General features: G+C 46.6%; 40 protein-coding genes (2 of these 40 cut by a window edge). 27 read left to right on the forward strand and 13 right to left on the reverse strand.

What is annotated here, in order from left to right; genetic code table 11:
• The 8 genes from M3636_RS17535 to M3636_RS17570 form a co-directional block, all read left to right on the forward strand.
• Positions 1-731, forward strand: the 3' portion of a protein-coding gene (locus M3636_RS17535; RefSeq protein WP_251383377.1) for a class I SAM-dependent methyltransferase. The gene continues 187 nt to the left of window position 1, outside the view; only the last 731 of its 918 coding nucleotides appear in the window; its start codon lies beyond the left edge, outside the window; it ends in the stop codon at positions 729-731.
• Positions 732-1,217: 486 nt separating this feature from the next.
• Positions 1,218-2,768 (forward strand): response regulator, encoded by a 1,551-nt coding sequence (locus M3636_RS17540; RefSeq protein WP_128103858.1) that lies wholly within the window; start codon positions 1,218-1,220, stop codon positions 2,766-2,768.
• Positions 2,769-2,992: 224 nt separating this feature from the next.
• Positions 2,993-3,934: an ABC transporter permease gene (locus M3636_RS17545; protein WP_251383546.1), complete on the forward strand. Its 942-nt coding sequence runs from the start codon at positions 2,993-2,995 to the stop codon at positions 3,932-3,934.
• Between the two features lie 15 nt (positions 3,935-3,949).
• Positions 3,950-4,819: a carbohydrate ABC transporter permease gene (locus M3636_RS17550; RefSeq protein ID WP_056702053.1), complete on the forward strand. Its 870-nt coding sequence runs from the start codon at positions 3,950-3,952 to the stop codon at positions 4,817-4,819.
• 24 nt (positions 4,820-4,843) lie between these two features.
• On the forward strand, positions 4,844-6,496 hold the full coding sequence (locus tag M3636_RS17555) for a type 2 periplasmic-binding domain-containing protein (RefSeq protein ID WP_251383378.1): 1,653 nt from the start codon (positions 4,844-4,846) through the stop codon (positions 6,494-6,496).
• A gap of 221 nt (positions 6,497-6,717) precedes the next feature.
• On the forward strand, positions 6,718-8,490 hold the full coding sequence (locus M3636_RS17560; protein ID WP_251383379.1) for a sensor histidine kinase: 1,773 nt from the start codon (positions 6,718-6,720) through the stop codon (positions 8,488-8,490).
• Positions 8,466-9,761 (forward strand): ABC transporter substrate-binding protein, encoded by a 1,296-nt coding sequence (locus tag M3636_RS17565; RefSeq protein ID WP_251383380.1) that lies wholly within the window; start codon positions 8,466-8,468, stop codon positions 9,759-9,761. The genes M3636_RS17560 and M3636_RS17565 overlap by 25 nt, the downstream gene beginning before the upstream one ends.
• Before the next feature lie 239 nt (positions 9,762-10,000).
• The gene (locus M3636_RS17570; protein ID WP_251383381.1) at positions 10,001-11,581 is read left to right on the forward strand and encodes a hypothetical protein; all 1,581 of its coding nucleotides are present in this window, start codon (positions 10,001-10,003) and stop codon (positions 11,579-11,581) included.
• A 121-nt stretch (positions 11,582-11,702) separates the two neighbouring features.
• Here the strand turns inward: M3636_RS17570 and M3636_RS17575 are convergent, their stop codons facing one another.
• Both M3636_RS17575 and M3636_RS17580 read right to left on the reverse strand, forming a co-directional pair.
• Positions 11,703-12,734 carry an ABC transporter substrate-binding protein gene (locus M3636_RS17575; RefSeq protein WP_251383382.1) on the reverse strand — a complete coding sequence of 344 codons (1,032 nt, stop codon included), beginning with the start codon at positions 12,732-12,734 and terminating at the stop codon, positions 11,703-11,705.
• Positions 12,735-12,826: 92 nt separating this feature from the next.
• The gene (locus tag M3636_RS17580) at positions 12,827-14,482 is read right to left on the reverse strand and encodes an AraC family transcriptional regulator (RefSeq protein WP_251383383.1); all 1,656 of its coding nucleotides are present in this window, start codon (positions 14,480-14,482) and stop codon (positions 12,827-12,829) included.
• Positions 14,483-14,966: 484 nt separating this feature from the next.
• On the opposite strand from M3636_RS17580, the gene M3636_RS17585 reads away from it, so the two are divergent.
• Both M3636_RS17585 and M3636_RS17590 read left to right on the forward strand, forming a co-directional pair.
• Positions 14,967-15,992: a LacI family DNA-binding transcriptional regulator gene (locus tag M3636_RS17585; protein ID WP_251383384.1), complete on the forward strand. Its 1,026-nt coding sequence runs from the start codon at positions 14,967-14,969 to the stop codon at positions 15,990-15,992.
• A 207-nt stretch (positions 15,993-16,199) separates the two neighbouring features.
• Positions 16,200-19,595, forward strand: coding sequence for a GH36-type glycosyl hydrolase domain-containing protein (locus tag M3636_RS17590; protein ID WP_251383385.1), 3,396 nt, complete (start codon positions 16,200-16,202; stop codon positions 19,593-19,595).
• Positions 19,596-19,777: 182 nt separating this feature from the next.
• Here M3636_RS17590 and M3636_RS17595 read toward each other — a convergent pair whose 3' ends face one another.
• Positions 19,778-20,980: a methyltransferase domain-containing protein gene (locus tag M3636_RS17595; protein ID WP_251383386.1), complete on the reverse strand. Its 1,203-nt coding sequence runs from the start codon at positions 20,978-20,980 to the stop codon at positions 19,778-19,780.
• A gap of 306 nt (positions 20,981-21,286) precedes the next feature.
• Here M3636_RS17595 and M3636_RS17600 point away from each other — a divergent pair, with 306 nt between their 5' ends.
• Together M3636_RS17600 and M3636_RS17605 are read left to right on the forward strand one after the other, a co-directional pair.
• Positions 21,287-21,784 carry a GNAT family N-acetyltransferase gene (locus tag M3636_RS17600; protein WP_251383387.1) on the forward strand — a complete coding sequence of 166 codons (498 nt, stop codon included), beginning with the start codon at positions 21,287-21,289 and terminating at the stop codon, positions 21,782-21,784.
• A gap of 19 nt (positions 21,785-21,803) precedes the next feature.
• On the forward strand, positions 21,804-22,592 hold the full coding sequence (locus tag M3636_RS17605) for an SDR family oxidoreductase (protein WP_251383388.1): 789 nt from the start codon (positions 21,804-21,806) through the stop codon (positions 22,590-22,592).
• 210 nt (positions 22,593-22,802) lie between these two features.
• Here the strand turns inward: M3636_RS17605 and M3636_RS17610 are convergent, their stop codons facing one another.
• Complete coding sequence (locus M3636_RS17610) at positions 22,803-23,351, reverse strand: GNAT family N-acetyltransferase (RefSeq protein WP_056702081.1); 549 nt, start codon at positions 23,349-23,351, stop codon at positions 22,803-22,805.
• Positions 23,352-23,384: 33 nt separating this feature from the next.
• Positions 23,385-23,642: a DUF2164 domain-containing protein gene (locus tag M3636_RS17615; RefSeq protein WP_128103846.1), complete on the reverse strand. Its 258-nt coding sequence runs from the start codon at positions 23,640-23,642 to the stop codon at positions 23,385-23,387.
• Positions 23,643-23,904: 262 nt separating this feature from the next.
• Between M3636_RS17615 and M3636_RS17620 the strand changes: the two genes are divergently transcribed.
• The gene (locus tag M3636_RS17620; protein WP_251383389.1) at positions 23,905-25,644 is read left to right on the forward strand and encodes a glutamine--tRNA ligase/YqeY domain fusion protein; all 1,740 of its coding nucleotides are present in this window, start codon (positions 23,905-23,907) and stop codon (positions 25,642-25,644) included.
• Between the two features lie 1,316 nt (positions 25,645-26,960).
• On the opposite strand, the gene M3636_RS17625 is transcribed toward M3636_RS17620, so the two are convergent.
• Positions 26,961-28,187: an MFS transporter gene (locus M3636_RS17625; RefSeq protein WP_128104634.1), complete on the reverse strand. Its 1,227-nt coding sequence runs from the start codon at positions 28,185-28,187 to the stop codon at positions 26,961-26,963.
• A 116-nt stretch (positions 28,188-28,303) separates the two neighbouring features.
• Between M3636_RS17625 and mobA the strand changes: the two genes are divergently transcribed.
• Positions 28,304-28,915 (forward strand): molybdenum cofactor guanylyltransferase, encoded by a 612-nt coding sequence (gene mobA / locus M3636_RS17630; RefSeq protein WP_164848802.1) that lies wholly within the window; start codon positions 28,304-28,306, stop codon positions 28,913-28,915.
• A gap of 206 nt (positions 28,916-29,121) precedes the next feature.
• On the opposite strand, the gene M3636_RS17635 is transcribed toward mobA, so the two are convergent.
• Complete coding sequence (locus M3636_RS17635; protein WP_128103843.1) at positions 29,122-30,105, reverse strand: AraC family transcriptional regulator; 984 nt, start codon at positions 30,103-30,105, stop codon at positions 29,122-29,124.
• Between the two features lie 309 nt (positions 30,106-30,414).
• Here M3636_RS17635 and M3636_RS17640 point away from each other — a divergent pair, with 309 nt between their 5' ends.
• The 6 genes from M3636_RS17640 (at position 30,415) to M3636_RS17665 (ending at position 38,778) form a co-directional block, all read left to right on the forward strand.
• Positions 30,415-32,424, forward strand: a complete 2,010-nt coding sequence (locus M3636_RS17640; RefSeq protein ID WP_251383390.1) for a beta-galactosidase — start codon at positions 30,415-30,417, stop codon at positions 32,422-32,424.
• Positions 32,425-32,518: 94 nt separating this feature from the next.
• Entirely contained in the window at positions 32,519-34,306 is a 1,788-nt protein-coding gene (locus M3636_RS17645) for a sensor histidine kinase (protein ID WP_251383391.1), read from the forward strand.
• Positions 34,306-35,403, forward strand: coding sequence for a response regulator (locus tag M3636_RS17650; protein ID WP_251383392.1), 1,098 nt, complete (start codon positions 34,306-34,308; stop codon positions 35,401-35,403). The genes M3636_RS17645 and M3636_RS17650 overlap by 1 nt, the downstream gene beginning before the upstream one ends.
• A gap of 157 nt (positions 35,404-35,560) precedes the next feature.
• Positions 35,561-36,841, forward strand: coding sequence for an ABC transporter substrate-binding protein (locus M3636_RS17655; RefSeq protein WP_128103842.1), 1,281 nt, complete (start codon positions 35,561-35,563; stop codon positions 36,839-36,841).
• Between the two features lie 228 nt (positions 36,842-37,069).
• Positions 37,070-37,954: a carbohydrate ABC transporter permease gene (locus M3636_RS17660; RefSeq protein WP_056702097.1), complete on the forward strand. Its 885-nt coding sequence runs from the start codon at positions 37,070-37,072 to the stop codon at positions 37,952-37,954.
• Positions 37,951-38,778: a carbohydrate ABC transporter permease gene (locus tag M3636_RS17665; RefSeq protein WP_251383393.1), complete on the forward strand. Its 828-nt coding sequence runs from the start codon at positions 37,951-37,953 to the stop codon at positions 38,776-38,778. The genes M3636_RS17660 and M3636_RS17665 overlap by 4 nt, the downstream gene beginning before the upstream one ends.
• A gap of 154 nt (positions 38,779-38,932) precedes the next feature.
• Here M3636_RS17665 and M3636_RS17670 read toward each other — a convergent pair whose 3' ends face one another.
• A complete protein-coding gene (locus M3636_RS17670; RefSeq protein WP_251383547.1) occupies positions 38,933-40,405 on the reverse strand; it encodes an aminotransferase-like domain-containing protein in 1,473 nt (490 codons plus the stop codon).
• 175 nt (positions 40,406-40,580) lie between these two features.
• Here M3636_RS17670 and M3636_RS17675 point away from each other — a divergent pair, with 175 nt between their 5' ends.
• Positions 40,581-41,192 (forward strand): LysE/ArgO family amino acid transporter, encoded by a 612-nt coding sequence (locus M3636_RS17675; RefSeq protein ID WP_251383394.1) that lies wholly within the window; start codon positions 40,581-40,583, stop codon positions 41,190-41,192.
• Between the two features lie 153 nt (positions 41,193-41,345).
• Here the strand turns inward: M3636_RS17675 and M3636_RS29575 are convergent, their stop codons facing one another.
• From M3636_RS29575 to M3636_RS17695, 4 genes are all read right to left on the reverse strand, one after another.
• The gene (locus M3636_RS29575; protein ID WP_128103839.1) at positions 41,346-42,182 is read right to left on the reverse strand and encodes a methyl-accepting chemotaxis protein; all 837 of its coding nucleotides are present in this window, start codon (positions 42,180-42,182) and stop codon (positions 41,346-41,348) included.
• 420 nt (positions 42,183-42,602) lie between these two features.
• On the reverse strand, positions 42,603-43,604 hold the full coding sequence (moaA, locus tag M3636_RS17685) for a GTP 3',8-cyclase MoaA (RefSeq protein WP_128103838.1): 1,002 nt from the start codon (positions 43,602-43,604) through the stop codon (positions 42,603-42,605).
• 168 nt (positions 43,605-43,772) lie between these two features.
• The gene (locus M3636_RS17690) at positions 43,773-45,377 is read right to left on the reverse strand and encodes an extracellular solute-binding protein (protein ID WP_251383395.1); all 1,605 of its coding nucleotides are present in this window, start codon (positions 45,375-45,377) and stop codon (positions 43,773-43,775) included.
• Between the two features lie 75 nt (positions 45,378-45,452).
• Positions 45,453-47,762 (reverse strand): AraC family transcriptional regulator, encoded by a 2,310-nt coding sequence (locus M3636_RS17695; RefSeq protein WP_251383396.1) that lies wholly within the window; start codon positions 47,760-47,762, stop codon positions 45,453-45,455.
• A gap of 357 nt (positions 47,763-48,119) precedes the next feature.
• Between M3636_RS17695 and M3636_RS29580 the strand changes: the two genes are divergently transcribed.
• On the forward strand, positions 48,120-50,831 hold the full coding sequence (locus M3636_RS29580; protein ID WP_285858996.1) for an S-layer homology domain-containing protein: 2,712 nt from the start codon (positions 48,120-48,122) through the stop codon (positions 50,829-50,831).
• A 127-nt stretch (positions 50,832-50,958) separates the two neighbouring features.
• Here M3636_RS29580 and M3636_RS17710 read toward each other — a convergent pair whose 3' ends face one another.
• Positions 50,959-53,190 (reverse strand): methyl-accepting chemotaxis protein, encoded by a 2,232-nt coding sequence (locus M3636_RS17710; protein WP_251383397.1) that lies wholly within the window; start codon positions 53,188-53,190, stop codon positions 50,959-50,961.
• A gap of 438 nt (positions 53,191-53,628) precedes the next feature.
• Here M3636_RS17710 and M3636_RS17715 point away from each other — a divergent pair, with 438 nt between their 5' ends.
• The 5 genes from M3636_RS17715 to M3636_RS17735 form a co-directional block, all read left to right on the forward strand.
• Positions 53,629-54,450: an ABC transporter ATP-binding protein gene (locus tag M3636_RS17715; protein ID WP_251383398.1), complete on the forward strand. Its 822-nt coding sequence runs from the start codon at positions 53,629-53,631 to the stop codon at positions 54,448-54,450.
• On the forward strand, positions 54,431-55,243 hold the full coding sequence (locus M3636_RS17720) for an ABC transporter permease (protein WP_251383399.1): 813 nt from the start codon (positions 54,431-54,433) through the stop codon (positions 55,241-55,243). Before M3636_RS17715 ends, M3636_RS17720 begins: the two co-directional genes overlap by 20 nt.
• Entirely contained in the window at positions 55,240-56,175 is a 936-nt protein-coding gene (locus tag M3636_RS17725) for an ABC transporter permease (protein WP_251383400.1), read from the forward strand. The genes M3636_RS17720 and M3636_RS17725 overlap by 4 nt, the downstream gene beginning before the upstream one ends.
• A gap of 79 nt (positions 56,176-56,254) precedes the next feature.
• Complete coding sequence (locus M3636_RS17730; protein WP_251383401.1) at positions 56,255-57,319, forward strand: ABC transporter substrate-binding protein; 1,065 nt, start codon at positions 56,255-56,257, stop codon at positions 57,317-57,319.
• 17 nt (positions 57,320-57,336) lie between these two features.
• Positions 57,337-57,671, forward strand: the 5' portion of a protein-coding gene (locus tag M3636_RS17735) for an aspartate aminotransferase family protein (protein WP_285858997.1). Its footprint extends 1,099 nt past the window's final position; the window shows 335 of its 1,434 coding nt (coding positions 1-335); its start codon is at positions 57,337-57,339; the stop codon falls past the right edge of the window.

Genomic DNA, 57,671 nt, shown 5'->3' on the forward strand with positions numbered 1-57,671 from the left:
CTAACATGAAGGATGATCCAGATGCGATCTTGAAATGGATTGTTCATGTACAGCTTGCCCCTACACCACTGGCTCGTGCAGCCTATTGTGAGCAGGTTCTACTTCATGAGGTGACACTCGGAGCTACGCAGTATGTTATTCTTGGGTCTGGTTTGGACACGTTTGCGTTTAGGCATAGGGAGCTAAGTAACACGCTTCGCATCTTTGAGTTGGATACCCCAGCCACACAGGAATCTAAGCAGAGTCGGTTGGCACAAGCGAATTGGAATGTTCCCGGTAATCTCACTTTTATACCTATGGATTTCACGCTTCCACTGTCTGTTCAGGCTATGATGAATGCTGGATTTAGGGATCATCATAAAACCTTCTTCAGCTTGCTTGGCGTATCCTATTACTTGACCAAAGAGGACTTGTCTAACTTGCTGCGGCGTATATTCGCTGTCGTACCTTCGGGAAGCTCTATTGTATTTGATTATCCAGATGAGCATCTGTTTGAAGAGAAGGGGATCTCTAATCGTGTGCAAAATATGATTCATATGGCTGCAGTAGGCGGGGAGCCGATCCAAACGTGCTACACATATGCGGAGATGGAGAAGCTGCTGGCTGAGGCAGGTCTACTCATTTATGAGCATCTCTCTCCAGTGGGTATTCAAGAGCGATTTTTCTCAAATCGGACGGATGATCTATCGGCATTTGAGTCGGTACATTATATCCATGCGGTAAAACTATAAGTGTAGTCAGACAAAAGGGCATATTCGAATGAACATAAACAGCCTCTCCTCTTCTAACGAGGGAAGGCTGTTTCTTCATTCATTTCGTGCCTTTACAATTGCAATTATTGCGCTAGATATAGTCCCGCCGAATATGTTGAGCATATAATCAATCTCATCTAACGATTTACCAAGTAAGATCATACTGAATACAACGGATAACACATTCCATAAAACAAAAAAGCCCAGAAAGTATTTCAGAAAAACTTTTAATTTCACTTTGATTAACCTCACATCCATTCATAACAATTAATCCATTTTATATCAGTACATTAAGAGCTTGATAGTGTCTCTGTAATCTTCATGTAAAATCACATCATCCAGAACTGTTCACAACACAGGCTCATATAACACGAACACTGTCATTCGGAACGAACCCCCATATTTATGCATAATGCTCATATAATAGAATAAAAAAAGCAGTTAACAATCAGGGGGATATTCTACATGTACAAGGTCTTGTTGGTTGATGATGAATTTCTGATCTCTGACGGAATTTCCAGTGTCGTGAATTGGTCCCTACTGGGTACTGAGCTCATCGGTATTGCTCACGATGGATTGGAAGCGCTTGCTTCAATCGAACGGCAACGGCCTGACATTATTATTTCGGATATTCGTATGCCAGGTATGGATGGGCTGCAACTTGTTGAAGCGGTGGCGGAGAAGTATCGGGATATCTCGTTTATTATGCTCACAGGCTTTACCGAATTTGAGTATGCGAAGACTGCCATGCAATATGGGGTGAAGCATTACCTGCTTAAACCTTGCAGTGAGGAGAGTCTGGTACAGGCGATTGGCGAGCTGGTCAGTGAGAAACGGGAGCTTACAGATCATGAGCACTTTGTGCAGGCCATTCAATACAATTTAGAGCGGGTGCTGCCACATGCGAAGGAGTATTTTCTGAAGGAATTGGTCACCAACAAGACGTATGGCGTGAAGGAATGGAAGTATTTTGGCGAGTTATTTAGTGTGCAATTTCTCGGTCAGCGTGTACGCCTGTTACTGGTCGAGATTGAGGGCGAGCATGAGTATCTGCACTTGTTCGCTGTTAAGAACATCGCAGAGGATATTTTTCATAATCCCATATTAAGTACAACGGTTAGAGGGCATCTGCTTGTCATGATGGAAGATACGATGTCAGAAGTGCAGCTATTTCGGAATATTGATGAGATTCGAGCTACCTTTACCCGATATTATCGCTATGATCTGACGATGGCGCTGAGTGAGCCAGGTGAACTACCACAGACGCGTCAATTATACATGCGAACGATTGCGTATCTGAATCATCGCTTTTACCTTGGAGAGGGCAGCCTTATTATGGAACGGGATGTTGCCGCAATAGAGGAGCGGGATGTGCCTGAGTTTGAGTATGATCAGGGAAGGCTTGTCACCGCAATACAAGCAGGACACTGGCAGGATGCGGGAGCGGAGCTGAATCGGATATTCCAACTGCTCGTTGATCTTCGTTACGATATTTCCCAGACCAAATCATACCTTATCCAAATATTCATGGAGATTATTCGGCTTAGCGGAGCCACAGATATGAAACATTATATGGACCGACTGCCCTATATGATCGAGACGAGTACGTTACATTCCTTCCAGCAATTCCTGCTGACCGTAGCCAAACAGATCACCCTTCGCCGTTATGAACAGCAGCGTTCCAGGCAGTCTCAGATGGTGCACCAGGTGAAGCAGCTTGTACAGAAACGCTATCAGGATGAAACGTTAACACTCCAGTCCATTGCCGGAGAGATCTACATGAATCCCGATTACATCGGCAAGATGTTTAAGAAAGAGACGGGCGAGAAATTCACCAATTACGTCCTCACCTACCGGATACAAAAAGCATTGGAGCTACTGGAGCAGGATGGAAATTATACAGTGTCCTTGCTCGCAGAGTATACGGGCTTTGGATCGAACTGGCCTTACTTCAGCAAAGTGTTCAAGAAATATACAGGCTTCTCTCCATCCGAATATAAGAAAGCCATACCCTGACTGTCTTCATTGACAGCAGGTTTTTTGTTGTGTAGCCGTCCTTAGTTTCGGGCTGCTGAAAACCGTACTTTTTGCACACGAACTTATAGAACACGGTTTTGAACATCCATATCTCGGAAATGAGCATGGGAAGAAGACCCACCCAAGTCCTATCATTATACCTATAGAGGATTTCCACATCAGAATTGGAGGTACAGTGGATGGAGCTGAAGCGAAGTCCGGTGATGGAGCCGGGACATTTGAAGCCAGCTGGCAAATGGGGCTTTGTGAAAAAGGAACTTGTTCGTAACAGGTATGTATATCTCATGCTGCTTCCTGTCGTCGCCTATTATCTGATTTTTAGCTATGGGCCAATGTATGGGCTCCTGATGGCGTTTCAGGAATCGTATAGCCCGGTCAAAGGCATATTGGCAGGGGAATGGGTCGGTTTTGACAATTTCACCATGTTCTTCGAAAGTTATTACTTCTGGAGACTCATTAAGAACACATTGATTCTGAGTTTTTACAGTATTGTATTCGGATTTCCAGCTCCAATTATACTTGCCTTGCTCCTGAATGAAGTACGTAAGAAATGGTTTAGAAGCACCGTGCAAACGGTCAGCTACATGCCGCATTTTATTTCGGTCGTTGTTGTGGTCGGAATGTTGAAAACGTTCTCATCTTTGGACGGCGGGTTGTTCAACGTCATTCGTGGATTCTTCGATCTACAGCCGCTGATGTTCCTGGCAGAGAAGGATATGTTCCGTCCGCTGTACATTCTATCGAATATCTGGCAGGGAGCAGGCTGGGCGTCCATCATCTTCTTGGCAGCGCTTAGCGGCATTGATCCCCAGTTGTATGAAGCCGCCAAGATTGACGGTGCGAATCGCTGGCGCCAATTGCTCCATATTACACTACCTGGCATCATGCCAACCATCGTAATCATGCTGATTCTACGGATGGGTGCGGTGATGAATGCCGATTTTCAGAAAATATTGCTCATGCAAACCGCGCCAACCTATGAGACATCGGATGTCATATCAACCTTTGTGTACCGCTCCGGTATTTTGGAAGGCAATTATACGTATTCAACAGCCATAGGGCTGTTTAACGGAGTCATTAACTTTGCGCTGCTTATCGCTGCAAATGCAATCAGCAGAAAGCTCAACTCAACCAGTCTCTGGTAATTGGAAGGTGAAGCGATGAAGAGGTCTACAGGTGAACATATCTTTGATGCATTTAATACGCTGCTGCTCTTGGTGGTCATGATCCTGTGTTTCTACCCGATGCTGTACGTGTTCAACTCTTCGATTAGTGATCCGGATCAGATGTTACGTTCCCGCTCACTCATGCTCTGGCCGGAAGGCTTTCAATTGGAAGCGTACAAAGCGGTATTTCAGGATACCCGTATCTACACGGGTTATATGAACACACTCTTCTACGTGGTGGTGGGAACAGCAATCAACTTGCTGATGACCTCACTCGCGGCATATGGGTTATCTCGTAGTGATCTGCTGGGTAGAAAAACGCTGATGAAGCTGATTACATTCACGATGTTTTTTGGTGGAGGTATGATTCCGACCTTCCTGCTCATTCAGAATCTGGGGATGGTGGACACGCGCTTTGCCCTGATTATCCCTGGAGCGATCAGCACATTCTATTTTCTCATTATGAAAACAAACTTCGAAGGCATCCCGATCAGTCTGATCGAATCCGCGAAGCTTGATGGCGCCAATGATTTCTTGATTTTATTCCGCATTGTACTGCCTTTATCGAAGCCGATTCTAGCGGTTATGATGCTGTACTACGCTGTCGATCACTGGAATGACTACGTGGGGCCGATGCTTTATCTACGGAGTCAAGAACTGTATCCGATCCAGATTATTATGCGCGACATCTTAATTAGCAGCAGCACGGAAGCGATGGGGGCAGGTGTGGACACAGGCTTTGCAATAGGTGAGAACATTAAATATGCCACCATTATTATCTCGACACTTCCGATCATGCTGGTGTATCCGTTTATCCAACGCTATTTTGTTCAGGGTGCCTTAATCGGCGCTGTGAAACAATAAATTAAAATCTTGGAGGCGAATTACGTGAAAAAAAGAATGGGGTCTATTCTATTGTCATCTCTGCTCACCATGTCTTTATTGGCCGGATGTACTGGAGGAGCTAGTGAACCAAGTGCTACAGAGCCTGAAGAAGGGACGGAGCCTGCGGTTCAAGCCTTGACTGAAATTCCGTTACCAATTACGAGCGAACCCTTCACGATTGATTATTGGCGCGCCAATGATGCGAAGCTCACGGCTTCACTGAACAATTTTGCAGATATGGCATCCTACAAGGAAAAGGCGAAGAGAACGGGGATCGAGGCGAAGTTCACGCATCCTCCACTCGGACAACAGCGGGATCAATTTAACCTGCTCATCTCTACCAAAGAATTACCTGACGTGATCTATTATAACTGGGCTGACGCCGTTGGCGGACCGGAGAAAATGATCAAGGATGGCCGAATCATCCGTTTGAACGAGCTGATCGATAGCTATGCACCTAACCTGAAACGCATCATCGAATCTGATCCGGATGTGAAGAAGCAGATTGCCCTGGATGATGGAACCATCTATATGTTCCCACTGCTCAAGCTGGATGCACTCAAGCTGAACGCAACTTCTGGTTTGATTATCCGCCAAGACTGGCTCGATAAGTTGAACCTGCAAGCCCCGACGAATATTGATGAGTGGTATACGGTGCTTAAGGCATTCAAGGAGCAAGATCCGAATGGCAACGGGAAACAGGATGAATTACCCTTCACAGGTAACTGGGGACCAGGTAACCTGACCAAGCTGCATGACTTTTCTCCAGCCTTTGGTGTGATTGGTGGCTTCCAGATGAATGGAGACAAGGTCGAGTTTGGCCCGATTCAACCGGGATACCGCGATTTCCTGGAGACTATGGCGAAGTGGTATAAGGAAGGTCTGATTGACCCTGAGATTATGACGAATGATGGTAAAGCGTTCGACTACAAAGTTACGAATAATTTGGCAGGTGCTTATCAGGGCGGTGTATTCAGCGGGATGGGGAAATATTTTAACCTCATGAGAGATACTGATCCGAACTTCGATGTGACAGGTGCGCCATGGCCACAGTCTCCAGATGGAACGGCTTATGCAACGTTTAACATGGAAGCGAAGGTGCTTAGCTATGGTGAAGCCATCACATCTTCGGCAGATGAAGATAAACTGAAATATATCGTACAGTGGATGGACTATAACTATAGTGAAGAGGGCAGTGATCTGTTCAACTTCGGGGTCGAGAACGACAGTTATGTGAAAGAAGGAGAGGGCGTCAAATTCACGGATGTCATTGTGAATAATCCGAATGGTTTGACGTATGATCAGGCGCTAGCATCATATGCACTATCCATTATGGATGGCCCGATTAACCAAGACAGCCGCTACCTTGATGCACTCTTGTTCGATGAAGGACAACGTGCAGCGAATGAGGAATGGATGAAAGCAAGCTCGGCACTGACACTTCCGCCAATTCGTTTGTCCTCCGACGAGGTTAGCACAAGCACGTCCATTATGAGCCAGGTGAATACGTATCTGAATGAGACGATGACTGCAATCATTAGCGGACAGAAGCCAATTACGGAATTTGACACGATGGCTGAAACAATCAAAAGCATGGGCATTGACCGCGCCATCGAGATTCATCAAGCTGCGTATGACCGATATAAGGCGAAATAATAGGCAAGAAATGTTCGTTATGCCTCATATGCTATATAGACGAATCTGAACATGTACACACGAACAAAACGGAAGGATCATGGATCATCCAAGCGTTGAATGCTGCTAAACGAGCGGGGCGCTAAAAAGATATAGGAGAATTTTCCTGAATGTGATATATCTAGTAGAGGTTCTTCAACACGCACTAGTAAAATCACGTGGTTCAAAGGAGCGCTTGTGTCATGATAGCCTACCGCAAACTAAGTATCAAAATGAAAATGTTCCTGATGATCATGTTCATGATGGCATTTATTATCACGCTGGCTTTCAGTTCCTTGTATTATACGTATTCCGTTTATGATAAACAGTTATTCGATAAATCCTCTCGGCTGCTGAATCTCTCGTCCTCTACGGTTGATCTTGAATTGCAGAAGTTGGAAGCGTTATCACTGAATATGATTTCCGATATGCAAATCCAGCGGGCGCTAAAATCTCTGTTAGAGGATGACACCGCGTACTCCAGTTTTATTGAGCGTAAGAAGATTACAGATCGACTATGGGAACACATTAGCGGGGCTGCACGTTACGTGCAGTCCGTTCATTTAATTGATTCGCAGGGAAGAGTGAATAAGTATGGCGAGACAATAACCGTATCTGAGGAAAAGTATGATCGTATGATTGCAGCTGCTGAGCATGCAAATGGTGCTGTCAGGTGGCTGTATCCAGACGATGATGACCCGATGCTGGTTATGGTTCGACAGGTACGAGCCTATGATCCGATGACGCTCAAGCCTGTCGGCATTTTGTTTCTGCGGATTAACATCGAACGTCTCGTGAAGGAATACGCAGGATTGGACAGCCAGAATAGCGATATTGTGCTGAAGGCAGGGGACGACGTCGTTTATCCATATCGACAGCTCCAGAACACGGTATCCGAAGGGCTGAAGCCTTTACCGGGCAGTGGGGGATATGAGATCAAAAACCTGGATGGAAGGGCAGTATTTCTAGCGCAAAAGAAATCGTCCTACACCGGCTGGGTATACTATAACATGGCCTCCTATCACGAGATTTTTGAGCGAATCATATGGCTGAAAAATGCGTTAATTGTCGTTTATGTCATAGCCATTGTCATCGTACTAACGCTTGGGATGGTATTTGCACGCAGCCTAACGAGGCCGATTAGACAGCTCATCGGACAGATGAAAGAGGTTCAGTATGGCGATCTCGACAATATCGATCATGCCAATCTAACCGTGCCAACGCATCATCACATGGATGAGATCGGGTTATTGCACCGTACATATCGGTTGATGATCACCCACATCAATACACTGATTAAAGAAAATTATGCAAGCCAACTGGTCATTAAGGAAACGGAGTTCAAGGCGTTGCAGGCTCAGATTAATCCGCATTTTCTGTATAATGCCTTGGATTCTATCCATTGGCTTGCCAAAAAGCATAAGCAGGAACAGATCTCCAGTATGGTGCTGTCACTCGGCTATTTACTACGCACATCGATCAGCTTCAAGCAGAATGTCATCACCTTGGCAGAAGAGCTAGAGATCGTCAATCATTACATTACGATTCAGAAGTATCGTTTTCAGCATCGACTGGATTTTCACCTGCATGTACCACAGCCTTACCTAGGGTGCGCTATTCCCAAGTTGACGTTACAGCCGATATTGGAGAACGCGATCCAATACGGGCTGGAGCCGCAAGTGGGCGCCTGTCAGATTCGTGTGTATGCGGAGCTGTCGGAAGGGAAGCTGTTGCTTGTCGTTGAAGATCACGGGCCAGGCATGGAACCGGAATTTGTGGAGAAGGTGCTTCGCGGTGAAGTGGAGACCCGAGGTACAGGAATTGGTCTGATGAACATCAGAGAGCGGCTGCGTCTAGCCTTCGGCGACGATCATGACATCAGGCTGGAGAGCAAGCCGGGGTGCGGAACCAAGGTCACGGTTCCCTTACCGCTGCCGAAGGAGGAGAAGCTGTGGGAAGATTACTGCGAACAATAGGCATCATCTGCCTGACGGCAGCTCTGCTCGGTTGTGTACCCCAATTTGCTCAAAGGCCTGGTATGGTGATTGAAGAAGAACCTATTACGCTACGTATTGCCTGGTGGGGCGGAGAATTCCGTAACAATGCCACGATTGAGGTCATCCATCAATACGAACAATTGAATCCGCATGTGAACATTGAGTACGAATACAGCAGCTTCAACGAATATTGGAGGAAGATGGCTCCACTGGCCGCGGGAAACGCACTTCCAGATATTATCCAGATGGACATTTCGTATTTGGCTCAATATAGCTCACTACAGCTATTGGAGGATCTATCTCCGTATGCGCAACGTGGATTACTGGATACGAAGGACGTGGACAAACAGCAGTTGGATAGTGGCAGTATAGACGGCAAAGTTTATGGACTGAGCCTAGGCGTTAATGCGCTGATGAGTATCTATGATCCGGAAGTGTTGCAGGCGAACGGCATTGAATTCCCGACAGATGCATGGACTTGGGACGATTTTGATCAGATGGGCAAGCACATCCAAGGACGGGGCATCTATCTGGGCACCTATCTTACTCCAGAGCAGTTTTTCGCGTATTATTTGAGGCAGCATGGTGCTAAGCTGTACGCGGAGGATGGGACACGTCTCGGTTATGAGAATGACGAATTATTTGTGGAATATTTTGGACTGATGCAACGACTCGCGCAGGATAAACTCATCTTTGCCCCAGACATCTGGACCTCAGATATCGGTAAGCCAGACAATGATCCGTTTTATTTGGGTGAGGCGCTGTTTAGCTGGGGGTACTCTAACCAATTCATCAGTACAACAGAGCGTTATGGGAAGCCGTTGTCTATTGCCCCAATGCCGGGGCCTAATAACTCAGATGGGCTGTTTCTGAAGCCAGGCATGTTCTTCTCCATCGCGGGTAATTCCAGACAGAAGGAAGAGGCAGCGAAGTTTATTAGCTTTTTCGTCAATGATCTAGATGCCAATCTGCTGCTCAAAGGGGAGCGTGGTGTGCCGGTTTCTTCCAGTGTGCGGGAGCAGATGAGAAGGATCGTTGAACCGGAGCAAGCACAAGTATTCGATTATATAGATTGGGTCGCAGACCATAGCAGTCCAATGGATGCTCCTGATCCTGTAGGTAGCTCCGAAGTCACTGCCGTGCTGCGTGAGCTGTATGATCTGCTGTTATTTGGCAAGTTAACGGCGGACGATGCAGCGCAGCAATTTCGTGAACGTGCCAACGCCATTTTGACGAGAAGTGAGACCTAGCATTCTAATAATGATAAGGTCATTCTGTCATCAGAGTGGCGAGTGTTACTACTCTTTATCTTTCAATTTATATAGTTTAACCCTCATTCTGCATGGATGAGGGTTTTTGTTATGGAATGGTGGATATTTCCTCTAGTATAATTAAACTGGGTAGTCATGCTGCCAATAGATTCGGAGTTTCGAAGATTAGAAGTTTTGAAGATGTTATCCATATATCAACCGATGAGGAGTGTCAGGACATGTCCATACATCACATGGGTCAAAAGGTTACATTTGCAGATATCAAAACGAGGTTGCCTCACGAAAGCTGGATGTATACACAGAATGAAGCGCATGACGGTGAATTCGATGCCGAGGAAGTATGGCTGCATTCGGGTGATCTTCAGATCAGTGAGCTGTTGCTGGATGAGGGGCCTTTTTTAATTATGGTTGAGGGAAATCTGACAGTTGATCGTTATATTGGAAACACAGAATCCGACGCGGCCGCTTCCAACCTGGTTGTGCTTGGTGATCTTACAACGCCTTATATGCTCGTGGGAGGGCAGGAAATATATATTACAGGTAATCTTGTTGTGGAGGATATGTTCTGGGGAGATTATAACCATGGAGAATTGACGGTGAAAGGCAACGTAGAAGGTGGGTTGCTAGTAAGTACAGAGCAATATGGAATACAGGTTCAGGGACAGCGGAAGGTGAAGCGTCAGGTTGAAGAGTGGGAGGATCTCGGACCATGGCAGGGCTTCAACATGTTGGAGTTATTTGTTCCTGAGTGTGTCATTGACGAAGATACAGAAGAGCCGTTTCCATGGCGAGAAGAGATGTTAAAGCGGCTGCAGCAAGGACAACCTATCATCCATCGAGAGTATATTCAGGCCGCTGGAATAGAGCCGAATGTACCGGATTGGTTCGAAGATCATCGAGTTAGCGCTGCAAACATACAATGTCTTACGCATCCTTCATTATTGCCTGTAAGGGAGGATGATGAGTTGCTGAACAGCTATGAGTTTTGGCTTGGTGAACAGTTTTGCCGAGCATCCGTCTATGGGGATGAGTATACGGAGGGTTACTTCCGAAGCTTGTATTTTCAGGGCGAACATGGCTGTGCATTGTTGCTTAAAGTAGAACCAGCAGACCAAGCCTCGGGCACTCCTGATAAAGATGCCGAACAAGCGGTGAATCCTGTCTGGATGCTCTCAGGCGCATATCGTTATGTGAACCGTGAGAACTCTGGATGGAGCGAATTCTCCGAGAACTCACCTGCGGATATTCAACAGTTGAGCATAAATGGATGGAACACCTTGTTGCAGTCTGTATCGAATTATCAGTATGCTCGCACCTTAATTTCGCCGCAGCTTATTCGTGATTTATTAGCTCTGCCCATCGTGGAACCCTATGACGATTATTATGATGATGATCGGCACGGGCTGTGGATTGGAGACTTCTACTTTGCATTTCGACAAGCAGGTCAATTGTGTGATGATGTTCCCCAGCCAGCTATGCTGCGGATTGGTAGAGAGTATACGGATGCACAAGGGGAGACGCAGGTCGAGAAATACTTCTTTACGCTGCATCAGCATGCGGACGGCACGGAAATTGTGCTGATTGAATACTCGGCTCAGGAGGACGAGGATGAGGATGAGCCGGTGCTGCTTGAACTTCATTATGCGGGTGGCTCCCAATTACTGCATGCCGTTCAATTGCTGGAACGTGGACGCAAAGAGCTCATTCAAGCCAATGAGGATTTATTGAATGGGGAGCTGCCGTACGGTGTGGATTCTTTTGCGAAGCGATACTGGAAATCCAAAGGATATCTGAAATGAAATAAAAAAGGCTATGTCATACAACAAGACGCTCAGACAGGATATTGAACCTGACCGGAGCGTCTTGTTTGTTCATTTTTATTGAAGTTAGCGAGAGAGGTAGGCAGTAGGCAAATACGTATTATTTGCGGTTCTGCTTTGCCCGCTCCACGATCATGTCGGCGAATTCTTCGGCTTGGCCTTGGATCGCAATCGGATCAAAGTACCAATAGCGATCTTCTTGCAACTCATAGACTTGATTATTCTTCACTGCCGGAAGGGACTTCCAGATGGAATCTCCTTGATAGTTTTTATTGTTCTCACCTACGGTTAGGAAAATATGATCTCCCGCATAATTACCAACGACTTCGCGTGAGATCTCTTTCCACTGGGTATCACCCATGAGTTCTTTTTTGGTGATCTCAAGAGGGGCTAGTTGTAATGCGCGATATACGGCTTGTCCACCTCGACCAAAGTTGTCACCATAGCCATAGTAGCTCTTATCAGATACTTCGAGGATGGAGAAGGTTTCCTCCGGTTTGATGACCGTATTCACTTTGGCACGAGCGGCTGCGATGCGTTCCTCATACGTTTTCAGCCAAGTTTCTGCTTCCTCGGTTTTGTTCATCAGTTCGCCAAACCCCCGAATCTCGTCCTGCACATTGGTAAATGTTCCGTAGGGAATGACTACAGTAGGTGCGATTTTTTGATAATTCTCAATCTCTGCTGCCTGGTCAGAGTAGGTAATGATTAGGTCGGGGTTCAAGGAAATGACTGCCTCCATAGATATAGCATTCCGATCACCAATACTTGCTATGCCCTCCACTTGATCTGCATAGAATGGATTTTCCAAATAGTATTGAACAGCACCAACAGGTTTCACACCTAGGGCGAGCAGATCACTTACGTACATATCTGTAACAATCCGTTTCGGTTCAGCTGGAATCTCGACATCTCCGCTTAATGATTTGTAGATACGCGTAGCATTGGATGAACTGTCCGAAGCGGCTGTAGAATCTGTGTTAGTCTCTGAAGAGCTGGCTGTATTTTCTGTTCCTGCAGCCGAGGTCTGTTCGGTGACAGTCGAGCCTGTACCACTGCTACACGCAGCCAGAATCATAGTAATAGCTAGCACAATCAGCAAGCCAGCAAAGCGTTTTTTTGCGACAAACATAGTCTATATCCCCCTGTATATAATCAATAATGATTATTATTCTCATTAATAAGATAGAGGAAGAGTTCTCATTTGTACATGGACGGCTATGATCATTGATCCATGGACAAATGTGATGTTAACTGATGCATGATATGTTTTAGTTGCTCAATCATAGAGATCGGATCGAATCCATAGAACATGTCATCACTGATGGTGTAGACTCGATTGTTCCGAATGGCCTCCAGATTGCTCCAGCACGCCTGATGAAGTAAGTGATCGACGGCTTCACGCTGGGCTAGTTCGGAGGGATACGACATGAAGATATAATCTGCTGCATACAGATGAACCTCGGATAAAGGGACATGTGCATATCCCGTGAGTAAGTGACCCTCTCTTTTCATGTGAGCAGGAGGAGAGAAACCAAGCGATTGATACAGCACATATGAAGCTCTTCCCCAGCCTTGACCGTAGATATAGGCTCCGCTCTCCTCATTCCAGAAGATGCATACGGCTGTTCCACGTGCAGTCCCCAGGCAACGATCTAACGTAAGGTTGGCTTCTTGTTGAAGTGTATCGTAATGGGTTAACCAATGTCTGGCATTAGCCTCAAGCCCGGTTATTCGTCCGAGTCTTAGCAATTGTTCTTGCCAGTCAAGTTCCTCAAAAGGCAGCAGGATTGTAGGTGCAATCTGCCGTAGCCTGTCTAGATTGGCATGTGGTGCATAACCCACAATTAGATCCGGATCGGCATCTGCTATGAGATCCAGATTGTGAATAAATTCATGCTCGCCCCGCTGTTCAAATTGATCCATCCCTTGTTCTTGTAAGCGATCCCTCATCCAGCTAGCAACAGCACCCATATGGGGGATCTGACCTAATGCAATCAACGACGCGGTATAATTGAACGTAAGTGAGATAATTTTCTTCGGCTTTTTCCGGTAAAGTGTCGGCGCAGAACCAACGATCTGTTTGAATTTGCGGCTCAAATAAAAGGTATCGCGATATCCTGTCAGCTCTGCCAGCTCCTGTAGAGAAGGATTCGAGAGCAGAAGATGTTCTTGCGCAATCCGAATGCGAAGTCGAGTAATATACTCGACAAACGTAAGTCCCGTCCTTTTTTTGAACTCTCGGGAGAAATGCTCTGGACTGATACTGAACTCTCGTGCTAATTGCTCCCGGGAGAGAGGGTGTGTATACATGTCATGAATACGTTTGATCGTAAGATCCAGCCAAGAATGATTCTCCTGTGAAATGTGCCCGACTTGTTCCTGTAATGTTGCGAGTAATTGATAGAACAACATATGTATTTTAAAAGAATTGTGAGCCTCTGGAGTCATGCAGGTTTGAGCCAAATCATATATGAAGTCAGTCATACTATGGCTTGTTAAAGACGTGACCGAACCAAACGGCCAGGTATCTACTTCCTGCTCCATTGGTTCAAATGCGATAGCAAAGCCCTGTAGCGGAGATAATGAGCCACGTTTACGCTCATGTTGAAGGTTAGTTCCTGCTCGCCGTACAATGACTGAGCCTGTATCTACTGTAAATTGTTCGTTTGCAGTGCCTAGTCTGGCTTGGCCCGCTGTCACAATATAGATGGTGTGCAGCTCGATCCATAATTGATCCGTTCGAGAGAGAGCTTCTTGATCGTGGATCTTTACAAGATACCGAAGTTTGTACATAGCAGAGGGTATGGAACAGATTTCATGCAGATGAACAGATGCAGGTGGCGTCTTGCTGTAGAAGCCGTGCTCCGAATTGCGCATAAACAATGATCTCCTTTGATCGTCTAAGTTAATAAGCAGTATAACCTATAACGAAGCGAAGTGGACGGCAACATGTGGAAACATTTAATTCGATTAAAATTGGAAAAAGAGGTTGAAATCGCTACCAACTCAGACTATAATGAAAATGTCGAAACGTTTCAATCTGCTGTTTATAAGCGTAATTAACGGTTTTCTGTATTTGGAAAAGCAAGATAAATGATATTTATACGTATAATATAATGTTGATAGAATGATAATAAATATCTTGTTAAGCTTAGTAGTAGAGGGTTTTTGAAGCAATGATGTGGCATTTTTTCGGAGAGTGTTCGAAACGTTTCGAATTGATGTCGAAGCATATCCTATGAGTGCCAAAGTACCCCACAACCGTAGAATTATATTAGTTATAGTGGTTGTCACAACCCATTACAGTATAAAATGTAGCTAATAAGAGAAACTTGGTCAAGGTAGAAGGAGCGAACGTAGAATGGCGACGATTAAGGATGTGGCAAAGCTAGCAGGCGTAGCGCTCTCGACAGCTTCCTATGCGTTAAACGGGGATAGCAAGGTGAGTGCGAAAACGAAGAGTAAGGTGCTTGAAGCAGCACGTGAACTGAATTACCGCAAAAATGGCTTTGCCATGGACCTGAAGCGGAGCCGGACGAATACGATCGCTTTGATTTTGACGGACTTGTCTGGTCCGTATTATTCGGAACTGATTCGGAGTGTGCAAGATGTAGCGCTCGCTAACGGATATGATCTGATTGCGTGCAGCTCTATGGGTGAGCGTGATTCCACGGCCGTTCGATTTTTGCGTGAAAAAAGGGTAGATGGTGCGATTATACTCGCACATAACATCCATGATGATATTTTGGTAGAATCAGCAGGATCACGTTTTCCAATCATTGTGATGGATCGTCACCTCTCAGGGGATCATCTGGTGAACGTCCTGGTGGACGGGGAACAGGGTGGCTACCTTGCTACGCGCCATCTGATTCAGGAAGGGCATCGCACCATTGCCTACATCAGTGGACCGTCCAACTCGTATGACAATGCCCTGAGATATCAAGGATATCTTAGAGCTATGCAGGAAGCTGGGCTTGAGGAACGTTCGAAGTGGAAGCTGAGTGGTAGTTTTGTGCGTGAAGGTGGATATAGTGCAACCAAAATGATGATGCTACAAGGCGAGCTTCCATCGGCTGTTTTTTATGGTAATGATGAGATGGCGATTGGTGGTTTGAAGGCATTCGAGGAAAGCGGCATATCCGTTCCGAATGACATTTCAGTTGTTGGTTTCGATGATATTCAGCTGTCGGAATACGTGCATCCTCCGCTTACAACAATCCGTCAGCCTAAGCATGAAGCGGGATCACTGGCAGGACATCTGTTATTCCAGATGCTGAACGGTGAAGCTGTGAATCCATCATATACGTTAACAATTGATATGGTGGTACGACGTTCCGTGCAGTCTGTTCAATCAAGTAATGACACACAACCCATACAGCCTGCCTAACAATCGGCGGTAAATGCTCGTAATGGTGTGGCTTTGGAACATATAAGCAAGATATGGCTAAAAATGATTCACAAGTGCGCAGTGAATAAAGGGGTTCATCGTCGGGATTAGGCTTAATATGCTCGATCCTTAGGGAATCCCTATTCTTTTTCAGACAATTCGAAACGTTTCGAATTTGAGTTTATATTACATCAAGGAGTGGATTAGATGACAACGATGACTAATGAATCGATCCGGCTGACTGCCGGAGAACTGACATTTACCTTTTTGAATAGTGGAGATCTGTATCAGGCGACTTCTGGCACAACGATGCTGAACCAGTTGCTTAGCAACCCGATTGATGGGTCACTGAATAACCTGTACCTACGGGTGTTTGAGGGTAGCAACATTCATGCTGTTCCATTGCTCGGAGCACACTCCAATAGCAAAGTCGTAAAAAGTAAGTCCTTGCCAAGCAACCAGCTAATCTGGGAAGGTACAGTAACATTGGATGGCAAAGAGCAAGAGATTGATTATCAGGTTGTGTTTACGGCTACTGCGCAAGGGATCTGGTTCTGGGATGTGAAGCTTCAGGGACAACACGATCATGTGGATGTCGTGTACGGACAAGACGTAGGTCTTGCCGATCCAGGTGCAGTACGGAGCAATGAGGCGTATCTGTCACAATATATCGATCACACCGTATTTGAAGATGCAACCAAAGGGTATGTTGTATGTTCCCGTCAGAATCAGCCTCAAGGCGGCGCATTTCCGTATATGCAGCAAGGTTCGCTGACCAAAGCGGTAGGCTACTCTACGGACGGATTCCAGTTCTTCGGTCTGTCTTACAAAGAAACCAATAAGCCTGAGGGCTTGAGTCACCCAATGCTCGCTAATGAGACATATCAGTACGAATTCGCCTACACGGCGCTACAGTCGGAAGCCTTGAAACTGGATGGAGAAGCACAAGTTGTTTTCTACGGACTCGCGAAGCCAGATCATCCCACAGGCATCTCTGCCCTGGAATTTGGGGATGAAGTAGCGGCAGCTTGGAATAAAGTTCAAGCAGATTCTGTTCAGCATGGCGAAACGTTGGAGCAAGTGAAACGGTCTGCACGCCTTGGCGAGCCGCTGGTGACGGTTGAACTGACGGAAGAAGAGATTAATCACTTGTTTCCTGAACGGCATCAGGAAGAGCGCAGCGGAGAATCCCTGCTATCTTTCTTCACGGGTCGTTACGAGCATGTTGTTTTAAAAGCAAAAGAGTTGCTCGTAGAACGTCCGCATGGTCATATTCTGATGAGCGGTGGCAATGTGAAGCTCGGAGCACAGGTGATCACGACAACATCATACATGTACGGTATTTTCAACTCCCAGCTTGTCATTGGGAATACGAATTTTAATAAAATGATCAGCAATGCCCGAAACGCCCTGAACGTACCTAAGACAGCAGGACAACGAATCTACGTGGAGCTGGATGGGGTCTATCGTTTGCTGACCATGCCATCGCTCTTCGAAATAGGTTTCAACTATGTACGCTGGATGTACAAAACCGAATCGGACACATTCATCATTACAAACTACACGGGTACAAATACAACCGAAGTACGTATGGATGTGCGTTCAACGAGTGGTCAGGCGTACCGCTATCTGGTAACGAGCCAAGTGACGATGAATGTGAATGAATATGAGTATCCGCTACATATGGAGCAGGACGGCAATACGTTGATCTTCACAGCAGACTCCCAGGCGATTAGTGCAGGAACATATCCTGACTTGCAATATCGAATGACAGTGGAAGGTGCTGCCTTTAACGTGGGCGACGAATCCTTGCTGGCAAGCGGTGTACGCAGCGGTAGTGCATCTCTGGTTACACTCAGTCTGGAGGAAAGTGCTGAGTGGACGCTAACGATCCAAGGAATACTTGAAGGTCAAGCAGAGGATTCGGCAGCAACGCTTGATTCAAGCCTGACGTTTGAAGAAGAAGTTCAGGCGTATCGTGAATTTTTCGCGGGTGTTATGAATGGGTTCCGCCTATCGCGCGGTGAAGGTCAGAATGCAGAGGATCTATTTAAAGTTAATGCACTGGCATGGTGGTACACGCACAATATGCTGGTTCACTACTCTGTGCCTCACGGATTGGAGCAATATGGCGGAGCAGCATGGGGTACGCGGGATGTATGCCAAGGACCTGTTGAGTATTTCATGGCAACGCAAAAATATGAGCAGGTAGCCGATATCATCAAAATGGTCTATACCCACCAATATGAAGATGATGGTAACTGGCCGCAGTGGTTCATGTTTGATAAATATTTTGCCATTCAACAGGAAGAGAGTCATGGCGATATTATCGTATGGCCGCTCAAAGTACTTGCAGACTATCTGACAGCGACTCGCGATTATGGGATTCTGGATGAGAAGGTGCCGTATACCGTTAAGCATAGCTTCGGATTTACAGAAAAGACAGCAACGGTGCTGGATCATGCCAAAAAAGAAATTGAATATATCCGTGCCAACTTCCTGCACGATACATTCTTATCTTCCTACGGCGATGGCGACTGGGATGATACGCTCCAGCCGGCGAATGCGCAGCTCAAGCAATACATGGTGAGCAGCTGGACAGTTGCCCTAACTTATCAATCCGTGAACGTGCTCTCCCAAGCGCTGCAATCTAAGGATGCGGAATTTGCACAGGAGCTTGAAGTGCTGGCACAAGGCATTCGTGAGGACTTTAACCGTTACATGTTAGGTACAGATGTAATTCCGGGGTTTGTGTACATGGAGGAAGCGGATCAAGCGAAGTTGATGCTGCATCCAACAGATACAGAAACAGGTATTCAGTATCGTCTGTTGCCTATGACGCGCAGCATGATTGGCGAATTGCTGAATGCGGAGCAGGCTGAATCACACTATGCCCTGATCCGTGAGCAATTCCTATGCCCGGATGGCGTACGTCTGATGAATCGTCCGGCTCAATATGCTGGCGGTGTGAGCAGTCACTTCAAACGAGCCGAGCAGGCGTCCAACTTCGGACGTGAGATTGGTCTGCAGTATGTGCATGCGCATATCCGTTACGTGGAAGCTATGGCGAAGCTGGGCAAGACGGATCAGGTATGGAATGGTCTGGCGATGATCAACCCGATCGGTATCAATGAGGTTGTGCCGAATGCGGAGATCCGTCAAGCGAACGCCTACTTCAGTAGTTCTGACGGTAAATTCAACACACGCTATGAGGCGCAGGAACATTTTGACCAGTTGCGTAAAGGAAATGTACAGGTGAAGGGTGGATGGAGAATCTACTCCAGCGGCCCTGGAATCTACATGAACCAACTGATCTCGAACGCACTTGGCATCCGTCAGGAGGGTGGAGATCTGGTCATTGACCCTGTATTGCCAGCAGAGCTGGACGGTATGCAGTTCGAATTCGAGTATGCGGGTGAGCCGGTGACATTTATCTACCACTTGAGTACAGGTGCAGTTAACCGTGTGACGGTGAATGGCCAGGAGATCCATGCGGAAAGCACGATTAACCGTTATCGTCAGGGCGGTGTCTGCATCTCGCAGGAGACGTTCAAACAAGCACGTGGTGCTGCAGAGCGTACAGTTATTGATATTTATATGTAATGTGTAATCAGGAGAGAGGCAAATAATACACAATCTTGTTGGTACTCTCTTCTGTCCCCTATACACTAAAAAGAAGCTCTACCTTGATCAGTGGAAGTAAGTCTGTCCATTTACAAGGGGGGCTTCTTTTCTTTATATATGAGGATGGAAATCCAATCGAACTTAATGAGATTTTCCGCTGCCTATCGCAGTGGGACGGCCAGCACAGTATGCAATAGCTCATTGTACCGGATATGCTTCGTCACATACCCATGGCTCTCCAGCCAACCGCACAGTTCATTGAATAGGGGAAAGTGCCGCTCTCGAACAGCGCGTAGCCATTCTTCCTGTCCAGTGTGCTTAACTTGATCCGTAAATGCATTCCGGTGGTCAACATCTGTGAACATAAGGTCAGTAAGGCAGATACGTCCCCGCGAGGTTAACACCCGCTGCATTTCCTCCAGTGCCAGTAGCTGCTGGTCGGGGCTTAGATGGTGGAAGGCGAAGCTGGATACAACAAAATCAAAGGAATCTCCCTCAAAAGGCAGTGCCAGAAAATTGCCGAGCTTCACATGCATCTCCGGGTATTTGTTGCGACAGGTACGCAGCATCTCCCGTGATTGATCGATGGCTGTCATGTCTGTGCCGTGCTGAAGCAGTTTCCCAGCCAGATTACCCGTTCCTGTACCAATATCAAGTCCTTTCTCTCCAAGGGCGGGAGAAATCCAACGAGCCGTCTGTTCGAGCGCTTCGTCATAGTTGTGATAGAGATAAAAGGAAGACTGTACCGTATTATTGGAGTCACTTAACGTGGAATGATCTGTATCTGCATTATGATGTGGGTGTGGAACTTCATGCTCATCGCTTATAGGCGGGGCGTAATTCGAATGATGCTTGCCCTCTGAATTGGCTCGTCCATTACTGACGCTGTCCGCCACCTGCACTCTCTCGTCATGGATGGCGGCCTGCGTGTCGTAGTTCCAGCGGTCATGCCAGTTCTGCCTCGCTTCACGCAAGCGGCGTGAGCTGTCTGCAAGCACATGCAGGTGACTGACATCCAGTGGCCCCTCCTGACGATTCAGATCAATCATGCGCTGGGTGGTATCCAGCATACGTTTGAGTTCGATCCACTGAGCGTACATGACGGCTTGTTGCAGCTCCAAGTATTCTTCCAGCCGTTGTTGATTACCTTGGTCGATCTCTCCGATGGCGTGCGCGATATCCTCAAGGGACATGCCGATCTCACGGAGCGCGACAATGGTCTGTAAGCGCCATATATCATTCTCTGTATAACTTCGGTATCCGTTGTCCGTCTGTTTCACAGGGGATATCAATCCTTTTTCCTCATAAAAACGAATCGCCCTCGCGGATATGCCAAGCCTGTCTGCTGCCTCCTTGATGTTCATCCTGCTGCACCTCCTTGTACTTTCAGTATAAACCATGACGTTACGTTAAGGTTAAGCGTTACTTTTAGATTATCTGCAGGCTGTGCAAGAAAGCAGTAGTAGAAGTTATAGTCGCTTGAGATTTTAGTCCAGTCTGAGGCTATGCTACAATATAGAATAACGTAGTCTTCAACACTCCTCTATCTATTCGTGGGACATCGCCGTATGGGATGAGTTGCAAGACTAGACCGTGAAACGAACAAACTTATCTCTATGGGAACGCTGTAATTCGCAGCGATATATTATTGCATGAAAGGTTGCGCGATTATGTTAACAAGCCATACCTATACGATTCGACCATCCGAGATCCAAGATACGCGTCAATTGATGGATTTGGATGCGCTGGTGTGGGACAAAAACACTTCACCTGCACCGTTTCAATGGCGATCCAGACAGCAATATCTACAGCACTGTCCTCCGGGGTCTCAGTTAATCGCCGTACAGGGAGAACGCGTATGTGGTTATGTTGGTTTCCACCCAGCGACAGCAATGCCTGTTAATCAACATGTGTATGAGATTAATATTGCAGTTCATCCCCATGATCGCCGCTGTGGGATTGCGACAGCGTTGATGGATTCGATGAAGCAGCATGCGCGTGAGCAGGGAATTAGGAAGTTACGGTTACGCGTGTTATCGAGTAATCCGGGGGCTATCGCTTTTTACACACAATGTGGCTTCTTAACAGAAGGTAGGTTAGTGTCTGAATTTTATATTGACGGGAAATATGTAGACGACATTCTGATGAGTTATTTTATCGAAGCATAAGCGTGAAGGAGGAATAACGATGGATATGGGACTTCAAGGGAAGAAGGCACTTGTACTCGCGTCGAGTCAAGGACTAGGCAAAGCGGTGGCAGCTCAACTGGCGGCTGAAGGCGCGGATGTGATGCTTGCAAGCCGGAACGAGGAGAAGCTGATGGCGGTTAAGGAAGAACTGCTTGCGGCTGGTGGTGGCGGACGAGTTGAATTTTGTGTAACCGATGTGACACGTAAGGAAGATATCGAAGCTCTGATCCGCAAGACAGGCGAATTATTTGGTCGGATCGATATTCTGGTGAATAACTCAGGCGGGCCGCCCTCAGGTACCTTTGAATCGCTGACAGATGAAGACTGGGAGCATGCATTTGAATTAAATGTACTCAGTTATGTGAGAGTAATCCGTGGCGTTCTTCCCTATATGAAGGAGAGCGGCGGCCATATCGTAAACATCGCCTCTACCTCAGTGAAGCAGCCGATTCCAGGGCTAATTCTATCAAACACCTTCCGTACAGGTGTATTTGGTATGGCGAAGACATTATCACAGGAATTAGCGCCGTATGGCATTTTGATTAACACCGTATCCCCGGGACGAATTGGCACGGATCGAATACGTGATCTGGATGCTGCGCGGGCAGAGCAGAACGGAATCAGTATTGAAGAAGTGGGTGAGCAATTCCGTAAGGAAATACCACTGGGGCGTTACGGACAACCGGAGGAGTTTGCTAAAGCGGTCGTGTTCCTTCTATCTGGTGCCAATACGTATATTACAGGAGCTTCCCTCGTGGTAGACGGAGGTATGGTACGAGCACTCTAGATAGGTCTGAGTCAGGCGTTAGATATAATGGGAACATACTCAAAGGTATAATAGTGAAATCCCCTCTATGGTCGATATAAACGAATAGAGGGGGTTCATTGAGTTGTAGATCATATTTTGCAGTCTAGGTGTAGTTCAAATGTTGATTTCATCCATGTCATAATTTCGTATAGAAGCGAGGAACTATGAAATGGATTCGTATGTACTAATTTAGCGCAGAAGTTCCCACTCATGCTGTAACATGCCATATACAGCGTGATTCACATAGCCCTTAGGCAGCTTCTCTGCTTGGCGAATGACGCCCTCCAGCACGAATCCAAGCCGCTCTGGAATCGCTCGACTACGTTTGTTATTGGTTGCCGAACGAATCTCCACTCGGTTCAGGTCCAATGTTACTAGCGCATAATCTACGAGCACCCGGCACGCACTGGTCATCAATCCTTGCCCCTCGTAACCTTTTCCAAGCCAGTATCCAATACTTACGGAGCGATTCGTCCAATTAATTTCATGGAAGCCAATGATGCCTGCAAGCTCACCTTTTAACCATACACCTGCGGTAAATCCACCATTTTCAGCACCTTGCTTCAAGGCATTGGTAATAAAATTTGAGGTATGCTCGATTTCGGTCACATGATCCACCCATGGTAGCCAGTGTCTTAATTGATCCCGTGAACGATCTGTAAGTTCAAATAATGGTTTCGTGTGCTCCATCGAGAGAGGGCGTAGTTCAGTATATTCATCCAATGAATAGGTAAACATGAGTGCAACCTTCTTTCTTAGTCAATTTAGGGTTTAACGGGACTTAGGGGGCAATTTGCGTTCTAACGCAAACAGATCCTCTTCCAGCGAGGCCATACGTTGATTCGCGGTGGTGCGTGCATCAGAGATGGCCTGATTATATATGTAGGGAGCGAGCTGGGTCATGAATAGATCCAGTACACCCCAAGCTGCCAAATCGCCCAGTTCTTCGCCGCGTTCCTCTTCGAAATACGACTGGATGGTGCGTATGGCGTCATCCTGCTGTTCTTTGGTCAGTTTTAGCGTGTTCAATTGGGAAACCCTCCCTTAAAATTTGGTTTTATTATCATGCTACATGATTCGTGCGCACCCGTCAAAATGGTTATAGGCCTATCTTGAATGCGTTTGATCCTGACTTTGGTGCCGTTCTTTATTGAACTCATCCTCCGTTAAAGGTATATTTAAATGAAACGCGTACGAAACTTTCCAGAAAGCAACATGCACTGGTTTCTGTCTTCGTATATCCAAAGGATGATAGCGGAATTGCTGCAATTCCTGAAGCTCCAATCCATTTATGAAAGGTTTGATAGCTGTGGACAATCGTACCACCCCACCTAACTTTATCAAAAATATCATCACCGAAGATCTCCGGTCTGGAAAAGTCCAGGAAGTTATTACCCGTTTTCCTCCGGAACCGAACGGTTATCTGCATATCGGACATGCCAAAGCAATTTGGATTAACTTTGCGCTGGGCGGCGAGTTTGGCGGCAAGACGAATCTTCGCTTTGATGACACGAACCCGGTTAAGGAAGACGTAGAATATGTACAATCCATCCAGGAAGACGTGAAATGGCTCGGATATGAGTGGAATGAGAAACGTTTTGCTTCGGATTATTTTGATGAGATGTACAATCGTGCGGTCTTGTTGATTCAAAAAGGAAAAGCTTACGTTGACGACCAAAGCGCCGACGAAATTCGTCAAATGCGTGGAACGCTGACGGAGCCGGGCAAAAACAGCCCGTACCGTGATCGTTCGGTAGAAGAGAATCTTGACCTGTTCACACGTATGCGTGCAGGCGAATTCAAGAACGGAGAGAAAGTGCTGCGTGCCAAGATTGATATGGCTTCGCCAAACATCAACTTGCGTGATCCAGTAATCTACCGGATTTCACATGCACACCATCACAACACAGGTGACAAATGGTGCATCTACCCGATGTATGCTTTTGCACACCCGCTCGAAGACGCTATTGAAGGTGTGACGCACTCCCTCTGTTCCCTGGAGTTTGAGGATCAACGTCCATTCTATGATTGGGTCATCGCGGAGTGCGAGATGGAGAGTAAACCACATCAATACGAGTTCGGTCGCTTGAATCTGTCTCAGATGGTGACTAGTAAACGGAAGCTGAAGCTGCTCGTCGACGAAGGTCATGTAGATGGATGGGATGATCCACGTATGCCAACAATCTCCGGCCTACGCCGCCGAGGCTATACGCCAGAAGCCATTCGTGATTTCGTATTTGAGACAGGCATTTCCAAGAGCCAAGGGGTTATCGATATTCAAACGCTAGAGCACTTTGTACGTGAAGACTTGAAACTGAAAGCTCCGCGTACGATGGCAGTTCTGCACCCACTCAAGGTCGTGATTACGAACTACCCTGAGGGTCAAGTGGAATGGCTTGAGGCTGAGAACAATGTGGAGAATCCAGAGATGGGTAACCGTCAAATTCCGTTCTCCCGTGAGATTTATATTGAGCAAGATGACTTTATGGAGAATCCGCCGAATAAATATTTCCGTTTGTTCCCTGGCAACGAGGTTCGTCTGAAGCACGCTTACTTTATCAAATGTAACGATGTGATCAAAGATGCAGAAGGTAATGTAGTGGAGATCCATTGTACGTATGATGTGGAGACGAAGAGCGGCAGCGGATTTACAGGTCGTAAAGTAAAAGGAACTATCCACTGGGTGGAAGCGAGCCAAGCTGTACCTGCGGAATTCCGTCTGTACGAGCCATTGATCTCGGCTGAAGCACCGGAAGCAGACAGCGAACCAGAAGTAGTCGTAGCTGGGGCTGAAGCTGAGGTTGTGGAAGAGCAACCGGAGAAAACATTCCTGGATCAACTGAACCCGAATTCGCTTGAGATTGTTCACGGATACGTAGAACAGGAGATGAAAGAGGCGCAGCCTCAAGATAAATTCCAGTTCTTCCGTCACGGCTACTTCAGCGTAGATCCGAAGCATTCCGAGCCAGGTCGCCCGGTATTTAACCGCGTGGTATCACTCAAAAGCTCATTCCAACTGCCAAAAGCATAAGGTTAGTGGATGAAATAAGTGTCTGTTCATCAGCATGTTGGTGAGCAGACAAGTTATAAGATAGAGAAGGGGCATCCTATGTCATGGTCAATCATGATGAAGGGTGCCTTTTTAGTTTTTTAAGGGGGGAGGGGACTAGTTTAGGAATAGTCTGAGGATAGGTATAGGCGAGACTTTTAGCGTCAGCACAAGTGTAAAAATAAGCACGGGTATGGCAATGAGCATAAGAAGCAGAAATAGGTGTATGAGCATGACTGTCAGTACAAACTGAGTATGAGTATGGGAATTAGCGTTAGTACAAGCGGGAAGTGAAAAATGAACATGACCATCAGTACAAATAGAAGCAGATGCATGACCATGAGTATTAGCCAAGCATAAGTATGACCAATCAGTATGAGCGCCAGCACAAACAGAACACGGCTGACCATGACTTTCAGAAACAAGCACAATAATAGGCACAAGCACGACCAAGTGCTCCAGCTTGAGTATAAGCAGAATGTGGTCATGACCATGAGCATGAGCACAAGCCGAACATATCCATGACTATATGAGTCTCAGTATAAGCGCAATCAGAAACATGAGCATGCCCATGCGCATCAGCACAAACATAAAACTTGCGTATGAGGTAAGAGCCTAACGAATCGAGGACGCGCTATTTAAGTGTATTGGGGCGTTCCCACAATGTAACGAATCGTAGACACTTTATTTCGTCGTATGACCTATCTTTTTAGTAATTTAAAGGTCTTTTTCGTGCAATAAGGTTGCTGAGATTCCTTAGCTTTGAAATCTTCTGAAATTGTGGCAAATAAGACGTCTAAGGTTCGTTAGAATTAAAAGCAAGGCTGGGTTGGGAGGAAGGATACACTTAGATGACTTATAAATCGTAATTTGCACCACGTGCAGCTCCTAGCACGCGCTGCCCTGCTTCATGACTAATAAAGGTAAGGGACGATAATGTTACACCGTAACGAAGAGTTTAGCCTTACTACATGTCCTAATCTTTCGTTTTTTATAATGTTAGTTCTACACCAGTAACGAAGAGTTTAACCTTACTCCCCGCCCTTAATCTTTTGTTTGAATGTTTAAATTTTTATTTACACCATAACGGAGAGGACAGAATAAAGCTGGAGAAGCGTAGCGCTCGCCCACAAGCTTTCTGCAAGAAAGCTGCATCGTAAGCATAAGCTATCCCCGGATTTTAACCTTTGAAAAGGGGAATCCAAAAAATCCGGGGGTAACAGCGATCGGAAGATTGTTCTGTCATCGGAGTGATCCAGTGTAACTTTCGAGCTTATTCAACCTTTGCCAACAAAAGATTAACCATCACCCATTTCCGTCAACACAACAGGCTGATATCCATTCCGCCGATTAATCAGCCACATGATGGCGAAGCCTGCGGCACCAATCAGCGAGAAGAATACTCCGATGTTGTACATAAGTTCAGCACCGAAGCTCTGGAACAACCAGCCGCCAAACAAACCTGCGATGACGCCGGATAGACCGCCCCATGCCATCGTGTAGACGGCTTGACCAGAGGACCGATACGGTCTAGGAATAAACAGCATCGTGAGCTGTGTGCCTACATAGAAGTATCCACCGAAGGTAATGGAGTGCATCAGTTGAATGAGCACCACCTCAATTGGAAGGGTAGACTCAGCCATCAACTGCCAACGGATGGCGAACAGCAGACTAACCAGGACAAGCGAGGCGAGCAGGAAGCTCATCTTTCTTTTCAGATATCGATCCAGCAGTAAGAAGACCCCGACTTCCAGAATGGAAGACGTGAAGATCGCCCAGCCGACCATCTGTTTGTTGCCGCCCATCTCCGTAATATAGAGCGACATGAAAGTGCTATTCATCGCATTAGGCACGGATACAAGAACGCCAAGTCCAATGAATGCCATGAAATAGGGATTGAACATCACCTTACCGAATCGGCGGAATGTGACCACAGGCGTATCCGAAGCGATTGGTTGTCTGGGCAGAAATACGGAAAATGCAAAGGCAACGATGATCATACACGCGAAGACGATGGATACACTGCCTATGCCAAGTCGGTCAATTAACGGCCCGGCCGCCACCGCAGTCAGAGCCCACCCTAAGGAGCCCCAGAGACGGAAGGAACCAAACTTTTGCGAGGTACCGTCAATGTATCCAAGGATCAAACTATTGGTTTGAGCGAATAACGGACTTTGAAAAAAATAGAAAACGATCATGGCTGTATAGATCCAGGCATAGGTAGGTGCATGAAAGACAGCTTGAGAGAACACAAATGTGCCTCCCATCATAATCATCAGAATAATACGGATATTACGCGATTTATCGCTCCAGAATCCCCAGAACGGATTGGCAAACAAGGAGACAAACGGGCCGATCGCCATGAGGCTACCGATCTCTAATTTGGTCATACCAATCTCTTGCAAGTATAATTGCAGAAATCCGGCGAAGATGGAGATTGCTCCATAGATGAAGAAATTATATAGTTTCAGCGAGACCAAAGAGGGATTGCCTCTTCCGGGTGCATATTTATCCAATAGAGCCATTCCTTTCAGAATCATATTGTTCAATGTATCATTTGTTGTATGGGGTTTCAATGTATAGACTAAAAGCTACTTTTCCTTATCAAGCTTCGAAAATAATAGCACTGGAGGAGATCGTCGTGAATACAACGGATTGGACGGGTATCATTTTGGCAGGTGGGCAATCTAGGCGTATGGGATCGAACAAGGCACTATTATCGGTGAAGGGTTCGACGTTGCTTAGCCAAATCGCTAGTTCAATGATACCGGAAGTCGCCCGCATCATAGTTGCGGGTGGCTCTCATGTCGCCACATATGCAGAACTGGGCTATGAATGTGTTCAGGATCAATATCCCGGCAAAGGACCACTCGCTGGATTGCACGCAGCACTGCAAGCTTCGGACACGAATTGGAATCTCGTATGCGCTTGTGATATGCCATTGCTTAAACCTTCCTTTTTCGCAGGCATGAAGCAATTGGCTGAATCCAGCGATCCACATTCAGTCATTGTGCCACGAATATCGGGACGTGTTCATCCGCTTGCCGGTGTATATCACAGGCGTGTGCTTACAGAACTTACGCAGTGCTTAGACCAAGATCGGTTACGAGTCACAGGTTGGTTGGAGGAAATGAACCCCCTCTATATCGACGTGCAAGAACTGGAAAGCGTAGGTGTTCACGATGCGGTAGTGCAGCTAAGCAATGTGAACACACCAGAAGAGTACCAGTCTATTCGGAATCATGAACGTTAATTGTACCACTTAGCTCCGACATAACCTGTGATCTTTTAGAGGTTGTTCAAAAAGTCCGCTTTTGATTACGAAGTGCATCTTTACCGCCTTATCGCCCCCTGCTTCGTCACTTTCCCTTGACGTACCCCGGTACGCCTGCGGAAAACTTCTTGGCTTGGAACGGAAAATTTTCAAAATCTGCGTTCTTCGGAGTTTTCAGGCACGCCCTAATCGATTCCGTTCACGCTTGAAATCGCGCTGGAAGAATCGAGCGGAGCACTGCGGTTTTTTTTCAAGGTAGAGTTGCGATATTGGAGTGGGCTTTCACCTGTCCAACGTTTGAACTGCCTGCTGAAATGAGACAGATGGGTATACCCAAGCTTCCATGCAATTTCCCCTAGGGATAGCTCCGGTTGTTCGATGAGAACTTTGGCTTCCTGTAATTTAAGGCTTGATAGATATGCGCGCGGTGCTCGTCCGTATACTTTACGGAAGATCTGCAGACCATATCCTGGGCTGATCCCGAACGAAGCGATAATTTGCTCCACCTTTATCGTAGATACGTTGCCATCCTTATTTCTTAGCTGAGCGTGAAAAGCCTGCTTAATCGCTTCTGCAATCGCCCCTGCATAGTGCATAGCCGTCGGTGCGGGTGTATTGGGCGCAGATCCAGACATCGTAGAGACGGGTTCACGATCGGCTGTCTGGGACAAGAGTGCAAATAACTCAAACATCCGTGCCTGCATCATAAACTTATCTGTCGAAGTATAAGCCTCCGTTTGTTTAATCATGCCCATCCAGCTCTCCAGGATAGCGCGCATTTTCAGATTGTCCGGTGTGCCTGCCTCGTAGATTCGACTGTGTCTGGACATCAATTTTAATATAAATACAGGATCGTCCACATTAAAGTGAGCGCTAAAATAAGTCATGCCTGTGGTAGAGACACATTGATTCGTATGTTTGTATCCCGGAGGAATTAAGAGAATGTCGCCTTCTTCTACCAGATGTCTATATCCATGAATGATACTCTCTTGGGTGCCTTCCAGTATGAGCAGAAGCTCAAAGCCTGGGTGTGACTCCTCTGGCATCATCCAGCCCATCTGCACCTGCTGGCTATGTGCGCCGTAAAGCTTGATGTTGCAATCGATAATCGGCAGCCAGTGTGCCATCAGGTGTTGCGGCATTTCTCGAAGCTGTAATTTAGTTTCCATAACGTCACCTCGGAAAAGGGTAAAAACAACTCGCTTTGTACAATCGGCACCCTTAGTATACTTCATTATAATCAGTTTAACCCAGATATTCATAATCATTGGATTCTGGTAAGAAGTAGGGATAGCCTGCATATATAGTACACGGTTATTACTAGATATGTAAACGTTATCATTCTCAGAATCACGAATTGCCTGTTGGATATGTGGAGCATTGCCTTAATTGCTTTAAGTGCATGTTCAAAAGCGGACTTTTTGAACGACATCTTTAACGGAAGTAACATATTTTTGCCATCAGAAGGAGAAATTACAATGGACAAGTTATTATACGGTGTAGCTTACTACGATGAATATATGCCTTATGAGCGATTAGACCAGGACATTCAGATGATGAAGGATGCAGGAATTAACGTGGTACGTATTGCAGAATCTACCTGGAGCACGCATGAACCACAGAACGGAGTGTTCGATTTCTCTTCAGTGGATCGTGTTCTGGATGCGATGCATCAGGCGGGGATTCGGGTTATTGTAGGCACGCCAACGTATGCGGTTCCGACGTGGATGGTTAAGGAACATCCGAATGTGCTTGCAACAACGGTGCAAGGACAGGGAAGATACGGCGCACGTCAGATCATGGATATTACGAATCCAACCTATCTGTTCTATGCTGAGCGGATCATCCGCAAGTTGATCTCCAGAGTGAGCAAACATCCAGCCGTTATTGGATATCAGACCGATAATGAGACCAAACACTACAACACAGCTGGGGATAACGTACAGTTGCAGTTCGCCAAATATATGCGAGGCCAATTCAGCTCCTTGGACGAGCTTAATAAAGAGTTTGGACTCGACTATTGGAGTAACCGGATTAATAGCTGGGAGGATTTCCCTTCAGTTGTAGGTACGATCAATGGTAGTCTCGGTGCTGAGTTTGCGAAGTTCCAGCGTAAGCTCGTGACAGACTTCTTGGCCTGGCAGGTTGGCATTGTGAATGAATACAAGCAGGAGGGGCAGTTCGTTACTCAAAACTTTGATTTTGAATGGCGTGGATACTCCTACGGTATTCAAGGAGATGTAGATCATTTTGCCGCATCGAAGGCTTTTGACATCACCAGTGTAGATATCTATCATCCGTCTCAGGATGATCTGACCGGAATTGAAATCTCGTTCGGCGGCGACGTTGCACGTTCAACGAAACAATCCAATTATCTGGTGTTGGAGACGGAAGCTCAGGCATTCTGGCACTGGGTTCCATATCCGGGACAACTCCGCCTTCAGGCGTTCAGCCATCTAGCTTCTGGTGCGAATATGGTTGCGTACTGGCATTGGCATTCTATACACAATTCATTCGAGACGTACTGGAAAGGATTGCTTAGCCACGATTTTGAACCTAATCCGGTATACGACGAGGCCAAATCGATAGGCAGTGATTTTGCCAGACTCAGTCCACAGCTCGTGAATATGAAGAAGACCAACCGTGTGGCTGTTCTGTTTAGCAATGAGGCATATACCGCGATCAAGTGGTTCGGATTCAACTTTACCAGTGATAAGAACTATAACGATGTTGTGCGCTGGATGTACGATGAACTGTACAAAATGAATATTGGGTGTGACCTCATCGATCCATCCGTGGAAAGTTATGAAGGATATGATGTCATCATCGTGCCTGCACTATATGCTGCATCCGATGCTCTGCTGGAGAAGCTGAATCAATTCGTTCAGGATGGAGGCCATGTCGTATACTCCTTCAAGAGTGGGTTCACCAATGAACATGTGAAGGTTCGCTCGACCCGTCAACCGGGAATCATCAGCGAAGCGTGCGGAATTAACTACAGTCTCTTCGTTGAGCCGAAAAATGTTGCGTTGCGAGATGACCCTTTTGCCGTAGGAGAAGAGCAGAACCAGATCCACACCTGGATGGAACTCATTACACCGACCACAGCAGAGGTGCTGGCATGGTACGATCACCCGCACTGGGGACAATACGCTGCAATTACTCAGAACAGCTATGGTCAAGGAAAAGCAACCTATGTGGGATGCTTCACTAGCTCGGCGGTCATCCAGAAGGTGCTGGAGCGTGTGATGAAAGAAGCAGGCGTATGGGGGACGGATCAAGAGTTAGCTTTCCCAATCATCGTCAAGACAGGTGTGAATGAACAAGGCAACACCATCCGTTATTGTTTCAATTATTCCGATCAGCCTATTTCCTTCGTGCACGCACAGGAAGGCGGAACCGAGCTTCTTTCCGGAAATGCGGTAGATAAAGGTCAGACGATTGAACTGGAGCGGTGGGGAATTCAGATTATCGAGCAACAAGGGTAGCTAGCACGCCGCATAATAATTGAAAACAAAAGACCAAGACGCCCTCGGCAATATGCTGGGGCGTTTGTCTTATTTTTGCTTGGGAGTGGGCGCCGTGTTAACCGAACTTTATCGCAAGCTTACAGATCCGTTTAAACGTAGCATCCGCAACAAATTAATTCTCACGATGGCACTGCTTGCCGTGCTACCTGTCATTGTCATGACGGCGATGGCTGCGGAGAATACTCGTTCTTCCATGGAAGAGGAGATTATGCAAACGAACCGCGCTAATATGAACTGGGCTTCGATCTATCTGGGCGAGCAATTCGCCCGCATGAATAATATCGTCTACTCCATCCAGATCAGTGATGAGGTTCACCAATACCTTGCATTGAATAAGGATGCTTCGGCGGCAAGTCGGTTTGATGAGCAAAAATCCATGTTCAATATGTTAAACAGTGTCTATTACTCCGCTGGAAATTATGTATTTGGTGTGGAACTGTATTTGAAGGAATTAGATACGTTGTTCACCTTCAACTCGATGGAGAGCCGAATCAAAACCGTTACACAAATTCCGAAGGGGTATCGTGAGCTTTTTGATCAGCATAAGGACTTTACCATCATCAATGATGAGAGTGACCCGGATAAGTTTCATATGACTCGTAGCATGAACCGGTTTGAAGATCAGGAACAGATTGGGGCAATCAGTCTTGAAGTGAAATGGGCTGAATTCAATCAAACACTGGAGCTACTCGACACTCGGGGAGATTATTCGGTGTACATTGCAGATCGGTCAGGGGCAATTCTCTATCAGCCTGACCGCACGCAACCGCCATATACGGAAGCGCTGCAACAAGTAACGAAGTCTACCAATGAGTCGGGATTAATTCGCACAGCCAACGCGTACGTATTTTATAACTCCATTGAGCCATCGGGGCTACGTCTTATTAAAGTTGTGCCTGCCCATGTCATTAATGAGAGCGCGCTAGAAACGATGAAATACGGACTTGTGGTGGGCGGACTGGCGGCTGCATTTTCTATTGGGATTGCAGTTTTAGTAGCATGGCGCACCTCGAAACCGATTGTTAGATTGGCCAATGCCATGAAGGGCATTCGGCTTATTAAGGATAAAGAGGTGGTTCGCAGTGGAAGGGTGGATGAGATTGGGCTGCTGGAGAAAAATCTCCATGGCATGGCGAGCCGCATCCGTGAGCACATTCGGGATAATTATTTAATGAATTTAGAGAAACAGACCGCGGAGCTCAAAGCGTTGCAATCACAGATCCATCCTCATTTTCTCCAAAATACATTACAGATGATCGGCGGCATGATTTATTCACAGAAACCGGAGGACAGCTACAGAGTCATTCGTGCATTAAGCGAGATGTTCCGTTATATCGTCAGAGCCCCGGATGGTCTTGTGCCGCTACAATCCGAATTAGACCAATTAGAGCACTATATGTTGATTCAGAAACAACGATTCGCGAGCAAGCTGGAATACCGTCTGGAGATCGATGGCGTCATAGGTGACTGTTACATTCCTAAGCTATCCCTACAGCCTATTGTGGAGAATGCTTTTGTCCATGGTTTGGAGAAGAAGCAGGGAGAGTGGAAACTGAGCGTAGAGGTGATTCGTGAGCAAGATGAAGTGCTTATCCGAATCAGTGACAATGGCGTAGGGATCGATCAGGACAAATTAAGCGAGATGCAATCAAGACTGTCCAGGATGTCTCAACAGGGAGATCGTGTCTGGAGCACAGGTACAAGCATTGGTCTTGTGAATGCTGCGTCACGAATCGTAATGAATTTCGGGCCTGCGTATGGCATGAGAATTGAAAGTGAACAAGGACAGGGCACGAGAGTGATGATCCGTATTCCCTGTTCAACAGGAGGCGAACGCTGATGAGTAAGGGGCAAATGCAGTATAAAGTGTTGCTCGTGGACGACGAGCCGTGGAATCGAGATATTTTACGTAACCTGGGGGCGTGGGCAGAGCTTGGCATGATCGTAGCTGGTGAGGCGGAGGACGGTCAGGAGGCGCTACATTTAATTGGACAGCTTCAGCCTCATATTATCATTACGGACATGCGAATGCCCGGTACAGACGGTGTAGAGCTGCTACAGACGTTAAGTGCACAGTATCCGATGATTAAAGTGATTGTGGTCAGTGGGTATGACGATTTCAATTATGCGAAGCATGCGATCCGTCACCGCGCGGCAGATTATTTATTGAAGCCTGTGAATCCAGAAGAGTTAAATGCCGTATTAGCCAAGTGCTTACGCGAACTGGAAAAGACAGCATACGGGCCTGAATCCTGGGAGGCGTATTCGTCGGCCTTTGCTAGTGAGTTTTCGGTATTTCAACATCAGCTTCGGCTGCGCTTCAACGATCTGAATGCTGCAGGGCTTCAAGAATTGTTCCAGCAGTTGGAGAACACATTGGAGGTTACAGGGATTCACAGACCTCAGCAACTAGGGAGAATCGTATACGAATTGCAGACGTTGCATACAGAGCTTTGTGTAACCAATGCGTTGTGTGAGCAGCATTCATCCTCAGCTGTGTTGCCACCTGCCCATATTCTATCCTCCATCTCGACTGCTGTGGAATGGGTGGCTGCTTCTTATGAGCATGCGTTGGAGCAATTGATTGCACAGCGCAAATTCAAGAATCGGTTGAATCTGGACGAAGTGAAGCAATACATTGAGCAGCATTGCATGGAGCTCATTACATTGGAGCAGCTTGCACAGATCTTTTTTGTCAGCAAGGAATATATGAGTAAGGTGTTCAAGCGGGAATATGGCGTGAATGTGAGTGATTATATCGTACAGCTGCGTATGGCGAGAGCCAAAGAGTGGGTGCTAGATGACCAGATTCCGTTCAAACATATCGCAGAAATGACGGGATATGAGGACGTATCATACTTTTACCGTGTATTCAAAAAACATTTTGGGCTATCGCCTGGTGAGATGCGTAAGAGTCATACGAACTCATTCGACTAATACATGCCGTACACTCGTGTTTCTAGAATCGTGACTTGGATTAAGGTTTAAAATAATCCAATCCATGAGTCTAATTTTGTCCAATGAAGCGCTTTCATTTAGTGGTATATAATAATCCCATGAAAGACAAACCAGTCACACCGGGAGGTCATAAGAGATGAAGATATGGAAAAGCGTAGCGAGTGCGGTTCTGGTAAGCGTTCTGCTGGCAGGTTGCGGCTCCAATGCGGGTACAGATAGTTCGGAGGGAGGCACTGCAGCAGGAAGCACCGTTTCACTCAAAATATTCGTCGCACAACCACGGCTGAAAGAACATTACGATAAATATATAGAACAGTTCAAAGCCAAGGAAAAAGCGGAGAAAAATATTGAAGTGAACGTGCAACTGGAGATGCCGCCAGCAGATAATGCAGCTCAAATTCTCAAAACACGTCTTGCCTCCAATGATGCACCAGACGTATTCGCCCTTCATGCTGTGAACGAGATTCCACCGTTCAGTAAGGCAGGGTACTTGGAGGATCTATCCGGGCAACCATTCGTGGATAAACTGCTCGATTCAGTTAAGCCATCGGTTACTGATTCAAGTGGAAAAGTCGTAGCCGTACCTTTGGAAACGCTATCTTGGGGATACCTCTATAACAAGGATATTTTCGAAGAGCAAGGGTTGGAGGTACCAACGACTTTAACCGAGATGAAAGCAGTGGTAGAGAAGCTGAATTCAGCAGGTATTACACCATTTGAACTTTCCTACAAAGAGGCTTGGGTTCCTCAGCTCTTCCTGCCACTTACGGTAGGCGCGCTGTCACAGACGGATCACAAAGATTTCTTAGATAAAATGAATCAGGATCAAGGCTCATTCTCGGACATGAAGGCGATCTTCGATATCTTCGATCTGGTTACAGCCAATGGTACGGAAAGAGCGCTGGAAGTAGGACCAGACGATGCAGCGGCAGCCTTTGCAACAGGCAAAGCAGCAATGTGGGTTCAAGGACCATGGTATGCAGAGACGATCTTGAAGTCTAACCCGGATATGAACTTTGGTGTGGCACCAATGCCGATTGACGACAACCCGGACAATACAAAGATTAACCTGAGTACATCCACTTCACTAGCGGTATCCTCTTCAAGTAAGAACAAAGAAGTGGCGCTCGATTTTGTAAACTATGTGCTCGATGACAAGGATTCCAGCGGCTTCTATGAAGCCTTGAAGTTCAACCCTGTGGCTAAGATTCATGACTTCAAGAGCTTCCCTTGGGTTGACGATGCGCTGAAATATGTGAATGAAGGCAAAGCTTATCAAGATCCGGCTGTTCCTCAAGCGGTCAAAGATGAGTCTGGTAAAGTACTGCAAGGTTACTACTCCGGTCAGTTGAATCAGCAGCAGGTTATTGATGCACTCGACAAGGCATGGAAGTCATACAACAAAGTCAACAAGTAAGGAGCTGCGAGTAACTTAGTACCCGCTATGGTTGACAAAATCTCCGCTGTACTAGGATTTTGTCAACAAACTTAGCGGCACTATATTTCCTCGAAGTCTCTAAGCAGATGAAACGGCTGGCAGAACGCACTTCGTTCCCCCGTTCACACTAAGTCTGTTTATAGAGGTTGTTCAAAAGCTGAAAACCGCCTTTTTGAACACGCACTTATAGTAAAAGGGGGAGATTCTATGGCTACGAATGTGTTCAAGAAGTATCTGTCATTGCTCGCGTTCACTGCGCCTGCCTTTGTCATTTATGCGATATTCCTGCTGATCCCGACATTTAGCGGTATGTTTTATAGCTTGACGGACTGGAACGGACTTAATCGGGATTATAGCTTCATTGGTCTAAGCAATTTTATCGAACTGTTTAAGGAAGACCCAGACTTTCTGAATTCCTTGTGGTTCACGATGAAGTATGTGGTGTTTATGCTTATTCTGCAAAATGGGATCGCGTTGCTGCTCGCCGTGTTCATTGAGACACGGACACGTAGCAAAGGATTGTTCCGAACGTTGTTTTTCATGCCAAACATGATTAGTACAATCATCAGTGCCTTTATGTGGACATTCATATTCTCCCAAGTGCTGCCGCAACTTGCTGAGAAACTTGCGTTCTCTCTGCTGGATCAGCAATGGCTGGGGGATCCCAAGGTCTCCTTTTACTCCATCATTATCGTGTCGCTCTGGAATGGTGTGGGGTACATGATGATCATCTATCTTGCAGCATTGCAAGGTGTGCCGAAGAGTCTGAAGGAAGCTGCCACGATCGATGGAGCGAATGCATTCCAGGTGCTGCGTAATGTGGTCATGCCGATGATTACTCATGCGATAACGATCTGTTTCTTCCTGACACTGAATGGTGCCTTCAAAGTGTTTGAAGTGGTATATGGTCTGACAGGTGGCGGCCCGGGTAGAGCCACACAGGTTATTACGATGAACATCTATGAAGAGGCATTCTCCAATAACTTCAGGTATGGATATGCAAGTGCCAAATCGGTTGTGCTATTCATCATCGTTCTGATCTTCACATTGATTCAGATTACGGTGATGAAGAAGAAAGAGGTGGAAGCATGAGGATACAACGACTGAACAGCTATCTCATCCGACTGCTGCTTATCATAGGTTCTCTCTTCGCGATGCTGCCGATCTATATGGCTGTGGTGAACTCGTTCAAGACACAAGGCGAGATGTTCCAATCTTTTATCGCACTGCCGACCACGCTGCACTGGGAGAATTATGCGGACGCATTTACCAAAATCAATCTGCTGCACAGCTCCATGAACTCGGCAATTGTCTCATTTCTTGGCATCGGCGGCATTGTACTCACAGCCTCCATGGCTGGATACAAGCTGTCACGAACATCAGGCCGACTCAGTAACATTATCTTCTTCCTGTTTGTAGCATCCATGCTGGTTCCGTTTCACTCGATTATGATCCCGCTGACACGGATGGCGAGAGGACTTTCAGTTCAGGGCAGCACGTATGGGTTGGCTCTGATCTACATTGGACTTGGCGTTAACATGGCAATCTTCCTCTATCACGGGTTTGTGAAGTCAATTCCGCGGGAATTAGAGGAGTCTGCACAGATGGATGGATGTAATGAGTTCCAGACATTCTTTCAGATCATTTTCCCGTTATTATTACCGATCACGGTAACTATTGCGATATTGGATTTCCTCTGGATATGGAATGATTTCTTGTTACCTTTGTTGATGCTCACCGATGTGAATAACTACACGCTCATTTTGTCCACGAATATGCTGTTTGGCGAATACAACAAGGAATGGCCGCTAATTCTATCTTCCTTGGTGTTAACCGCAATTCCCGTCATTCTGATCTATGCTTTCTTCCAGAAGTTCATCATGGAAGGGATTGCTGAGGGTGCAGTAAAAGGATAAGCGAGAGAAGACTAAACGAGGAGCAGATGTAAGAGACAAGGAACAGAGAATGCAGAATACAGAGCAAAGGATATAAAGCAGAGATTCTAAAATATATTCAAAAGCCGCCAAGATTAAGAGCGAATTCTCGCTCCGTTCTTGGCGGCTTTTGAATTTACTTTTCAAGAGAAGTGAGTAACTCACGTACAGTTTCTGCAAGAATGCTCAGTCCCTGTTCCATCTGCTCTGGCGTGCAATACGCATAAGACAGGCGAAGATGCTCTTGATCGAGACGGTTGTACAGGTATCCCGGGTGGATAAGTACACCACGATCCAAGCAGATTTGGAAGAGTCGTCTAATGGAGAGGGGAGCACAAGTCAATTTCAGCCAGATATAGAACCCACCACGAGGTATATTCCACTGAGCAAGTTCACCTAAATATCGTTGCAGCAGCTCCAACATACAGTCACGGCGGTTGCGTAACTCAGGTCGTAGACGATCCATGTGCCGCTCGTGATATCCGTCAGCAAACCATAGCGCAGCAGCTTCTTGTGCCAGCGAGCTTGTCCCATAATCCGTCTGCATCTTAATATCTGCGAGCCGGCGAATGACAGGTTCCGGGCCGATCAACCAGCCAAGCCGCAGACCGGGACTGACTGCTTTTGACAGCGTGCCCATATGCAGTACGCGCCCCTCTCGATCTAACGCCTTCAGTGGCTTAGGGACAGGCTCATCCAGCCATAGATCCGTGTATGCGGCATCTTCCAGAATGGAGATTCCAGTTGTGTATGCCGTAGCCAGCAGCTCTTCACGGCGCTGTGCGCTCATCAGATTGCCCGTTGGGTTGTGGAAGCTAGGAATCGTATAGAGGAGCGGAAAATGACCTTGCTTGAGTGCTCGATTGGACGCCTGGCTCAATTCAGCAAGCTGTATGCCTTCGTCGTCTAAAGGAATGCCGCCCATCTTCAGTCCGGCAGACTGAAAAGCATGGATCGAATACAGATACGAGGGTTTCTCCAGTAAGACCGTTGCTCCCCTTGGAAGCAGACCTACAGATACGAGATTCAGTGCCTGAATGGAACCGGATACGATCAAAATGGATGCCGGTGAGGCTTGAATGTCATGAACCTTCTGTAAATACGCAGACAGCGCAATACGTAGCTCCAGACTACCTTGTGGCTCCAAATAATTCAGGCTATGGGAGCGACGGGATAAGGTGTGCAAAATCTCGTTGAATTCGTCATGTGGCATAAGCTCTGGAGCCAGTTCACCTGTACCAAGGCGGATGATGCCTGGCTCAAATTCAGATCGGTTAATCTGCTGCACTTCTGGGAGGTTAGGATAATAAGAGCCCTCCTCAGAGGCTTCTTCCCAATTGGGCACTTCCCGAGTAGGTAGAGCGTTCCAGTCCAAGCTGCATACATACGTACCACCGCCATGCCTACCCTCAATCATACCTGCGGCCGTCAGATTATCCAGCGCACTGACAAGTGTGCTGCGATTAATACCCATAGACTCGGCTAAGGTTCGCTGGGAAGGCAAGCGGGTTCCCGGAGCCCACTCGCCACTCGTAATTTTCTGGCGGATGTACAGTTCGATTTGTTGATACAGTGGCAAGGGTTGTGAGGGATCGGGCTTCCAGTCCATGCTTGACCACGAATCAGAACGTTTCACTTCGTTGTAACCTCCATTATGTGCATGAATTCATCGTTCGCATCGTTATGGACACTATAACATTTGGTTGGCTTACATACCATCCAAGTGGTTGGTTACGTCGAGTTCATCCTCCTTTACTATAGATACAGACTAAGGGGGAGAACATATGGGGGTTTTTATACACGCGATTATATTGGCATTTGGATTGATTTTGCCGCTGGGCGTTCAGAATGTATTTATTTTTAACCAGGGGATGCTGCAACGTAAGTTTTCGAACGCTTTACCCGCCATCATAACTGCAGCCATTAGTGATACCTTATTAATTGGCGCAGCGGTTGGGGGTGTATCCCTTATTTTGTTGCAATGGCCTTTGCTGACGAGTGTATTGTATGCGGGCGGCAGTTTATTTCTGTTGTATATGGCGTGGGGCATGTGGAAGTCAGCGAGCACTGCGCATGAATCAGGGAGTGTGTTGTCCGCAGGTCAGCAAATTGCATTTGCAGCCTCGGTATCCCTGTTGAACCCACATGCTTTATTAGATACGGTGGCTGTTATCGGCACGAGTTCACTTCAGTATGACGGCATGGAGCGATTTTATTTTGCCTTAACGACAGCAGTGGTATCCTGGGTATGGTTTTTGGGATTAGCGGGGGCAGGCAGAGGCATAGGGCGCTTAGATCGCACAGGACGCATGAGTGTGATGTTCAATCGAATCTCAGTTGTCATCCTGGTTGGTGTGGCGGGTATGATGCTGTGGAAGCTGCTTCAATTGTTATAAAAATAACATCTTTCATTGTTCAACATGTCAGGCTTGATATGTTATTCAACCTAATAATACGAAGAAGCTGTCCCGTAAGTCATGAATATGACGGGGACAGCCCTTTTGGCGTACTAACATCCACTCAAAGAGGTTGCCGCCGCTAGATGGAACTTAATCTGCTTTTAACAGCATGGATTCAATAAATACCTTCAACTCATAGCTTGTATGATTCAATCGTTCAATAACATCACTAAATTCCGTCACAACTTCCGCTTGGTTGCTGCTGGATTGTGCGATAGATGTAATCTCATTTTCCATGTTCTTCATGGATTGCTGTACCTCACGTAGCGAACGTTCGATGTTGACCGTTGCTTCTTTGGTTCCGGCAGATAGTTTACGTACTTCGGATGCAACCACACCGAATCCTGCGCCCATATGACCTGCTCGTGCGGCTTCAATAGCGGCATTGAGACCAAGCAGATTTGTTTGTTCAGAAATTTCTCGGATGAATGATGCTACCTTAGTAACCTCGCCCGAATTCTGTACCGCCTGCCTGGTGTTGTCCAATATTTGAGAAGAGGATGCTGATAATTGCTGGGACTGGGCGGCTACGGTCTGCACCATATCTTGAAGTCTGCCGCTGATGTCCGTAATCAGTTGGGTGAAATGCTCCAGCTTTTCTTCGTTTTTGAGCGAGAAACCGATGGCAAAGGAGCCTACAATTGTCCCGTTCTCGTCTCGAAGTGGTGTAGCTGAAGAGTTAATCGTTGTGCCATAGAATTCCTCGGGAATTCGGTTAGCTGACGTTTCCCCATGGATCAATGCGCGGCGGAGAGTGGGGTCTTCTAATGAGATCGGATCACCCGCTCGAATGCCCAGGTCACAATCTTCACTCGCAACGTAATACACAAATTTCTCGGTATCCGTTACGGCGAGCATCAGATCGTCTTTGAGAAACATAACTTTGAAATAAGGACAGGCTGCTACAAGGGCATCAACAATATTCAATTTGGTCAACTCCTACATGATGTCTGATATGTTTGGTTTGCGTTGCTACGTTATCACCTTAGATCATGAAGCTATGTAATAGGCTAAACGTATAATTAACTTTATCATAAAGATTTGAAACAGGGCCGATATTGGTGAGAAAGAAAAGTTACCTACAAATAAGAGATACATGCCTTAATGAGAGTATATGTACTAAAAAAAAGCCCAGAGATTCTCTCTGGGCAGTGTAATCGTGTTAATTTACATATTCGATATAGTTAAGCAGTGCAAATGACAAGAGCGAGTACATACGTTATAGACTCTCGATGTGCTCAGTATACTCAATGTGCTCGATCTACTCGATGGACGCAATGTACTCACTGTAGATGTTTGGAGCAGGTTGAACTCCCTGCCCTGTGTTCCAGAATAGATCTATAGCCCTTACCCACCAATCTGAGACATCCGTCTCGCTGTTGGTGTATGACTTTGCATTTTGCGTTCCAGTGCCATAGCCATCTCATGGTTCTTGGGTTTGGTGCCGAGTGCTTTGAGGAAAAGAGCAGCCATCGCCGCAGGGTCATCGACAAAGCGCCGCACGTTATACTCATCTGACCAATATAAGCAGGCTTTGATATGCCCATCTGCGGTCAGACGCAGACGATTGCAGTTATCACAGAAATGGTCACTTACCGGATGAATCAATCCGAAAGTACCTTGTGAGCCTGAAATTTTCATATTCCGTGAGGGTCCGTTCCCGGCAGGGCCTTCGGTTTGATCCACCGTCCATCCAGCCTCTGCGCAGACATCCGTGACAGCTTCGAGTGGCAAATAGGATTTGCGCCACGAGTCGGAAGCATGTCCGATCGGCATGTATTCGATGAATCGAACATGAAGTGGCTGGTCAAGGGTCAGTGCGATGAAGTCTTTGATTTCATCATCATTAATACCTTTCATGAGTACCACATTCAGCTTAATCGGTTCGAGCCCAACGTTCGTGGCTGCCTCAATGCCTTTCAGCACCTTGTTCACATCACCGCCACGGGTAATCATGGAGAAGCGGTCAGCTCGCAAGGAATCCAGACTGATATTAATTCGGTTCAATCCAGCATCCTTCAGCGCCTGAGCCTGCTTGTCCAGCAGCAATGCATTGGTAGTCAAAGCAATATCTTCAATTCCGTCAATGGCGGAGATCATAGCGACGAGCTTGTGCAGGTCTTTGCGTACTAATGGTTCACCACCGGTTAAGCGCACTTTGCGCATACCCATAGGAGCCAGCACTCGAAGTACCTGAGCAATTTCTTCATAGCTCATTATTTCATCATGGGGGGCGAATTCCATGCCCTCGGCTGGCATGCAGTATACACAACGCAAATTACAGCGGTCCGTAACAGAAATACGGATATAGTCATGTATTCTGCCAAATGAGTCCTGGAGCATTTCCATGCAGACCACCCTTTCATCCTCTCAGATTGGAGTTACAACATGCTAACCAAAATAAATGCGACAAATTCAAAAAGAACAGTTGCATCAAATTTTAGCTATTTCTCCAATCCGCGTCAATGATGACGTCGGATGATAGCATTCGTTTTGCGACGGTAAAAGGGGGCTAATCTATTGCGCGGAACTTGTTTCCGGATGCTTCTTATACCATTCATTGGCTTCGCGAAGCACCTGTTCTCCGCCAGCTTCCATGAATTCCTTCACAAAGGTATCGAAACTCTCCACAGGCTGATCGCCGGTGATGATGGAGATGTATGCTTTGTCCCTCATACTGATTAAGTCAGATGAATATTGAATTAGGGCAGGGGTGGCCACCTCTAAATGATTATAGATGCCGCCCTTTTCCAGTCCTACAGATGCCGCCCACTGTTCACGTTCCCCTATGGAGCCACCGGGAACCGTCATGCCGATACTGGACCCGATTGTGTTGATATAATTCTCCATTCGGTTATACGGAGGGAGAAGGTGGAACGTATTTGTGGATGTACCATCCCAGTCCCAGTGCTTCCCTTGAACGCCATACTCCATTCTGATCTGCTCATGCGGATCAGGATTGGCACTGACGTAGTCTAGAATTTCCAGAATTTTTTCAAGTTTACCGGGCTCCGTTACCGTCTCAGCTCCAATGGCAATAAAGTTCATGAGCAGGTTGTTGCCCTTTGAGCCACTAAGTCCATCCGGGCCAACGACAGGGGAACCAAATACCACCTTGGCATCTGCGTTCTTTTGTTGAAGTTCATAGACATTGAACGAAGCTGCCATCGGGGTTTCTTCGCCTTTTTCGTTCAGGATGTTGTAATCGCCCGCTTGAGTCCAATGATAATAGTTGCCCATGGAGGTCATTCCAATTTTACCGTTAATAAAAGCATGAGATAGATGCTTGTAGCCGCCTTTATTTTCGCCGGTGATAAACTCTGGGTCGATAATGCCGTCCCGGTACCATTGTTGCAGATAAGTTAAGGCTTGCTTCATCTCAGGCTCCAAAGCGCCGATGACCAGTTGATTATCTTTCAGATTAAAATATAGCTGCTCGGTAAAAACAGTCTGCCCAAAAGCGCCAAACACCACATTCATACCTTCCTTGGACAAACCATATGTATCCTGTTTACCATTACCGTCGGGATCACCTTTGGCGAAGGCATACAGAACGGTTTCTAACTCATCCAAAGTTGTGGGCGTGTCTAGTCCAAGCCGCTCCAGCCAGTCTGCTCGATAGACGATAGGGGTTCGGTAAATATTGGTCTCATTGATAACTGGAATACCGTATAAGCTGTTATCTATTTTACCGTACTCGAAGTACCGGGGATCATAATCCCGGATACGCTTCACAAGATTAGGCGCATGTTGCTCAAGCACATCTTGGGGGATTTTCGCGAGCACTCCTTGTGACTGATATTTAAGCAGATCATGGGGCTGCCTAATTCGGAACAGATCCGGAATATTCCCTTGAGCAAGCTCCAGATCGAGCAGATCCTCGTAACGCTTGTTCTCCAGGTTCCACACATTCAGATTCACATGAAATAACTTTTCAAGATATACGATCATCTCTGCATCCTCAGGCACTGGCGTATTCTGATGCATAGTCCAAGAAATGTTATATTGTGGGGCGGCATCCTTCTCAGCGCTTGCGAGATGATTCTGCTGCTGCACTTGTGCACTTTCTCTTCCTGACACAGTACAGCCACTCAAGAGTACGATAAGCATAAGTGTTGTCATGGATAGACAGAGAGCTCTTGAAAGGTTGAGGTTCATAGTAGCTCCTTCACAATTTTATTGGATTCCTGCTATAGGTTAGTTCGTCAGGCTGCGCATGAAGTTCTTCGGGGTGCAGCCGTGAATTTCTTTGAACTTCTTAATGAAATAAGCAGGGGTGCGGTAACCCACTGTGCTCGCCACTTGCTCAATAGTAAATTCCCGCCTTGCAATAAGTTCACGCGCGCGCTCCATCCGCTGATTCGTGACATATTCGGAATATACGATTCCGGTTTCTTCTTTGAAAATTTTGCTGAGATACTTGGGGCTAATGAACACTTGCTCAGAGACATGGTCTAGCGTGAGATCGCCTGAGATATTATCACTAATATAGGCTTTGACCGCCGAGATGGTATCTGGGCTTCTGACTTCACTTCGCTTCTCGACATGCGTAATAAATTCGGTGATTAGATGAACCATCCATTCCGCATAGGTGTTGATATTGTAGAGTGAAGCAAATTGCTTGTACAAATTTTGAGCATTTGCATCAGTGGGCTGCCAGCGCACCTGATTAATGCAGTTCGAATAAATTGATACCGCTTTCAATAAAAAAACCCGGCTATACTCGGCAGAATACGTTCCTTCCTTTATGGTCGAAACCAACTCATGAATGGCATTAGCCGTACCATCCACGTCACGTAGCTGCAATTTCTTTTCAAAGTTCATCAGGTAAGAGTCTGGAATTTCCAAGCTGCTGCTTTCTCTGTGAAGAAGCTCAAGGTCTTGTATGGCAGACTGCTCGGGGAAGAAATAGCTATATTGAATCAGTGTATTTGCCTGATGGTAGCTCTGGTAGATGCTTGTATAGTGATCCACCCAGCCGCCTAATGATAGTGCAAATGCTAGACCGAATCGATTTCTCGCCTCAGAATGAATAAATTCAATAATTTGATCCGAGAGAGGCTCCTCAGGTTGATTGGTACAGATGATGACCACCATTTTGTGATCCTGCAATTCTTCAGCGAGCAGCCTTGTTCCTTCAATCTCGGCTGTTTCTAGCTGCTGAATCATCGTGTACAGCGTATGCTGCAATTGTCGTGGCTGCATTTCTTTCCACTTCTCACTGACAGGATCAATAACGATACAACGGAAGCGAGAGTAGGCCGTTGAAACGTGAATAGATTGCAGTTGCTCCGTGAGCTCCTCTGGTGTAAATCGATTATGAATCATGTTGAGCATAATGCTATGCTTAATCATTTTGTGATTGGCCTGTAACGTTTCTTCCAGACTATCCACTTTGCTAGACAGGCTGTTAATAGCGGTATCGATTAAGCGATACTCATTCTGCCGCAAGCCAGTGGGATGATCCACCCGTCCCTTAATATTATTCAAAATTCGCTTGACTGGGCTATAGTTGGCTACTGTAAATAGGGAAGACATTGCAATTCCAACAGCGACAGCGAGCAAGCCAAGGAGAAGCGAAACTTCCTTCAAACTATCCAATTTGTAATAGAAACTTTTATTAGGCGTAGTCGTGTAAATCCTCCAGCCATTCCCTTTGAATTGATCCTGTGAAATGACATATGAATCATGGTCGAATATATGTGTAAAGCTCTCATCCGAAGAAGAAGTGGACAGCAGGGACTGTAACAAATTCTCCTTCGTGGTGCTGCCTAACAGGGTTTTGTCGGCGGCCGAAATAACGGTTCCTTGCTGATCTACGATAAATGTACTCGCATAGTCGGCAGGAATCATATTTTCGATGATCTGACTGATCGTAGATTCTTTGATATCAATCGCAATCATGACCTTACTGTTCTGCCCAGACGATTGAAACGGGTAACTGCGGACATAGGTAATTAACGGCGTCATGTTGTTCTCTATGGATTGTTCAATATACGCATCCTGAGGAACCATACGCGCCTGCGTCCACAAAGAGCTCTCTTCCGTTGCTCTCATCGTGGCAGCCCAATCAGCAATCTGATCCACCCGTTCGGGCGCATCCTTATAGAGCATCAGCCCATGTGCAGAGGAGATGATGAATTGATTCTTCGTATCATATATATGGATAGCTTCAATAAGATCCGAATAGTTTTGCACCTGATTTTTGAGCAACTGTTCGATGTCTAGAATCTTGCCATGGTTTCCTTTTAAGCTATCTATATCAATACTTACAGGACTACCTAGCGCTAAAGACAGATAGACCTGATTCACCTTCTGAATGACGGAACTTTCCATATAATTGACCGTATTTTTGAGCAGCAATTGTTTGTTACTCCGAATCTCTTTGCTGTATTGATGGGAGAAGAAGAGGTATAGGATCGAGCCAAACAGAAGCGCAATGACAAGGACGACAGCGATATAGGAAAAAACCATCCTTGATCTCACAGATTGAAACAGCTCGCGCATCCATGTTCCTCCTTCACAATTGGTTTCTACATAACTCTATCATTATATAATAGCCGCCGGACGAGAGATCATGTTGATCAAAATTTAACAAACTCACCTCAGAAAATTTACCTACAATTTAAAAAGATTTAACAAACAACTACAGTATAGATGACGTTTGTAGGATTCTCTCTATTTTTTTGAAAAAATATCTCCAAAACGTACGAATTTGATATAAAGCGGAATTTGTTCTATAGATGCTGGGGCGCCCCAAATGCTAAGGTAACGGCATATCAGACATCTAGATGGAAGCCACTCATCATTTGCTGGTGCGGTACCAAAAAATAATTACGATTATGGGAGCGTGTATTGCAGGCCATGAGAAAACCACTAAAAAAATCACTCGCATTACTTCTAATGTTGTCTATGGTAAGTCCGACGTTTGCGGATCGGGGTTATGCAGCTGACCAGAAACTTCAATTCTCTGATATTAAAGGACACTGGGCAGAAGCGAGTATCCAGGCTTGGGGTGATGAAGGTTTAATTCGAGGTTACCTGGATCATTCATTCAAACCGAATGCGTACATTACTAGAGCGGAATTTATGAATCTGGTGAACAAGGCTTTTGGATACACAGGACAAGCGGCAATTAACTATAATGATGTTTCTAACCAGGCATGGTATTACGAAGCGATTTCTATCGCAAATGCAGCTGGATATATAGATGGTTATACGGATGGTACGATGAAGCCGCAAGATCCAATTACACGTCAAGAAGCGGCGAAAATTATTACAGGAATTCTGAATCTAGAGCTAGATGAGGAGTCAGCCAATACGTTTAACGATTCATCCGCTATTGCAGACTGGAGCAAAGGGGCTGTAGGTGGAGCGGCAGCAGCCAAAATTATTGCTGGATATGCAGATGGAAGCTTCAAGCCACTTCGTTCCATCACTCGTGCAGAAGCCGTAAGTGCGCTTGTAAATGCGCTGGACATCGATTCGAACACAGCGATCAAACCAGCTAAGCCTAAGGGAACAGCGAACGTGTTGAATGTAGCTCCTCCCGCGGATGAAGCCCGTTTATCCGCAGTAGAGGATGGTGCCAATGCCGATGATGGTACACTCAAAAACGTTGTGGCAACCAATCCATTTATCGATATCTTGGACGGTTTTGAACAAGTATGGTCCATCAACCAACCGGAGTGGAGAGATGGAACAGCAGCGACGAAACCTGGTGCAGGTGATAAAGTAGCGAAGTATGGTGATGGACCGACTCCTTACTATGACGGCTTCAAAAATGATCCAACCGTACCTGTTGCAGATCAGAAAACATTTGCAAATGTAGAGATTCGTAACGAAGCAACGTGGGTTGCGAATATCAAATACGTTGAAGATGTAACTCAAAATCGTACGGATGAAGAGGCTTTAGCGGCCTATTACGATGACCAGCGCGATAAAATCTACAGTATGATGGAAGGCTTTGGCCCGCTGGCTAACACATATGTGGACATCATTAAGCCGGTGACAAGTATTGAACGAAGCGTGGATGAGATGAATGTTGATCTGAAAGAAGAAACGGTAGAAGATGAAAGCCAAGGTCTTGGAAGTGATTGGTCCAAAACAGAACTTGCTGACATGGCAGCTCTAGTGGATCTGGTTCGTTTCAAAACCCCTGCTTCATCCAATCCGGCGAAATACTTCTTCTCTTCCCCAAGACCGTGGAGAATGAATTCGAACGGAGAAATGAAAGAGGTTGTAGATAGCAAGGGATTGCCTGTATGGGAAACACTGGGTGAAGGCGAATCCAAAGAAGAACCTTTGCCATCCGGAGGAACGAAAGCATCAGGAGAGAAGCATGTTCAGCAGTATGAGAGCAATGTGAAGCTCATTCCTGCATTAAGTTATGTGAGAAGAATCGCTGAGGATGGACAAGGAAAAGACGGAGGATATCCAAGTGGACATACAAGTGCGTCATACTTGTCCGTACTTCCGTTTGCTTACGCTACGCCTGAACGATTCTCCGAATTGTTGACGAGAGCAGCGCAGATGGGTGAGAACCGTGTTGTCACGGGCATGCACTCCCCACTTGATGTAATTGGTGCACGTATCCAAGCTACAGCGATGACGGCATATGCGTTCAATAAAAAAGAGAATCAAGAAGTGCTGGATAAGGCTTATGAGAATGCAGGAGAAGTATTTGGTGCATTAGCCAAAGAAAAAAATATGAGTCTGTATGAATATGCGCACACGGTAACAGAGGATTACAACTTTAAGAGTGCATATGACGAGAATAAATGGGAAGATCATGATGCGAATAAAGCCTTCTATAGAGAGAAGATGACGTATGGTCTGCCACAGACAGGAACAAAAGGTCTGGCGCCTGTTGTGCCGCTGGGAGCAGAAGCGCTCTTGGAGACTCGCCAACCTTATTTAACGGATGAGCAACGTAGAGAAGTATTGTATACAACATCCATTGATTCCGGTTACCCTGTACTAGACGAGTCCAAAGGCTGGGGTAGATTGGATCTGGTGACAGCATCGGATGGTTATGGTGCATTCTTAAGCAATGTCACTGTAGATATGGACGCTTCCAAAGGACGTTTCAATGCAGAGGACTGGTGGAGAAATAATATCTCTGGCATTGGTATGTTAACCAAGAAGGGTACAGGAACACTTACATTGACGGGGAACAACAGCTATACAGGTGGAACTCTGGTACAAGCAGGAACACTGAAGGCTGAATCCACAACCGCATTTGGTACAGGTGATCTGTATTTGGAAAATGGTGCGATTGTCGTTGATACGGATGGGGCACTCAACCTGAATAGAAACTTTACTGTGGACAATGGAACGCTCGACATTGTTGTGAAGAACAATCTCAATGCGATTAATGTCGGCAAGAAGCTGTATCTGGATGGAGGAACGCTCAATCTCGATCTGTCTAACTACAAAATTGAGGGCTCCAAAGACATTACCCTGATTAGTGCAAATGCAATTCAAGGTCAATTCGATCGTGTAACTGCTGATGGGTACGATGTGACTGTTTCATACCAAGATAATCGTGTCGTTGCACATGTTGTAGCTAAATAACATCTAATCTAAGTAACGCATTATATATACAAAAAGCATCTGCCATTGCCTTCATTGTTGTTAGGTATGATTCACAACAACGAAGGAGGTGCAGGTGCTTTTTTCTATGTGCTCGTATGTTTACTCGTCAGCTTTCAAGGATACCCGTATTCGTTTGAGGATGGGTTAGCTGGAACTGTCCCACAACCTGCTGCAAAAATAAAGTGATGACTTCGACATTACGTGAAGAGCTCTGTACCTGTAACATATCGTTCAGAAGCTCCCGCATCTCTGTTTCAACCTCGGCAGAAGTAGAGCGGTTTTGATGGCTGATCGCTGCAATGTTCTCCATGAGCATGACAACCTCATCAACCACTTGTGTGCGTTGAGCATCCTCAGCAGTAGCACTTTGTAGTAACTGTGAGGCTGCCTGCACAAGCGTGGTTCCTTCCGTAAGAACCTGATCGCCTTCTCGAATGGATTGGGATGCTGTATTAGCTGCTGTAGAGATTTTGCTCAGAATGTGATGGATATCCTCCGTTGAGGAACGAGATAACTCAGCGAGTTTACGTATCTCCCCAGCGACGACAGCGAAGCCGCGTCCATGTTCTCCAACATGGGCTGCTTCAATAGAAGCGTTCAATGCCAGCAGATTGGTCTGAGCCGAGATCTCATTGATGACGGCCAGTGCACGATAGATGTCCTGCATCGTATCCATGAAAGACAGGATCGTGCGATTGGTATCGGATACGGCTCCAGAGATCTGAATCATTTTGTCACCGATACGTTCTACTTCCTGCTGGGCAACTTCAATCTGTGATGTCGCAGTGGATTCAAGCTGATGCAGTGTATGACGCATATGATCTGCGGCGATCTTGGCCTGATCCAGGTCTTCAAGCTGTGTACGTATGCCTTGAATCATGAAGCTTAACTTGCGATTGACACGCTCTGTCGTGCCTTGTGTCGTCTCTGTTGATGTCCGCATCTGATATTGATTGTCCATAACATCCACGGTAGCCAACTGAACTTTGAGCATGATGGCTTCAAGTGAATCGATCATATTATTGATCCATTTTGCTAATTCGCCGCTTTCGTCTTGAGCAAAAGTGGAGGTATCCAGACGCTGAGTCAGATCACCTTTGCCCTCGGCATTGATTCGAATAAAGCGACTAATACGTCGCATGTCCTCATGAACACGACTATACTGCTTCCGTTGCAATTGACTTGCGGTGAAGAAACCGCAAATGAGATTGAAAGCTGCGATGGCTCCTGCGCTCCATCCACTGCCGGAGAGAATATATACTAGACCTGCTCCAAGGATCGCCGACAACACAATCCAACGGGTGTGCAGCTTGAATTGGCGCCAGCCCATGTTACGCACCTGATACACTTCTTCCAAATCGCCTTCACACATCATGCCCCAGCGGTCTGGACAGTGAGGAAGCTGAAAAGTAATCCCCTTCCCTATGACAGAGATATGACGGTAATCGGAGTAGCCGGGAAAGGCAACAAATAGATTGGAGCCATTTTGAATCGTATTCTCCACTCCGGGATGTAATTTTCCAGTAGAAGGATCGGTGAACAATAGCTCAAGCTCGGTATGTTCCTTGACAGAAACAGTACCCCATTCGGTTGTGACACCGTCTTTTAGATTTTCTCCGTGAGTGAAGGTCCGATCCTCGAACCGGCTACGGGATAGAGCTGTTCCGGGCAGTAGATGCGGTCGTAACGTAGATTCCGCCATGAAAATGTAGTTATCACCCGAATCGGGGTAGATATGGCCTGACTCTCTTTGAATTAAATCGCCTAATACATCATTCGGAATACGGCTGCATAGCGCTCCAACATAGCGACCCTCGTTTACGATGGGGGCAACAAACATCAATGTGACATCATCATGAAAAGAAGACGAACGCGCGCCAATCTTCAGGGTGAGTGGATCAGAGTAAGGTCCATAGAGGCACTTTCTGCCCTTGATATCTGCTCTGGCATACCGTATACCTGGTTCAAACCCTTCATCAGCGTTGTTGTAAACCTTCCCAATATGCTTCGGATAAGTAGAGAATACAACCTCGTTTTGCTCATTCATCATAAAAAGCTCTGTACAATCTTTTGCTCTTGTATAACTTCCTTGGAACCACACGCTTAGTTTGCTTAGAGACTGTGAACCTTGTAATACATCTTGGGGCTTATGCGACTGAACTTGCTGCAATAATCGATCCAGATGATCCCATTGTTCATCCGCCCAGTCCATGAGAAGCTGACGTCGTGTTTCGGCGATCCCCTCAAAAATCTGTTCTACGTCTTCCTTGATATGTACGTTTAACCGATACGACCGCCACAGCGGCCAACCCTTTTTCCACCCGAGCCAGTCAAACACGCCAAACACCCCCGATTGTTGAATGTGAATGCTTCTCTCTCTTTCTCTCTATATAAGTCTTATACAAGAAAATCACCAAGAATACGAGGGTATATGCTATATTTTCCGAATATTCATTCAAAAAATACAAATAATATACGTTTTTGAAAAATGAGATAATGGCTACCTACGGCATGAATGATCCTCTAACAATTGATATGAATGACGTAGTTATATTCTTGTTAGATAACCTCTCCTCCATATTTGCCTCACTTTACACTCTGTAACATGAACAAGCCTATTCTAAAAACAGTCTGTATAATGTAATCCTCGCTCAATGTTATATAGTATTACCTAACCAGTTAAATCTGTTATGTTCGTGAACACGACTCGGTTCAATAACCTCCCATTCACCCTGAGTGCGATAAGAAGACTACTTCCGCGAAAAGGAGAATGCCTATGTCCTCCATAAACGTTCCTGTTCCTGATGTCAGCCATATTGAAGTGGATCATGTGTCCGTTGTATTTGGAACTGGAACACAGCAGGTAACGGCACTGTCTGATGTTTCATTTCACATTGGTTCCAATGAATTTGTCTCTCTGCTTGGGCCGTCCGGCTGTGGCAAATCCACCTTATTGCGATTGGTTGCCGATCTGCTTCAGCCCACGTCCGGTTCTGTCCGTATTGCCGGGGATGAGCCAGAAAAAGCGAGGTTACGGCGACAGTTCGGCATCGTATTTCAGACACCCGCTCTGTTCGACTGGCGCACGGTGCGTCACAATGTAGAATTACCGCTGGAGCTGCTCGGTACGAGTAAAAAGGAATGCAGACGCATGAGCGCTGAGCTGCTTGAGCTGGTTGGTCTCACCCGCTTCGCTGACCATTATCCATGGCAACTCAGTGGGGGGATGCAGCAGCGGGTGTCGATCGCCAGAGCACTTGCCCTTGACCCACCATTATTGCTCATGGATGAACCGTTCTCCGCCCTCGATGAATTCACCAAAGAAAAATTGCAATTAGAATTGCTTGATATTAAGCGTTCCACAGGCAAGACCTTCCTCTTCGTTACACACAGTATCCCTGAAGCAGTATTCCTATCAGACCGGATTATCGTTCTCTCTGCACATCCGGGTCAGGTACATTCCATACATCCCGTTGAATTACCCTTAGAGCGTCAACGTGAACTGAGGGAAACAGAAGCCTTCTATCAGATGATAAAGACGATTCGCAATTGCTTTTACGAGGAGCGTGATCCATCTGATGCCTCTGCGCTCTTATAAACCTGGCTATCGTTCTTGGGTAACGATCTGGATCATTCTTCTACTCCTATTATGGGAAGGCACTGCCTGGATGCTCCATGCGTCCATGACTTCTCAACAGGCGTCATCTCGCCTACCTTATCTACATGATGTGGTTATGGCGCTATTAAGGCATGCAGGCACGCTTGCTGAACAAGGAAGTGTGACGTTTGGTAATGCGGCAATCGGCTTCGCAGGAGGTACGCTTCTGGGTCTGGCGCTAGCACTCCTGATGAGTATAGCTGTCTGGCTGGAGCGTACATTATCGCCCTATGTAATTTCATCACAGATGGTTCCGGTCATCGGTCTTGCCCCCATTGTGTACGGCATTATCCATAACGCCGAGTGGGCACGGATCGTGATGGCTGCTTACGTTACCTTTTTCCCGATTATCATCCACACCTTGAAAGGTTTAAAAAGCACCGCCCCGGAGCATCTGGAGCTTATGCGCTCCTGCGGAGCCTCGTTACCCGCCAAATATATCAAGTGTTTGTTACCTTCTGCGCTGCCTGGTTTGTTCTCAGGAATGAAAATCGCCGCTCCGCTCGCAGTAACTTCTTCCATTGTAGTGGAGCTAATGGGTGCTCCCGATGGGTTAGGCGTGCTTATGGTGAGCTCCCTGTACTATGGTAACGCCCAAGTCGGCATGTTCTGGGCAACGATCATGCTAAGTATGGGCATCGGATTGATCTCGTATTTGGTCATCAGCCTTGCTGAACGTTGGTTAACACCTTGGCAGCCTGAATTCAGAAGCAAGAGAGGAGGGGCTGCATGAATGATCATGTATGGAAACATCGGAATAAGGAGGATCGAGTGACAGCGGCCGTATCTGGAGGAACATCCATGTCCAGCTCTGCCATGATTACACCTACTTCTGCTTCGCGAATACAGGAACAACAAGGACAAGCTGAAGAAAAGCAATCGACTCGTCGCTTGCGAGGACGCTCCATTGTTGGACGTCTGCTTCCAGCGGTTGCAGGACTTGTATTTCTTCTTCTCTGGCAGCTTAGGGTATTCCACTTCATGTTCTCCCTGGAAATCTATCAATTGCCTGTTCCCTCTTCCATTGCAATCTCGATCAAAGAAAATGCAGAAATGCTCTACCGTTATGCGATGTATAGCGGCACTGAAATGTTAGGTGGTTTCTTGCTAGGTTCTTCGCTAGGGGCACTTGCCGCTATAGTCGCCTGTTTCTTTCCAACGAGTGGAAAGGCGGCAGTTGCCATAATGTCTGCTCTGAACGCCATACCCATCGTTGCGCTGGCTCCGATTATGAACAACTGGTTTGGCGATGGAATCTGGTCACGCATTGCGGTGGTAGCAGTCATCACTATGGCCGCTATGGCTGTCAGTTTATTCAAAGGGCTGACGTCCATCCAGCCACAGTATCATGAATTGCTCGGGGGGCTTGCAGCGAGCAAAATGCAAATTTTTATCAAGCTGCGCTTACCTCATGCCCTGCCTGCACTATTCGCTGGATTGAAGATTAATATGTCGACCAGCATTATTGGAGCCATCGTAGGGGAGTTTTTCATCGCTTCTCAGGGACTAGGTTACCTGCTCTCGGATCAGATTCGCCTGGCGAATATGCCACTTGCCTGGTCTTGCATTGTTATCGCCGCTGTCCTTGGCATTGTGCTCTATGAGGCTGTGGTGCTGGCAGAGAAACGCCTGATTCCTTGGAGCCGTGTTCGCACAGATCACTGATTGAGCATTAATTAGAGTCCTGATATTAATTGCAATCGGCATGACCCAAAATCCATATCAATAGGGGGTTGTTCTTCACATGTACCGATCCTTAAAACCTGGTTTTCTAGTGTTGATGCTGCTGGTTGTTGCTATGTTAGGTGCGTGTTCGACAGATTCTAAGCCGGCTGCGACTCCTGCTGCTGCGGGTGCAGGGGAAGCGGAAGGGGAGGGTCAGTCTTTAACGAAAGTGAAGATCCAACTCAAATGGGTACCGCAGGCTCAGTTTGCAGGGATATATGCTGCCAAGGAGCAGGGTTTCTTCGCCGATGAGGGCATCGATGCTGAGATTATTCCCGGGGGGCCGGACATCGTCATAGAACAACAGGTTGTCAATGGTGCTGCAGATGTTGGTGTAACCGGGGTAGATAGTTTGTTGGTCAGCCGGGATAACGGACTCCCGCTAGTATCATTGGCGCAAATTTCGCAAAAGAGCAGCTATCGATTAATTGCCAAGAAATCTGCGGGCATCACCGATCCTACCCAGATGAAGGGCAAGAAGGTTAGTACTTGGTTTGGCAGCCAACAATTCCAGGTGCTCGCCTTCATGGAGAAGAACGGTCTTGATCCGAAGAAGGATATTGAGCTGGTCAAACAGGGCTTCACGATGGATCAATTCTTCAATGACCAGGTGGATGTGGCTACAGCAACCATCTATAACGAATTTCATGTGGTACTGGAGAGCGGCGTGAAGGAATCCGATCTGGATGTATTCAACATTGAGGATGCGGGTGTCGGCATGTTGGAGGATACCCTTATTGCGAAGAAGGACTGGGTTGACGGCAATCGTGATCTGGCGGTCAAAGTCACGCGTGCCATTCTGAAAGGCTGGAACTACGCAATCGATAACCAAGAGGAAACGGTAGATGCCGTCATGAAAAATGTAACCGAGGGCAGCACCACTCGTGAGCACCAAGTGACCATGCTAGAGGAAATCGCGAAGCTGATTCGCCCAGAGGGTTTTACGGAACAACAGGTAGGCAGCTTCGTCGATGAGTCCTTCACGCGAACGGCGGACATCGCCTTAAGTTATGGTTTGATCAAAAAAGCCGCCAATCTGGATGAAGCATTAGAGAAAAGTATCTATGAAGATGCAGTGAAATAGATGGAGGAGGATGACGCATGAACTCTGTGGATCAGCAGCCTCAGCCACTTGGGGGTACGAAGGAAGAATGGCTGGAGAAGGATCGTCAATATGTCTGGCATCACATCTCCCCGCATAACGATCATCCGATGATTGCCGTCAGCGGTGAAGGAAGCTGGATCATGGATCAGGATGGCTCACGTTATCTGGATGCGATGTCTGGATTGTGGTGTGTGAACGTTGGTCACGGGCGGGAGGAAATTGCTAGAAGTGCCTATGAGCAGATGAAAGCACTCGCCTATGTACCAATGACCCAGAGTCATGAACCGGCAATTCTGCTTGCAGAGAAGCTGAATGACTGGCTGGAGGGGGA

The sequence above is a fragment of the Paenibacillus sp. MER 99-2 genome (assembly GCF_023714095.1).
Classification (GTDB): domain Bacteria; phylum Bacillota; class Bacilli; order Paenibacillales; family Paenibacillaceae; genus Paenibacillus.

Bases quoted from the DNA above. Each gene is read 5' to 3' on its own strand.
- M3636_RS17625 (WP_128104634.1), bottom strand. From the start codon at position 28,187: ATGGCTCTATTGGATAAATATGCACCCGGAAGAGGCAATCCCTCTTTG.
- M3636_RS29580 (WP_285858996.1), top strand. From the start codon at position 48,120: ATGAGAAAACCACTAAAAAAATCACTCGCATTACTTCTAATGTTGTCT.
- M3636_RS17540 (WP_128103858.1), top strand. From the start codon at position 1,218: ATGTACAAGGTCTTGTTGGTTGATGATGAATTTCTGATCTCTGACGGA.
- M3636_RS17610 (WP_056702081.1), bottom strand. From the start codon at position 23,351: ATGTTTACCTATTCATTGGATGAATATACTGAACTACGCCCTCTCTCG.
- M3636_RS17640 (WP_251383390.1), top strand. From the start codon at position 30,415: ATGGACAAGTTATTATACGGTGTAGCTTACTACGATGAATATATGCCT.
- M3636_RS17635 (WP_128103843.1), bottom strand. From the start codon at position 30,105: ATGGAAACTAAATTACAGCTTCGAGAAATGCCGCAACACCTGATGGCA.
- M3636_RS17575 (WP_251383382.1), bottom strand. From the start codon at position 12,734: ATGTTTGTCGCAAAAAAACGCTTTGCTGGCTTGCTGATTGTGCTAGCT.
- M3636_RS17650 (WP_251383392.1), top strand. From the start codon at position 34,306: ATGAGTAAGGGGCAAATGCAGTATAAAGTGTTGCTCGTGGACGACGAG.
- M3636_RS17695 (WP_251383396.1), bottom strand. From the start codon at position 47,762: ATGCGCGAGCTGTTTCAATCTGTGAGATCAAGGATGGTTTTTTCCTAT.
- M3636_RS17720 (WP_251383399.1), top strand. From the start codon at position 54,431: ATGCCTCTGCGCTCTTATAAACCTGGCTATCGTTCTTGGGTAACGATC.
- M3636_RS17675 (WP_251383394.1), top strand. From the start codon at position 40,581: ATGGGGGTTTTTATACACGCGATTATATTGGCATTTGGATTGATTTTG.
- M3636_RS17605 (WP_251383388.1), top strand. From the start codon at position 21,804: ATGGATATGGGACTTCAAGGGAAGAAGGCACTTGTACTCGCGTCGAGT.
- M3636_RS17560 (WP_251383379.1), top strand. From the start codon at position 6,718: ATGATAGCCTACCGCAAACTAAGTATCAAAATGAAAATGTTCCTGATG.
- M3636_RS17595 (WP_251383386.1), bottom strand. From the start codon at position 20,980: ATGAACATCAAGGAGGCAGCAGACAGGCTTGGCATATCCGCGAGGGCG.
- M3636_RS17725 (WP_251383400.1), top strand. From the start codon at position 55,240: ATGAATGATCATGTATGGAAACATCGGAATAAGGAGGATCGAGTGACA.
- M3636_RS17670 (WP_251383547.1), bottom strand. From the start codon at position 40,405: ATGGACTGGAAGCCCGATCCCTCACAACCCTTGCCACTGTATCAACAA.
- M3636_RS17660 (WP_056702097.1), top strand. From the start codon at position 37,070: ATGGCTACGAATGTGTTCAAGAAGTATCTGTCATTGCTCGCGTTCACT.
- M3636_RS17715 (WP_251383398.1), top strand. From the start codon at position 53,629: ATGTCCTCCATAAACGTTCCTGTTCCTGATGTCAGCCATATTGAAGTG.
- M3636_RS17585 (WP_251383384.1), top strand. From the start codon at position 14,967: ATGGCGACGATTAAGGATGTGGCAAAGCTAGCAGGCGTAGCGCTCTCG.
- M3636_RS17570 (WP_251383381.1), top strand. From the start codon at position 10,001: ATGTCCATACATCACATGGGTCAAAAGGTTACATTTGCAGATATCAAA.
- M3636_RS17600 (WP_251383387.1), top strand. From the start codon at position 21,287: ATGTTAACAAGCCATACCTATACGATTCGACCATCCGAGATCCAAGAT.
- M3636_RS17590 (WP_251383385.1), top strand. From the start codon at position 16,200: ATGACAACGATGACTAATGAATCGATCCGGCTGACTGCCGGAGAACTG.
- M3636_RS17730 (WP_251383401.1), top strand. From the start codon at position 56,255: ATGTACCGATCCTTAAAACCTGGTTTTCTAGTGTTGATGCTGCTGGTT.
- M3636_RS17580 (WP_251383383.1), bottom strand. From the start codon at position 14,482: ATGCGCAATTCGGAGCACGGCTTCTACAGCAAGACGCCACCTGCATCT.
- M3636_RS17620 (WP_251383389.1), top strand. From the start codon at position 23,905: ATGAAAGGTTTGATAGCTGTGGACAATCGTACCACCCCACCTAACTTT.
- M3636_RS17655 (WP_128103842.1), top strand. From the start codon at position 35,561: ATGAAGATATGGAAAAGCGTAGCGAGTGCGGTTCTGGTAAGCGTTCTG.
- M3636_RS17545 (WP_251383546.1), top strand. From the start codon at position 2,993: ATGGAGCCGGGACATTTGAAGCCAGCTGGCAAATGGGGCTTTGTGAAA.
- M3636_RS17665 (WP_251383393.1), top strand. From the start codon at position 37,951: ATGAGGATACAACGACTGAACAGCTATCTCATCCGACTGCTGCTTATC.
- moaA (WP_128103838.1), bottom strand. From the start codon at position 43,604: ATGGAAATGCTCCAGGACTCATTTGGCAGAATACATGACTATATCCGT.
- M3636_RS17550 (WP_056702053.1), top strand. From the start codon at position 3,950: ATGAAGAGGTCTACAGGTGAACATATCTTTGATGCATTTAATACGCTG.
- M3636_RS17690 (WP_251383395.1), bottom strand. From the start codon at position 45,377: ATGACAACACTTATGCTTATCGTACTCTTGAGTGGCTGTACTGTGTCA.